Annotated in this window: 50 protein-coding genes and 1 pseudogene (1 of these 51 cut by a window edge); 37 read left to right on the top strand and 14 right to left on the bottom strand. The window is 68.0% G+C overall.

Annotation, left to right across the window (positions count from 1 at the left end):
• From uvrD to TEP_RS00465, 4 genes are all read left to right on the top strand, one after another.
• Window positions 1–2069: the 3' portion of a DNA helicase II gene (gene uvrD / locus TEP_RS00450; protein ID WP_132823632.1), read on the top strand. It extends 124 nt beyond the left edge of the window; the window shows 2069 of its 2193 coding nt (coding positions 125–2193); its start codon lies beyond the left edge, outside the window; it ends in the stop codon at window positions 2067–2069.
• Between the two features lie 97 nt (window positions 2070–2166).
• Window positions 2167–2493, top strand: a complete 327-nt coding sequence (locus tag TEP_RS00455; protein ID WP_132823634.1) for a low molecular weight protein tyrosine phosphatase family protein — start codon at window positions 2167–2169, stop codon at window positions 2491–2493.
• Window positions 2494–2703: 210 nt separating this feature from the next.
• Entirely contained in the window at window positions 2704–3258 is a 555-nt protein-coding gene (locus tag TEP_RS00460; protein ID WP_132823636.1) for a hypothetical protein, read from the top strand.
• 60 nt (window positions 3259–3318) lie between these two features.
• A complete protein-coding gene (locus TEP_RS00465) occupies window positions 3319–3816 on the top strand; it encodes an SUKH-4 family immunity protein (protein ID WP_165933878.1) in 498 nt (165 codons plus the stop codon).
• Window positions 3817–3891: 75 nt separating this feature from the next.
• Here the strand turns inward: TEP_RS00465 and TEP_RS00470 are convergent, their stop codons facing one another.
• On the bottom strand, window positions 3892–4179 hold the full coding sequence (locus TEP_RS00470; protein WP_132823640.1) for a hypothetical protein: 288 nt from the start codon (window positions 4177–4179) through the stop codon (window positions 3892–3894).
• A gap of 68 nt (window positions 4180–4247) precedes the next feature.
• On the opposite strand from TEP_RS00470, the gene TEP_RS00475 reads away from it, so the two are divergent.
• Window positions 4248–4694 carry a universal stress protein gene (locus TEP_RS00475; RefSeq protein ID WP_025878044.1) on the top strand — a complete coding sequence of 149 codons (447 nt, stop codon included), beginning with the start codon at window positions 4248–4250 and terminating at the stop codon, window positions 4692–4694.
• Window positions 4695–4901: 207 nt separating this feature from the next.
• Here TEP_RS00475 and TEP_RS00480 read toward each other — a convergent pair whose 3' ends face one another.
• The gene (locus TEP_RS00480) at window positions 4902–5186 is read right to left on the bottom strand and encodes a DUF2782 domain-containing protein (RefSeq protein ID WP_025878043.1); all 285 of its coding nucleotides are present in this window, start codon (window positions 5184–5186) and stop codon (window positions 4902–4904) included.
• Between the two features lie 97 nt (window positions 5187–5283).
• On the opposite strand from TEP_RS00480, the gene polA reads away from it, so the two are divergent.
• The gene (polA, locus tag TEP_RS00485) at window positions 5284–8058 is read left to right on the top strand and encodes a DNA polymerase I (protein WP_132823642.1); all 2775 of its coding nucleotides are present in this window, start codon (window positions 5284–5286) and stop codon (window positions 8056–8058) included.
• Between the two features lie 314 nt (window positions 8059–8372).
• The gene (locus TEP_RS00490) at window positions 8373–8855 is read left to right on the top strand and encodes a YetF domain-containing protein (protein WP_132823644.1); all 483 of its coding nucleotides are present in this window, start codon (window positions 8373–8375) and stop codon (window positions 8853–8855) included.
• 37 nt (window positions 8856–8892) lie between these two features.
• Here the strand turns inward: TEP_RS00490 and TEP_RS00495 are convergent, their stop codons facing one another.
• The 6 genes and pseudogenes from TEP_RS00495 to TEP_RS00520 all read right to left on the bottom strand — a co-directional run bounded on the left by TEP_RS00495 (window position 8893) and on the right by TEP_RS00520 (window position 16064).
• A complete protein-coding gene (locus tag TEP_RS00495) occupies window positions 8893–10410 on the bottom strand; it encodes a hypothetical protein (protein ID WP_132823646.1) in 1518 nt (505 codons plus the stop codon).
• A gap of 145 nt (window positions 10411–10555) precedes the next feature.
• Window positions 10556–11452, bottom strand: a complete 897-nt coding sequence (gene hemF, locus TEP_RS00500; RefSeq protein WP_132823648.1) for an oxygen-dependent coproporphyrinogen oxidase — start codon at window positions 11450–11452, stop codon at window positions 10556–10558.
• A 10-nt stretch (window positions 11453–11462) separates the two neighbouring features.
• Window positions 11463–12647, bottom strand: a complete 1185-nt coding sequence (locus tag TEP_RS00505; RefSeq protein ID WP_132823650.1) for a hypothetical protein — start codon at window positions 12645–12647, stop codon at window positions 11463–11465.
• Between the two features lie 35 nt (window positions 12648–12682).
• Window positions 12683–13246 carry a hypothetical protein gene (locus TEP_RS00510; RefSeq protein ID WP_132823652.1) on the bottom strand — a complete coding sequence of 188 codons (564 nt, stop codon included), beginning with the start codon at window positions 13244–13246 and terminating at the stop codon, window positions 12683–12685.
• Between the two features lie 30 nt (window positions 13247–13276).
• Window positions 13277–13695: pseudogene (locus TEP_RS00515) on the bottom strand (NUDIX domain-containing protein).
• Window positions 13692–16064, bottom strand: coding sequence for a S9 family peptidase (locus TEP_RS00520; RefSeq protein ID WP_132823654.1), 2373 nt, complete (start codon window positions 16062–16064; stop codon window positions 13692–13694). Before TEP_RS00520 ends, TEP_RS00515 begins: the two are co-directional and overlap by 4 nt.
• A 283-nt stretch (window positions 16065–16347) precedes the next feature.
• Here TEP_RS00520 and TEP_RS00525 point away from each other — a divergent pair, with 283 nt between their 5' ends.
• From TEP_RS00525 to TEP_RS00635, 23 genes are all read left to right on the top strand, one after another.
• A complete protein-coding gene (locus TEP_RS00525) occupies window positions 16348–17745 on the top strand; it encodes a cytochrome ubiquinol oxidase subunit I (protein WP_132823656.1) in 1398 nt (465 codons plus the stop codon).
• Window position 17746: 1 nt separating this feature from the next.
• Window positions 17747–18760 (top strand): cytochrome d ubiquinol oxidase subunit II, encoded by a 1014-nt coding sequence (gene cydB, locus TEP_RS00530; protein ID WP_132823658.1) that lies wholly within the window; start codon window positions 17747–17749, stop codon window positions 18758–18760.
• Window positions 18761–18989: 229 nt separating this feature from the next.
• Window positions 18990–19736: a beta-ketoacyl synthase chain length factor gene (locus TEP_RS00535; protein WP_032976801.1), complete on the top strand. Its 747-nt coding sequence runs from the start codon at window positions 18990–18992 to the stop codon at window positions 19734–19736.
• The gene (locus tag TEP_RS00540) at window positions 19729–20526 is read left to right on the top strand and encodes a lysophospholipid acyltransferase family protein (protein WP_032976802.1); all 798 of its coding nucleotides are present in this window, start codon (window positions 19729–19731) and stop codon (window positions 20524–20526) included. Before TEP_RS00535 ends, TEP_RS00540 begins: the two co-directional genes overlap by 8 nt.
• Window positions 20513–20770 carry a phosphopantetheine-binding protein gene (locus TEP_RS00545; RefSeq protein WP_005411610.1) on the top strand — a complete coding sequence of 86 codons (258 nt, stop codon included), beginning with the start codon at window positions 20513–20515 and terminating at the stop codon, window positions 20768–20770. The genes TEP_RS00540 and TEP_RS00545 overlap by 14 nt, the downstream gene beginning before the upstream one ends.
• 16 nt (window positions 20771–20786) lie before the next feature.
• Complete coding sequence (locus TEP_RS00550) at window positions 20787–21044, top strand: acyl carrier protein (protein WP_025878014.1); 258 nt, start codon at window positions 20787–20789, stop codon at window positions 21042–21044.
• A 22-nt stretch (window positions 21045–21066) separates the two neighbouring features.
• A complete protein-coding gene (locus tag TEP_RS00555) occupies window positions 21067–21618 on the top strand; it encodes a hypothetical protein (protein ID WP_132823660.1) in 552 nt (183 codons plus the stop codon).
• Complete coding sequence (locus tag TEP_RS00560) at window positions 21611–23299, top strand: AMP-binding protein (RefSeq protein ID WP_132823662.1); 1689 nt, start codon at window positions 21611–21613, stop codon at window positions 23297–23299. The genes TEP_RS00555 and TEP_RS00560 overlap by 8 nt, the downstream gene beginning before the upstream one ends.
• Entirely contained in the window at window positions 23289–24059 is a 771-nt protein-coding gene (locus tag TEP_RS00565; protein ID WP_132823664.1) for a glycosyltransferase family 2 protein, read from the top strand. Before TEP_RS00560 ends, TEP_RS00565 begins: the two co-directional genes overlap by 11 nt.
• A 1-nt stretch (window position 24060) precedes the next feature.
• Window positions 24061–25002, top strand: coding sequence for an acyltransferase (locus TEP_RS00570; protein WP_132823665.1), 942 nt, complete (start codon window positions 24061–24063; stop codon window positions 25000–25002).
• Window positions 24992–26542 (top strand): aromatic amino acid ammonia-lyase, encoded by a 1551-nt coding sequence (locus tag TEP_RS00575; RefSeq protein ID WP_132823667.1) that lies wholly within the window; start codon window positions 24992–24994, stop codon window positions 26540–26542. The genes TEP_RS00570 and TEP_RS00575 overlap by 11 nt, the downstream gene beginning before the upstream one ends.
• Entirely contained in the window at window positions 26529–26960 is a 432-nt protein-coding gene (locus TEP_RS00580) for an acyl-CoA thioesterase (protein ID WP_132823668.1), read from the top strand. The genes TEP_RS00575 and TEP_RS00580 overlap by 14 nt, the downstream gene beginning before the upstream one ends.
• Window positions 26957–27586: an outer membrane lipoprotein carrier protein LolA gene (locus TEP_RS00585; protein ID WP_132823669.1), complete on the top strand. Its 630-nt coding sequence runs from the start codon at window positions 26957–26959 to the stop codon at window positions 27584–27586. The genes TEP_RS00580 and TEP_RS00585 overlap by 4 nt, the downstream gene beginning before the upstream one ends.
• The gene (locus TEP_RS00590) at window positions 27579–29924 is read left to right on the top strand and encodes an MMPL family transporter (protein WP_132823671.1); all 2346 of its coding nucleotides are present in this window, start codon (window positions 27579–27581) and stop codon (window positions 29922–29924) included. Before TEP_RS00585 ends, TEP_RS00590 begins: the two co-directional genes overlap by 8 nt.
• Window positions 29925–29986: 62 nt before the next feature.
• Entirely contained in the window at window positions 29987–31261 is a 1275-nt protein-coding gene (locus TEP_RS00595) for an NAD(P)/FAD-dependent oxidoreductase (RefSeq protein ID WP_132823672.1), read from the top strand.
• Complete coding sequence (locus TEP_RS00600) at window positions 31249–31803, top strand: DUF3261 domain-containing protein (RefSeq protein WP_132823674.1); 555 nt, start codon at window positions 31249–31251, stop codon at window positions 31801–31803. Before TEP_RS00595 ends, TEP_RS00600 begins: the two co-directional genes overlap by 13 nt.
• On the top strand, window positions 31800–32987 hold the full coding sequence (locus TEP_RS00605; RefSeq protein WP_132823675.1) for a beta-ketoacyl-[acyl-carrier-protein] synthase family protein: 1188 nt from the start codon (window positions 31800–31802) through the stop codon (window positions 32985–32987). Before TEP_RS00600 ends, TEP_RS00605 begins: the two co-directional genes overlap by 4 nt.
• The gene (locus TEP_RS00610; RefSeq protein WP_025877993.1) at window positions 32984–33442 is read left to right on the top strand and encodes a hotdog family protein; all 459 of its coding nucleotides are present in this window, start codon (window positions 32984–32986) and stop codon (window positions 33440–33442) included. The genes TEP_RS00605 and TEP_RS00610 overlap by 4 nt, the downstream gene beginning before the upstream one ends.
• A complete protein-coding gene (gene fabG, locus TEP_RS00615; RefSeq protein ID WP_132823677.1) occupies window positions 33439–34170 on the top strand; it encodes a 3-oxoacyl-ACP reductase FabG in 732 nt (243 codons plus the stop codon). The genes TEP_RS00610 and fabG overlap by 4 nt, the downstream gene beginning before the upstream one ends.
• The gene (locus TEP_RS00620) at window positions 34170–35408 is read left to right on the top strand and encodes a beta-ketoacyl-ACP synthase (protein ID WP_025877989.1); all 1239 of its coding nucleotides are present in this window, start codon (window positions 34170–34172) and stop codon (window positions 35406–35408) included. The genes fabG and TEP_RS00620 overlap by 1 nt, the downstream gene beginning before the upstream one ends.
• Window positions 35409–35445: 37 nt before the next feature.
• Entirely contained in the window at window positions 35446–35886 is a 441-nt protein-coding gene (locus tag TEP_RS00625; protein ID WP_025877987.1) for a hypothetical protein, read from the top strand.
• Window positions 35887–36045: 159 nt separating this feature from the next.
• On the top strand, window positions 36046–36306 hold the full coding sequence (locus tag TEP_RS00630) for a YcgL domain-containing protein (RefSeq protein WP_032976812.1): 261 nt from the start codon (window positions 36046–36048) through the stop codon (window positions 36304–36306).
• Window positions 36299–39637, top strand: coding sequence for an ankyrin repeat domain-containing protein (locus TEP_RS00635; RefSeq protein WP_132823678.1), 3339 nt, complete (start codon window positions 36299–36301; stop codon window positions 39635–39637). Before TEP_RS00630 ends, TEP_RS00635 begins: the two co-directional genes overlap by 8 nt.
• Before the next feature lie 127 nt (window positions 39638–39764).
• Here TEP_RS00635 and TEP_RS00640 read toward each other — a convergent pair whose 3' ends face one another.
• On the bottom strand, window positions 39765–41543 hold the full coding sequence (locus tag TEP_RS00640) for a monovalent cation:proton antiporter-2 (CPA2) family protein (RefSeq protein ID WP_132823679.1): 1779 nt from the start codon (window positions 41541–41543) through the stop codon (window positions 39765–39767).
• A 344-nt stretch (window positions 41544–41887) separates the two neighbouring features.
• Between TEP_RS00640 and mgtE the strand changes: the two genes are divergently transcribed.
• A complete protein-coding gene (gene mgtE, locus TEP_RS00650) occupies window positions 41888–43243 on the top strand; it encodes a magnesium transporter (protein WP_132823681.1) in 1356 nt (451 codons plus the stop codon).
• Window positions 43244–43417: 174 nt separating this feature from the next.
• Entirely contained in the window at window positions 43418–46144 is a 2727-nt protein-coding gene (locus TEP_RS00655; RefSeq protein ID WP_132823682.1) for a bifunctional acetate--CoA ligase family protein/GNAT family N-acetyltransferase, read from the top strand.
• 42 nt (window positions 46145–46186) lie between these two features.
• On the opposite strand, the gene TEP_RS00660 is transcribed toward TEP_RS00655, so the two are convergent.
• Window positions 46187–46567 (bottom strand): YbjQ family protein, encoded by a 381-nt coding sequence (locus tag TEP_RS00660; RefSeq protein ID WP_025877607.1) that lies wholly within the window; start codon window positions 46565–46567, stop codon window positions 46187–46189.
• A gap of 45 nt (window positions 46568–46612) precedes the next feature.
• Between TEP_RS00660 and TEP_RS00665 the strand changes: the two genes are divergently transcribed.
• Window positions 46613–47314 carry an alpha/beta hydrolase gene (locus tag TEP_RS00665; RefSeq protein WP_132823684.1) on the top strand — a complete coding sequence of 234 codons (702 nt, stop codon included), beginning with the start codon at window positions 46613–46615 and terminating at the stop codon, window positions 47312–47314.
• A 74-nt stretch (window positions 47315–47388) separates the two neighbouring features.
• Here the strand turns inward: TEP_RS00665 and dkgB are convergent, their stop codons facing one another.
• Together dkgB and TEP_RS00675 are read right to left on the bottom strand one after the other, a co-directional pair.
• Window positions 47389–48234: a 2,5-didehydrogluconate reductase DkgB gene (dkgB, locus tag TEP_RS00670; protein WP_132823685.1), complete on the bottom strand. Its 846-nt coding sequence runs from the start codon at window positions 48232–48234 to the stop codon at window positions 47389–47391.
• 85 nt (window positions 48235–48319) lie between these two features.
• Window positions 48320–49534 carry an MFS transporter gene (locus tag TEP_RS00675; protein WP_132823687.1) on the bottom strand — a complete coding sequence of 405 codons (1215 nt, stop codon included), beginning with the start codon at window positions 49532–49534 and terminating at the stop codon, window positions 48320–48322.
• Between the two features lie 105 nt (window positions 49535–49639).
• Here TEP_RS00675 and TEP_RS00680 point away from each other — a divergent pair, with 105 nt between their 5' ends.
• On the top strand, window positions 49640–50542 hold the full coding sequence (locus TEP_RS00680) for a LysR family transcriptional regulator (protein WP_132823688.1): 903 nt from the start codon (window positions 49640–49642) through the stop codon (window positions 50540–50542).
• Window positions 50543–50638: 96 nt separating this feature from the next.
• Here the strand turns inward: TEP_RS00680 and TEP_RS00685 are convergent, their stop codons facing one another.
• Window positions 50639–52759, bottom strand: coding sequence for a methyl-accepting chemotaxis protein (locus TEP_RS00685; RefSeq protein WP_132823690.1), 2121 nt, complete (start codon window positions 52757–52759; stop codon window positions 50639–50641).
• Between the two features lie 183 nt (window positions 52760–52942).
• Here TEP_RS00685 and TEP_RS00690 point away from each other — a divergent pair, with 183 nt between their 5' ends.
• Both TEP_RS00690 and TEP_RS00695 read left to right on the top strand, forming a co-directional pair.
• The gene (locus tag TEP_RS00690; RefSeq protein WP_132823691.1) at window positions 52943–53398 is read left to right on the top strand and encodes an Rrf2 family transcriptional regulator; all 456 of its coding nucleotides are present in this window, start codon (window positions 52943–52945) and stop codon (window positions 53396–53398) included.
• Window positions 53388–54293 carry an NAD(P)/FAD-dependent oxidoreductase gene (locus TEP_RS00695; RefSeq protein WP_132823693.1) on the top strand — a complete coding sequence of 302 codons (906 nt, stop codon included), beginning with the start codon at window positions 53388–53390 and terminating at the stop codon, window positions 54291–54293. The genes TEP_RS00690 and TEP_RS00695 overlap by 11 nt, the downstream gene beginning before the upstream one ends.
• Before the next feature lie 65 nt (window positions 54294–54358).
• On the opposite strand, the gene TEP_RS00700 is transcribed toward TEP_RS00695, so the two are convergent.
• Window positions 54359–55315 (bottom strand): aldo/keto reductase, encoded by a 957-nt coding sequence (locus tag TEP_RS00700; RefSeq protein WP_132823694.1) that lies wholly within the window; start codon window positions 55313–55315, stop codon window positions 54359–54361.
• A 169-nt stretch (window positions 55316–55484) separates the two neighbouring features.
• Between TEP_RS00700 and TEP_RS00705 the strand changes: the two genes are divergently transcribed.
• Window positions 55485–56342, top strand: coding sequence for a class I SAM-dependent methyltransferase (locus tag TEP_RS00705; RefSeq protein WP_025877590.1), 858 nt, complete (start codon window positions 55485–55487; stop codon window positions 56340–56342).
• The last annotated feature ends 5 nt before the right edge of the window (window positions 56343–56347 follow it).

The raw sequence follows: 56347 nt of genomic DNA on the forward strand, positions 1-56347 counted from the left end.
GCATTGCCTGGCTGCATGAAGTCGAAGGCGTGCCGACCCACGGCATTTTCGCGGTGACCTTCACCAACAAGGCCGCCGGCGAGATGCGCCATCGCATCGACGCGCAGCTGCCGCATGGCAGCCGCGGCATGTGGATCGGCACCTTCCACGGCCTGGCCAACCGCCTGCTGCGCCTGCACTGGCAGGATGCGAAGCTGCCTGAAGGCTTCCAGGTGATGGATTCGGACGACCAGCTGCGGCTGGTCAAGCGCGTGGTGCAGGCGCTGGAGCTGGATGACGGCAAGTACCCGCCCAAGCAGATTGCCTGGTGGATCAACGCGCAGAAGGATGAGGGCCGCCGCCCGCAGCACATCCAGCCCGAGCCGAACGATGCGTGGCTGGAAACCATGCGCCAAGCTTACGCCGAGTACCAGGCGCGGTGTGACCGTGCCGGCCTGGTCGATTTCGCCGAGCTGCTGCTGCGCGCGCACGAACTGCTGCGCGACAATCCGCCGTTGCTGTCGCACTACCGCGCGCGGTTCCGCGAGATCCTGGTGGACGAATTCCAGGATACCAACGCCATCCAGTACGCCTTCGTGCGCGTGCTGGCCGGGCACGAGGGCCACGTGTTCGTGGTCGGTGATGATGACCAGGCCATCTACGGCTGGCGCGGTGCCAAGGTCGAGAACGTGCAGGGCTTCCTGCGCGATTTCCCGGGCGCGCAGACCATCCGCCTGGAGCAGAACTACCGTTCCACCGCCAACATCCTCAACGCCGCCAACGCGGTGATCGCGCACAACCCGGACCGCATCGGCAAGCAGCTGTGGACCGACAGTGGTGATGGCGAGCCGATCGACCTGTACGCGGCGTACAACGAGATGGACGAGGCGCGCTACATCGTCGAGCGTGCACGGCAGTGGGTGCGCGATGGTGGCAGCTACACCGAAGTGGCCGTGCTCTACCGCAGCAACGCGCAGTCGCGCGCGCTGGAAGAAGCGCTGCTGAGCGAGCAAGTGCCGTATCGCGTGTATGGCGGCATGCGCTTCTTCGAGCGCGCCGAAGTGAAGGATGCGCTGGCCTACCTGCGCCTGCTGTCCAACCGCAACGACGACGCTGCATTCGAGCGCGCGGTGAATACGCCCACGCGTGGCATCGGTGACCGCACGCTGGACGAAGTGCGCCGCGAAGCGCGCGCCCAGGGCATCTCGCTGTGGGAAGCCACCATGCTGGTGACCCAGGGCAGCGCACTGGCGGCACGAGCCCGCAATGCGCTGGCCGGCTTCCTGGTGCTGGTCAACGAGCTGCAGGCGCAGACTGTGCACATGACCCTGGCCGAGCGCGTGGACCACGTGCTGGCCCGCTCGCAGCTGCGCGAGCACTGGAGCAAGGAAAGCCGCAACGCGCTGGATTCGGAATCGCGCACCGACAACCTCGACGAACTGGTGTCGGTGGCCTCGCGCTTCGTGCGCCGTGCCGACGACATCGAGGAAGTGGGCGAGGACATGGACGAGCTGGTCGCGTTCCTGGCCTACGCGGCGCTGGAGGCCGGTGAAGGCCAGGCGCAGGCCGGCGAGGAAGGCGTGCAGCTGATGACGCTGCACTCGGCCAAGGGCCTGGAATTTCCGCTGGTGTTCCTGGCCGGCGTGGAAGAGGGGCTGTTCCCCAGTGCACGGTCGCTGGAGGAAAGCGGGCGGCTGGAGGAAGAGCGCCGGCTGGCCTACGTCGGCATCACCCGCGCGCGGCAGAAGCTGGTGCTCAGCTACGCCGAATCGCGGCGCATCCACGGCCAGGACAACTACAGCCTGCCTTCGCGTTTCCTGCGCGAGATCCCGCGCGAGCTGCTGCACGAAGTGCGGCCGAAGGTGCAGGTGTCGCGGCCGGCGTCGATGGGCGCAAGCCGGGTGATGGGACACGCCGCCATCGAAACGCCGCCGATCAAGCTGGGTGCGCTGGTCAACCATCCCAAGTTCGGCGAAGGCATGGTGACCGACTACGAAGGCAACGGTGCCCACGCGCGCGTGCAGATCGAGTTCGCCGACGCCGGCAGCAAGTGGCTGGTGATGGCGTATGCCAACCTGACGGTGATCTGATCAACGCCGGGGTCGGATCCCTCCCGTAGGAGGGCTCTGACCCCAACGCGATGGAAAGCAGCCGAGCACGGGCTCGGCTCTACAAAGGCGAGTGCTCATGACCCGCAACGTGCTCTTCCTCTGCAGCCAGAACCGCCTGCGCAGCCCGACGGTCGAGCAGGTGTTCGCCGATTGGCCGGGCGTCGAAACCGCCTCGGCCGGGCTGCTCGCCGACGCCGAGGAAGTGCTCAGCCCCGAGCTGCTGCAATGGGCCGATCTGGTGTTCGTGATGGAGCGGGCGCACCGCAACCGGCTTTCCAGCCGCTACAAGGCATGGTTGAACGGCAAGCGGGTGATCTGCCTGGATATTCCCGATGACTACGAGTACATGGGCCCGGTGCTGGTGGAACTGCTCAAGCGCAAAGTGATCCCGTTCCTGCGCTGATCGCAGTGATTGCAGGGCCGAGCCCACGCTCGGCTGATTCTGCGGGGAAAGGCAGCCGAGCACGGCTCGACTCTACAAAAGGCAGCCGAGCATGGGCTATGCCGCTCGTGCTGACTGTCACCCTTCAGGCCGTCGCAAGCGACGTTGGCAGCGGCTCCTGTCGCTACCTTCGGCTCTACAATGGCGGCCACATCTCCCAAGAACGCCCTCATGACCGAACCCACGCTGCATGTCACCGTGAAGTTGAACGCCAGGCTGCAGCCCGAGCATCGACATGAGCTGTTCGAGGATCCGCTGGATGCGCTGCTGCAGGCGGCCGAGCTGGGCGGGATCACCGGTGGCGGTACCGCGATGTCCGACGAGGGCGAAGTCGAGTACGGCGATATCGAAGTGGCACTGGTCGATGCCGCAGGCGTGCCCAAGCTGGTCGACCTGCTGGAGCAGCTGGGGGCACCGAAGGGTTCGCAGGTTCAGGGTGCAGGCGAGGCCGACCGCAGCTTCGGCGTGACCGAAGGCCTGGGCATCTACCTGGATGGCCTGACCCTGCCGGACGAGGTGTACGAGCAGTGCGATTCGAACCACGTGTTCGAGCAGCTGTCCGAGCGCATCGATGGCCTGGGCGAGATCTGCAGCTGGTGGCAGGGCCCGAGCGAGACCGCGCTGTACATGTACGGCCAGTCGTTCGAGACGATGCGTGATGCGATCGCTGAATTCGTCGGCAGCTACCCGCTGTGCCAGAACGCACGCGTGGTGCAGATCGCCTGAGGGCTGGGCCTCATGACCATGGAGGACGCGGATCCGGCCTGCGGTGGGACACCCGTAGTCGTGACCCATTTCGAGGAGATGCTGACGGCACTGCTGCCGGCGGTGCCGGCCGAGCTGCTGGAGGAGGATCCGGATCTGGCCGATCTCTTCGCCTTCCAACGGCACCCACTGGAGACCCTGCCGGCGTGGCTGGGCCCGGATGCACGGCGGCTGCTCAGCGAGCAGGGTCTGCCGCGCCAGGCGGCACCGTTTCTCTCGTTCTTCGATGCCGAGCGTGCGGTCGAGGTCTCTGCCCTGCTGCCGGAGCCCGGCAGGGCGCTCGGCCATGATGGCGGCGGCAACCTGCTGGCCATCGACGCGGCCAGTGGCGAAGTGGTGCTGTGGGATCACGACAACGGCGACGCGCGCATGTTCGTCAACCGGGATCTGCTTCGCTTTGCCGAATGCCTGTGCGAGTTTGCCTACGGCGTGGAAAGCAAGCAGGCCTTCCTGCAGGCGGTTGCGCAGATCGATCCGGAGGCCGTGGCGGAAGGAGCCTTCTGGTCTTCCGGATATTGAGTCTGCGCAGCGCTCATGACGGATCCGGGTAGCGTCGAGAGCAGCCGAGCGTGGGCTCGCCTCTACAGGCGCGTGTCAGCGGCCCGCTGACTGCCGGGCGTTGTCGCGCAGCGCCATGTCCTTGCCGACGTGATAGGCGCCGAACAGCACCGCCAACGCGATGATCGCGGCGATCAGGATGGACTTCCCGGAGCTCCAGACGGGTGGTCTGTCGTTCTGCATGTCTGTCGTCCCTGAAGGCGGCGCGGTGCCGCCCGCCCAGCATGCGCCGCAGTGGTCAGGATGAGCAAGCTGGTGGCGCCTGCGCCGATCATGCCCGGCCGCGCAGGCATCGCTGCGCGCTGCCGGATTGATCCTGCGCAAGGCACGATCTCCACACAGGCTGTGTAATGGTGTCGTTCCCACTGGCTGGATCACCGCGGAGCCCCACCATGTACAAGCGCATCCTGATCGCCACCGACGGTTCCGAGCTGGCCGACAAGGGCCTGGCCAAGGGCCTGGAGCTGGCCAAGGACCTCAACGCCGAGGTCGACATCGTCACCGTCTCCGAGCCTTGGGCCGTCGGCATGTACGACGCCATGGGCTGGAGCGTGGGCTACATGAACAGTCCGGAGTACAAGGCCGACCGCGAGGAAGGCGCGCAGAAGGTGCTGCAGCCGGCCCTGGCCAAGGCGGCCGAGCAGGGCATCACCGCCAATCCGGTGCATGTGCTGGACCGCTACGCGGCCGACGGCATCATCGAGACGGCGGGGCAGCGCAACAGCGATCTGATCGTAATGACCTCGCACGGCCGCCGCGGCGTCACCCGCGTGCTGCTGGGCAGCCAGACCGCGGAGGTGCTGGCGCGCAGCACGCTGCCGGTGCTGGTCATCCGCTGATACGGAAGCGTTCCCGGGGAGGGGACCCGACGCCGGCCGCAGGATGCGCGCCGGCGTTGTTTTTTCCGGCGGCCCGAAGAGCATCCACGCATGGCGTGGATCTACTCCAGTTCACCGTCAAAGGTCCACGCCATGCGTGGATGGGGCCACCGCAATGCCCGGTAGATCCACGCCATGCGTGGATGGCGCGCACCTACCGCAACCACATCACCAGCTGTACAGCTTCCAGTACACCGGCGACACGCCATCCTTGTCATTGTCGAAGCGGCCATCGCCGTTCTTGTCATACATGTAGAACGGGGCGCCACGTGCCGGCGTCACCTTGACCATGCGCAACTGGCCGGACACCCGGTATTCCTCGATGGTGTCGCCGTTGTCCATCGTGCGCTTGGAAACATCGGCGCCCTTGACGTCCACCGGGGGAGCGCCCGCGCCGCCCATGCTGGCACAGCCAGCAAGCAGGAGCAGGGAAGCCAGCATCAGGGTCTTCATCGGCGGGGCCTTTGCCTGGAAAGAGCCTTGATTATGCCCCAACGCCGCGTCGCTGCCGTGTCGCCGCGATGCAGGAACAGGCGCGTAGAATCGACACATGAGCAGATTAGTCCTGATCGACGGGTCCAGTTACCTGTACCGCGCGTTCCACGCGCTGCCGCCCCTGTCCAATGCACAGGGTGAGCCCACCGGCGCGCTGTTCGGCGTGGTCAACATGCTGCGCTCGACGCTGAAGGAGCGCCCGGCCTACGTCGCCTTCGTCGTCGATGCCCCCGGCAAGACCTTCCGCGATGCCCTGTACGACCAGTACAAGGCCAACCGCCCGCCGATGCCCGATGAACTGCGCAGCCAGGTCGAGCCGATGTGCCGCATCGTCGAAGCGCTGGGCATCAGCATCCTGCGCATCGATGGCGTGGAGGCCGACGATGTGATCGGCACCCTGGCCCTGCAGGGCGTGGCACAGGACCTGAAGGTCACCATTTCCACCGGCGACAAGGATTTCGCCCAGCTGGTCCGCCCGGGCATCGAGCTGGTCAACACCATGACCGGCAGCCGCATGGATTCGGACGCGGCGGTGATGGACAAGTTCGGCGTGCACGCCGACCAGATCGTCGACCTGCTGGCGCTGATGGGCGATGCCGTGGACAACGTGCCCGGCGTGGAGAAGTGCGGACCGAAGACCGCTGCCAAGTGGCTGGCCGAATACCAGCATCTGGACGGGGTGATGGCAGCAGCGCCGACCATGAAGGGCAAGATCGGCGAGAACCTGCGCGCCGCGCTGGAGCGCTTGCCGCTGAACAAGGAGCTGGTGACCATCCGCACCGACGTCGCGCTGGACGCCAGCCCGACCACGCTGGCCCTGCGCGATCCGGATGTGCCCACCCTGGGCGAGCTGTACCTGCGTTACGGCTTCACCCAGGCATTGAAGGAACTGGGCGGGCCGGTACCGGCGCCTGCAGTGGCCAACGACGCGACGCCGAGCCTGCGTGGCACCGCGGCCGGCTTTGCCCGTGGCAGCGCCGAAGCGCCGCCCGCCAGCGAGCTCGATCCGGCGCTGTCGGCGCCCGGCGAGTACGAGACCGTGCTGACCACCGAGCAGCTGCAGGCCTGGGTTGCGCGCGTGCAGCAGGCTGACCTGATCAGCTTCGACACCGAAACCGACGCACTGGATGCGATGCGCGCGCGCCTGGTCGGCATCAGCCTGGCGGTGGAGCCGGGCAGGGCCGCCTACATCCCGGTCGGCCACGACTATCCCGGCGCGCCGGCACAGTTGCCATTGGCGCAGGTGCTCGATGCGCTGCGGCCGGTGCTGCAGGACCCGGCGAAGAAGAAGCTGGGCCAGCATGGCAAGTACGACCTGCACGTGCTGCGCCGCCATGGCGTGGACGTGCAGGGCTACCACGACGACACCATGCTTGAGAGCTTCGTGCTCAATTCCACCGCCACCCGCCACGACATGGATTCGCTGGCCCTGCGTTACCTGGGCTACAGCACCATCAAGTTCGAGGACGTGGCAGGCAAGGGCGCCAAGCAGATTTCGTTCTCGCAGGTGGGCATCGACGAGGCCGGCCGCTACGCCGCCGAAGACGCCGACATCACCCTGCGCCTGCACCACGCGCTGCAGCCGCAGCTGCTGGCCGAACCGACCCTGGACAGCGTGTACCGCAGCATCGAGATGCCGCTGGTGCCGGTGCTGGCCAGCATCGAAGCCAATGGCGTGCGGATCGACACCGACGAACTGCGCCGGCAGAGCCAGGACCTGTCCTCGCGCATGCTGGCCGCGCAGCAGAAGGCCACCGAACTGGCCGGGCGCAGCTTCAACCTGGATTCGCCCAAGCAGTTGCAGGCGGTGCTGTTCGACGAGCTGAAGCTGCCGGCGGTGGTGAAGACCCCCAAGGGCCAGCCCAGCACCAACGAAGAGGCGCTGGAGGCGATTGCCGAACAGCATGAGCTGCCCCGGGTGATCCTCGAGTACCGTGGCCTGGCCAAACTGCGCAGCACCTATACCGACAAGCTGCCGGAGATGGTCAACCCCGAAACCGGCCGGGTGCACACCAGCTACCACCAGTCCGGTGCCGCCACCGGCCGCCTGTCCTCGTCCGATCCGAACCTGCAGAACATCCCGATCCGCACCGAGGATGGCCGCCGCATCCGCCGCGCGTTCATCGCCCCGGAAGGCTTCCAGCTGCTGGCGGCCGACTATTCGCAGATCGAGCTGCGGATCATGGCCCACCTGTCCGGAGATCCGGGCCTGGTGCGTGCCTTCGAGCAGGGCGCCGACGTGCACCGCGCCACCGCCGCCGAGGTGTTCGGCCGCACCCTGGAAGAAGTGACCAGCAACGAGCGTCGCGCGGCCAAAGCGATCAACTTCGGCCTGATGTACGGCATGAGCGCGTTTGGACTGGCCCGCAACCTCGGCATCGACCGTGGCCAGGCGCAGGATTACGTGGCGCTGTACTTCAGCCGCTATCCGGGCGTGCGTGACTTCATGGAGCGCATGCGCGAGCAGGCCCGCGAGCAGGGCTACGTGGAGACCCTGTTCGGTCGTCGCCTGTACCTGAACGACATTCATGCACGTAACCAGGGCCTGCGTGCGGGCGCTGAACGTGCGGCGATCAACGCACCGATGCAGGGCACCGCCGCCGACATCATCAAGCGCGCCATGGTCGATGTAGACCAGTGGCTGCGCGACAGCGGCGCCCCGGCGCGGATGATCCTGCAGGTGCACGATGAACTGGTGTTCGAAGCCGAGGCCGGTTTCATCGAAGAACTGCGTAGCAATGTCGTGCAGCGCATGTCGCAAGCGGCACAGTTGCGAGTGCCGTTGGTGGTTGATACCGGTACCGGCAGCAATTGGGATGAGGCGCACTGAGTCGCGTTCAGGCCGAAAACGCCGTGAATTCGTTCATTTGCATGATATTTCTGACTCGAACATGAATGTTCCCCTGAGGGTCGCTTATTAAATTGGGCCCCTTCACGAACCGTTAGTGTTCGGAGTGCTTCTATAACTCCCGACAGGCGCAATGCCTGTCGTGGATCTCTCCCATCCCCTGGAGCAGATCTCGGAACGGGGGCTCCTCCCCAAGCGCCCGTTCCCCGGCCCCGTTGACCTCCCCCTGGTCAGCGGGGCTTTTTATTTGTGCGCTGCTGCGCCACGCTGGGCCACCGCCAAGCAGGGAACCCGCAATGCCCGATCTGTTCGCCTTGGCGATGCCGTGGTGGGAATTCATCCTGCGCGCCGTGGTGGTCTATGCAGTAGTACTGGGCATGGTGCGGCTCAGCGGCAAGCGCGCGCTGGGGCAGGTCACCCCGTTCGACGTGCTGCTGATCGTGCTGCTGGGCAACGCGGTGCAGAACGCATTGCTGGGCACCGATACCTCGCTGGCCGGCGGCCTGCTGCTGGCCGCCACGCTGATCCTGCTGAACTATGGCGTAGGCTGGATCACCGCCCGCAGCCGCCGCATGGAACGGCTGATCGAGGGCGAACCGGTGGTGATCGCGCGCAACGGCAAGCTGTTCGACAGTGTGCTGCGGCGCGAGCTGGTCAGCCGCGCCGACTTTGAGGTCGCCATGCGCCAGCAGAGCTGCATTGGCGTGGAAGAGGTGGAACTGGCACTGCTGGAAACCAACGGCCACATCACCATCATTCCCAAGCGCAAGGACGAGTGAGCGGGCGCGGTGGGCCTTCGTGGCGCTGCGCTTGCCGCTATTGCTCCGCGGCCTGCGCCTTCATGCCGGCCCAGTCACGTGTGGCGTCCACATCGCAGGCTACATGGGTGCCCTTGCCGTCCTTGGCGCAGATCGCCGCCATCGTCTGCGGTACCTTGGGGTCGGCAGTATGTGCATAGCCTGCGGCGAGCCCCAGGCAGCCATCGCGCACGCCGGCGCTGCACAGCTTGATGAAATAGGGCTGGGCCTGCGCCCACTTCTCCGCGCTGTGCAGTTCCTCACCCGCGACCTTGCAGCCGAGCAGCTTGCCGTCGTTGCAGCATGACGCGGCACCGCCCTTGCGGGCCAGGATCGGGCAGTCCAGCGGCTGCGGAATCTCCACGAATGCCGGCGGCGGCTGGCAGCTCGTCGCGGACTTGTCCATGCGCTGGTAGTAGCCGTAGCGGTTGTCCTTGTCCATCCCGGCCAGGGTTCCGTTGCTCAGTGGCTGCAGTACGAAATCGCTGCCGACGTCACGACTGATCAGGATCCTGCCGTCCTGCACGCGTGCGCGCAGGCGGGTGCCGACACCCTCCACTTCGACCAGGCCGGCATCCAGGAACCGCAGCGGCGACAGCAGGCCAAGCTCGGCCTCGAAGCGGCCGCAGGGAAGCGCGGTAGCCGCGACCGGGGTCAGCGCCGCCGGCGCCAGCGGGGTCAGCATCGCCAGGCCCTTGGCCGGGCCGCAGGCGTAACTGCCCTCGCGCTGCGTGCAGGAGCGCTGCAGGGCCTGCTGCGCCTGCTGCAGGCGTCCGCCGTTCCACAGCGCCTCGGCCACGTTGCTGCAGAACGACTCGCCCTGCTGCTGCGCGCACAGCGCCGCCAGTTCGTCCAGCTGCGCTGCGGGCAGCGGTGCGTCCAGCGTCCGCTCCAGGCCCATCACCGCCCTGCCCATCAGTTCGCCGGCCATGGCCTTCATGACGGCCATGCAGGCTTCTCCCTCCTCGGGCGATGCGTCTTCGCGGCAGTAGGGCGGCATCTGCGGTTCGGCCTGGGCACGCTGCGGCTGCGCCTCCTCGGCCTGGCGCTGGTAGGTCTCCTGGAGCTGGGTGCAGGCCGCCTCCACGCCCTCGCTGCACCAAGCGTGCAGCTGCGTGGGCGCGGCCTCGGGCAGTGCCTCCAGGCAGTCGCTGGTGTCGGCCATGCAGCTGCCTTCGACCATCTCCGGTACCGGCTTGCAGGCGGCCGCTGCTTTCAGGTGGAACGTGTGGTATCCGCCGGTGACCGTGCGGTCGTTGTCGCTGAACTCCCAGTTCTCCAGGCGGCCGGTGGACAGGTTGCCGGTGCCCAGCAGGTTGTCCTGGCGTACCAGCCGCAGCCGTTCCGTGGCCTGGTAGGGGCCCGAAAGGAAGCCGTGGGCCTCGCTTTCGATGGTCAGGCTGGCGTTGCCATCGTCCTGCAGGTAAGTGCCGCAGGCCATCGACTGCGCAGCCACCGGCAGGCTGGGCACGGCCAGCGCGAGCAGCAGCATGGCGCGCCAGGTGGTCATCCGGCGTGGGGAAACAACAACGGGCATCACGGTCTTCCTTGATTCAAAACAAGAGGGGGAATGAAGCGGCGCACGCCGCAGTCGAGCACGCCGCAGCGGGGCCACCGCCACGCGGGCGGCGGTGCCGGGATTGCGCAGCGGCAACGCGTGCAGCGTCCTGTGCCCGAAGCGCCTACAGCCAGTCGCGGGGCACCAGGTAATCGGCCAGGCGCGCTTCGGCGCTGCCGTCTTCCGGGCTGAAGCCGTACTCCCAGCGCACGCGCGGGGGCAGGCTCATCAGGATGCTCTCGCTGCGGCCGCCGCTCTGCAGGCCGAACAGCGTGCCGCGGTCGTAGACCAGGTTGAACTCCACGTAGCGGCCACGGCGGTACAGCTGGAACTCGCGCTCGCGTTCGCCGTAGGGCGTGTCCTTGCGCTGCTGCACGATCGGCAGGTAGGCATCGAGGAAGCCATCGCCGACCGCGCGCAGGTAGGCGAAATCGTGTTCGAAATCGCCGTGCAGATCATCGAAGAACAGACCGCCCACGCCGCGCGTCTCATTGCGGTGGCGCAGGAAGAAATACTCGTCGCACCAGCGCTTGTGCGACGCGTAGCGCTCTTCACCGAACGGTGCACACAGATCGCGTGCCACCCGATGCCAGTGCTGCACGTCCTCGTCGAACGGGTAGAACGGGGTCAGGTCGAAGCCACCGCCGAACCAGCTGGCCACCACTTCGCCATCGCGCTGGGCCTGGAAGAAGCGCACGTTGGCGTGGGTGGTCGGCACGTAGGGGTTGAGTGGGTGGAACACCAGCGACACACCGGTGGCGCGCCACGAGGCGCCGGCCAGTTCCGGCCGGTTGGCCGAGGCCGACGGCGGCAGGCGGCTGCCCGCCACATCGGAAAAGCCGATACCGGCCTGCTCGAACACCGCGCCATCGCGCAGTACGCGGGTGCGACCGCCGCCGCCCTCGGCACGCTGCCACAGGTCTTCCTGGAAGCGTGCCCGGCCATCGGCGGACTCGATCGCCGCACAGATGCGGTCCTGCAGGTCGGTGAGGTAGGCGCGAACGCGCTCGAATTCGTTCATGGCGCGTACTTTACCGCAGGGACGTGCGCGGGCCCTCGCTGGCTGCGCATTGCGTCGTGCCCGGCTGCCGCTGGTAACGCTGGTAGCCGGTCCAGGCATCCATGCCCAGCAGGTCGCCATTGGCCAGCAGGCGCAGCACATGATCGCTGCCGTGGTCATTGCGCAGGTGGATGGCACCGTCCAGCAGTCGCACCTGCGAGCGCTGGCTACCGATCGTCGCGTGGCCATCGTCGCCGAACACAACCGCATCGATCGTGCCGCCGTCGGCCCGGTACAGGCCACAGGGCGGCTCGGTCGCATCGACCAGGCGCAGCGCGGCACCGAGTGCCTGCAGGGGCTCGACCCGTTCGCATGCGCTGTAGCGACCGCTGTCGCAGACCACCTGCAACGCCTGCACGGCCGCCCGTGGATCGCGCGCGTTCAACTGCTGCTCGGCCACTTCGGTGCAGAAGCGGCCAGCGCGCTGCTGCAGGCACAGCTGCTGCAACTGGTCGCGCTGCGCCGCCGGCAGTTCCACCCACGCTGGATCGATGCCACGGGCGAACGCCTGGCCGCTGGCCTGTGCCACGGCGGCGGCCAACGCGTCACGACGGGCATCACGGCAGGTCAGTACCTCCTCGCGCTCCGCATCGGTGGTGCAGGGCGCCGGTGCGGCGGTAGCCAGCGCTACGCCCTTGGCAGACGCGGCAGCGAGGAGCGCATCGTCCACGTAGCTCAACAACAGGCCGCTGCAGGCCGCGCCCACGCCCTGTTGGCAGGCGGTCAGCAGCTGCGGCGGCGTCGCCGCGTGCAGGCGAGCCATGCAGCGGTTCGCATCGGCCAGGCAGCTGCCGGCGGCGTTCACGGCTACCGGCTGGCAGTCCGCCGGTGCACGCAGCTGGTAGTCCTGCAGCGTGTCGTTGATGCGTCTGCCATCAGCACTGGCAGTGAGCGCTGTTGCCACGCCGTCATCCAGGTTGACCAGCACCAGGCCGTTGCCATCGCGTTGGATCTGCAGCGATTCGGGATCAAAGCCCGTCGCCAGGCGGCGGCCCCGGCTCTGTGAGTCGATCACCAGTGCGGTGTCATTCTGCGCATTGACGTACCGGCCACATCGCAGCGGCGCGGGCGTGGCAGCGGAGGTTGCGGCCGGCGCCGGCGGGGTGGCCAGCAGCAGCGCAGTGACGGTCAGCAACATCCGGAGCAGGGCGGGCATGCGGCATCCTTGTCGTGCGGAAGGCGGGGAGAGGTTCAGCGGAAGCGCGCGCGGATGTCCGGTCGCAGCAGGCGCCAGCCGAGCCAGCCCTGCAGCCCTGCGAACAGCACCGAGGTACCGACCAGGGTCAGCGTGAACAGCACACGCTGCACCTGCAGCTCATGCTGTGCCGTGGGGTCGCTGGCGAGCAGCGCGATCAACACCAGCAGCAGGCGGTCCATCCACCAGGCGATCACGAAGTTGGTCAGCGCGCTCAGGCCCAGCATCCACACATAGGCCCACAGGCCCCAGCGTCGCTCGCGCCACAGGCCCCAGCTGGCCAGGGTCGAGAACAGGCAGAGCAGGGCAACCAGCAGCGAGGTGGCCGCCGGGTGCTTCAGCATCCACCACAGGCTGCCGTCGAGCTGCTGTTCCCATGCCAGTGTCACCAGCGTGGTCCAGAACCCGGTGCGGGCCAGTGCCGCGGCCATCAGCGCCTGCGCGAGGAAATAGAGGGTGACCAGCAGGCTCAGCCAGAACGAGCCCTGCGCCACCGCGCCGACCCAGTTGCTGGGTGGTGGTGGGGCGGGTGCTGGAATCGAGGGAATCGAGGATGACATCCGTTGTCCGGGTGAGCGATGCCCGCCGGGTCAGCGGGCGGTCGCCAAGGCAGCGGCCGCCGGCAGGATATGGTGTTCACTCAAGGGTGCCAAGGGCTGGCCGTGCGGCGGCTGCAGCGGCACCCAGGCCAGTTCGGCGATCTCCGCACGCGCGCACGGCTCACCTTCGATCCACACCCGCCAGGCCTGCGCCTGCACGCGATGGCCGGGCTCGTTCACCGCCCAGTCCTCGAAACTCCCCAGCGCGATGGCCGAAGCGGTGTGCAGCCGTACGCCCAGTTCCTCGTCCAGTTCGCGTGCCAGTGCCTGCAGGGGGCCTCGCCCGGGTCGGGCTTGCCGCCTGGCTGGATGAAGCGGCTGGCACCGTGCTTGCGCACCACCAGTGCCCGGCCACGGTCATCGAGGATGACCGCGGCCACGATGTGGATCGTGGCCGCGGCAGCACTCACTTCAGGTTCTGCTCGAACAGCTTGAGGATGCGCTTGTACTGGTCCAGCCAGGAATCGGCACGCACGTAGCCATGGCGCTCCAGCGGGTACGGCGCGATCGACCAGTTGTCCTTGTGCAGCTCGATCAGGCGCTGGGTCAGGTTCACCGAATCCTGGAAGAACACGTTGTCGTCCATCATGCCGTGGGCGATCAGCAGGTTGTCCTGCAGGTTCTGTGCGTACTCGATCGGCGAGGACACGCGGTAGGCCTCCGGATCGATGTCCGGGGTGTTGAGGATGTTGCTGGTGTAGCCGTGGTTGTACTGGTGCCAGTCGACCACCGGGCGCAGTGCGGCGCCGGCCTTGAACGTGCCCGGCGAGCGGAACAGGGCCATGAAGGTCATGAAGCCGCCGTAGGAGCCGCCGTAGATGCCGGCGTGGTCACGGTCACCCTGCTGGGTGTCGACCAGCCAGTCCAGGCCGTCCTTGTAGTCTTCCAGCTCCGGGTGGCCCATGTTGCGGTAGATCGCCGTGCGCCAGTCGCGGCCATAGCCTTCGCTGCCGCGGTAGTCCATGTCCAGCACGATGTAGCCCTTCTGCACCAGCAGGTTGTGGAACATCTGCTCGCGGAAGTAGGCCGGGTAGCGCTGGTGCACGTTCTGCAGGTAGCCGGCACCATGCACGAACATCACGACCGGGTACTTCTTGCCGGGTTCCTTGTTTTCCGGCGCGTAGTACTTGGCCCAGACCACGCCGGCGCCATGCTTGGACGGCACCGCCACCAGCTTCGGCTGGATCCACTGGCGCGCCTTGTACTCGGCGGTACGGGTATCGGTCAGCACGCGCGCCTGGCCGGCGCCGGTACTCGGCACCACCGCCAGCTGCGCCGGCAGGTAGGCGCTGGAATAGCGCACCAGCAGCTGCTGGCCGTCCGGCGACAGCGAGAAATCTTCCACGCCATTGAGGTTGGTCAGCTCGCGCACCTGGCGGGCAGCGGTATCGACCGCGCAGACTTCGTAGTCATGCGGGGCCTGCTGGTTGCACAGGAAGTAGAAGCGCTTGCCGTCGGCCGACAGCACCGGCGCCGAGGTTTCCCACTTGCCGCTGGTCAACGCCTGCGGCTTGCCGCCACCCGCCTGGGTGTACAGGTGCGAGAAGCCGGATTCCTCGGACAGCAGCCACAGCGTGCGGCCATCGGCCATCCAGCCGAAATCGTTGAAGCCCCAGTTGATCCAGGCGTTGTCGGTCAGCCGGTGGCGGTTCTGCACGCGGCCGTCGGCGGCAGCAACGCTGACGATCCAGCGGTCCTTGTTGTCGTTGGCGCGCAGCATCACCGCGGCCTGCTGGCCGTCGGCGCTCCAGCGGATGCCACCGCCCATGAAGTCGCTCATCACCTGCACGCTGCGGTCGCCCTTCAGTGCGTCCTTGCCGGCCTTGCGGCGCAGCTCGGCCAGCGGATCGGTGCCGATGCCGGGCAGGCTGGACAGCGACAGCTTATCGGCCTTGCCGCTGCGTACATCCACGAACCACAGGGTGTGCGGCTCGAAGCCGTTGCGGCCGACGCGCTGACGGGTGTCCTCGGTTTCCTCATAGCCCGACTCGGTCACGTACAGCGGCATCTTGCCGCCGCGGCCGTCATCGAAGTCCTTCGGCTTGGTGGTCACGATCAGGTGGCCCAGGTCCGGCGACAGCACGCTGTCGACGATCTCCACGTCGGCACCCAGGAACACCGGACCCGGTGCGCGGGTCGGGTCGGCCTGGCGCCAGCGCTGGTCCTGGTCCTTCAGCGCCTCGCGCTGTTCGCGGTCGCGGCGCAGGGTTTCCAGCGTGCGCAGCTGCTGGTCGCGCAGCACGTCGGCCTTCGGCGGCGTACTGGGATCCTTGTCGGCCTTCAGGCTGGCCACCTGCTGCACGCCGCTGGCGGCGGTCCAGTGGAACCAGTTCTGGCCCACGCGCCAGATCACGCCGTTGTCGGCGGCGAAGTTCACGCCGCTGGCGCGCTCGTTGCTGCGGGTCAGCTGGGTCAGTACGCCGCTGCGCAGGTCGCGCACGAACACGTCGCCATTGCGCACGAACGCGCTGCGCGTGCGGCTGCGGTCGTACACCGGATCGGCCACGTCCAGGCTGCCACGCTGGTCATCGGCCACCTGCGCGGCCACGCCGCCGGCGATCGGCTGGCGGAAGGTGTCGCGCACCAGGCTGCCGTTGCGCTTGAGCTGGTACTCCACCTGCTGGCTGTTCCACGACCACCAGGCCTTCTCCACCGGGGGACCGATCCAGTCCGGGTCGGCCATGGCCTGTTCGATGGTGATCGGTGTCGGCGCAGCCTGCGCGGCCGGAGCGGCCAGCACGGCAGACAGCAGGAGGGACAGGGGCAGCACTCGGGACATGGGCGGACGGCACCAGAAGAGGAAACCGGGCAAGCGTAGCAGCCGTCCCGGCCCCGGGCAGGGGCCACAGGTCATGGCAGCGGAATCGGCAAAAGGCCCGCGCACGCCGCAATCAGGATCGGCCGGCTGGAGCGGTTCGCCTCACGGACAGCCATGCAGGCCATCCGGCACCGCCGCAGGCCTGCGACAAAGTGAAGCAGCGCGTCACCCGGTCGCATCCCGGCTTAACGATATCCCCCTAAAGTGGTCTGGTATCCCACCGGCACCTGGCAGGAGGCGTCCCTTGGACGCGTTGTTGTTGTCGCGGATCCAGTTCGGATTCGTCATCAGTTTCCACGTACTGTTCCCGGCCTTCACCATCGGTACGGCCAGCTGGCTGGCCTTCATCGAGTGGCGGTGGCTGCGCACGAAATTGCCCGTATGGCGCGAGCTGTATTTCTTCTGGCAGAAGATCTTCGCGGTGTCCTTCGGCATGGGCGTGGTCAGCGGCATCGTCATGGCCTTCCAGTTCGGCACCAACTGGCCGCGGCTGAGCGAAGTGGCCGGTACGGTCATCGGACCGCTGCTGACCTACGAAGTGCTGACCGCGTTCTTCCTGGAAGCCAGCTTCCTCGGCGTGATGATGTTCGGCTGGGGCCGGGTGTCGCCGCGCCTGCATTTCCTGTCCACCTGCATGGTCGCGCTGGGCACGCTGTTCTCTACCTTCTGGATCCTCTCGTCCAACAGCTGGCTGCATACGCCGGCCGGCTACGAGATGGTCAACGGCATCGTGCACCCCGTTGACTGGTGGCAGGTGGTGTTCAACCCGTCCTTCCCGTACCGGCTGGCGCACATGGCGCTGGGTTCGTTCATCACCACCTGTTTCGTGATCGGTGGTGTGGGCGCGTGGTATCTGCGCAGGGGAACGCACGTGGAAGCGGGGCGGCGGATGCTGATCGCGGCGGTGGCGTTCGCGGCGCTGACCGTGCCGGTGCAGATCTTCGTCGGCGACATGCATGGCCTGAACACGCTCAAGCACCAGCCGATGAAGATCGCGGCGATGGAAGCGCACTGGCATGAGACCAAGAAAGGCGAGGGCGTGCCGCTGGTGGTGTTCGCGCTGCCCAACGAGAAGGAGGAGCGCAACGATTTCGAGGTGGCCATTCCCAAGCTCGGCAGCGTGATCCTCACCCACACCCTGGACGGTACGTTCGATCCGCTGACGTCGGTGCCGGCCAGCGAGCGGCCGCCGGTGACGCCGGTGTTCTTCGCCTTCCGCATCATGGTCGGGCTGGGCACGCTGATGCTGGTGCTGGCCTGGGTCTCGGCCTTCCAGCTGTGGCGGAAGAAGCTGCTGGCCTCGCCGTGGCTGCTGCGTGGCTGGAACTGGATGCTGCCCAGCGGCTTCATCGCGCTGCTGTCGGGCTGGTTCGTCACCGAGATGGGGCGGCAGCCGTGGGTGGTCTATGGCGTGCTGCGCACCGCCGATGCCGTTGGCCCGCAGAGTGCATGGATGACCGCGCTGTCGTTGGGTGTCTATGTGATCGGCTATGCCTTCGTGTTCGGCTGGGGCATCTGGTACCTGGTGAAGATCCTGCGCCACGGCCCGCAGCCGTACGACGAAGGCCCGTCGCTGGACCATGGCAGCCACACCCCGGCGCGGCCGCTGTCGGCCGCCGACGAACCGCTGGAGGAGCGCTGACATGGACCTGGTGACCTGGCTGCCGGTGGCATGGTTCGCGGTGATCGGCTTCGGCGTGCTGATGTACGTGGTGCTGGACGGTTTCGTGCTCGGCATCGGCATCCTCGCCCCGTTCGCCGAGGACGAGGAACAGCTGGACCTGATGATGAATACCGCCGCGCCGATCTGGGACGGCAACGAGACCTGGCTGGTGCTCGGCGGTGCTGGCCTGATGGCCGCCTTTCCGAAGGCGTATGCCGTACTGCTGTCGGCGCTGTACCTGCCGGTGCTGCTGCTGGTGGTGGCGCTGGTGTTCCGTGGCGTGGCCTTCGAGTTCCGCTTCAAGGCGCACCGTTCACGGCGGCTGTGGAGCGTGGCGTTCGGCCTCGGTTCGCTGCTGGCCACGTTCGCCCAGGGCGTTATCCTCGGCACGCTGGTACAGGGCCTGCCGCTGGTCGATGGCGTGTACCAGGGCGGCGCGTTCGGCTGGTTCAGCCCGTTCGCGATGCTGACCGGCGCCGCGCTGGTGGCCGGCTATGCACTGCTGGGCAGTACCTGGTTGATCCTGAAGACCGAAGGCCGCGTGCAGGCGCTGGCCCGGCAGATGACCCGCCCGCTGGTGGTAACGGTGATCGCGGCAATGGGCCTGGTCAGCAGCTGGTTGCCGTTCCTGCAGTCGCGGCTGATGGACCGCTGGTTCAGCGACGGCAACTTCTGGTGGCTGTCACCGGTGCCGCTGCTGACCTTGGCGGTGGCCATCGCGCTGTGGCGCAGCGCCACCCATCCGCGTCGCGACCTGCCGCCGTTCCTGCTTAGCCTGGCCTTGTTCGTGCTTGGCTTCGCTGGCTTGGTGCTGGGCATGTGGCCGTACCTGCTGCCGCCGTCGATGACGCTGTGGCAGGCTGCCGCGCCGGCCTCGTCGCTGGGCTTCACCCTGGTGGGGCTGGTGGTGCTGCTGCCGGTGATCCTGGGCTACACGGCATGGTCCTACCGGGTGTTCCGCGGCAAGGTACGCGCCGACGCCGGCTACCACTGAACCGGCTCGCTGGATCGGTCCATGCGGGGGGCGGTCGCTGACCGCTCCCCGTTGTGCTTTGTGAAACATGTCATCCCTGTGTCGGACGTGCTAGCGTGCGCTCCTTTCCGGCAGCCAGGGGGGCAGCCGGCGACGTCCTGGACGGATGCATGGCTGCAGGAATGGGGGGCAGCCGCGTGTCGCCGTAATGGCTCGAGACTCTCGTTCGCCCATCGAAACATCACCGGTAATGATCGAATTTTCCGTTGTCGACTGGGCCGCCTGGGCGCCTGGCCTGACCGAGCGTAGCCAATGGATGGGCTGGGCCGGAGCACCGTTCCTGCCGCAGGGCGAGGACACGCCGGCGCTGGCCGAGATTCCGGCCATGCAGCGCCGCCGTATCGAGCGCCTGGGCCGCATGGCGATCCAGGCCGCGTGCTGGTGCGAGGACGGGCAGGGCGCTGACAGCCAGGTGCCGCTGGTGTTCGCCAGCCGCCATGGCGATGTCGCCCGTTCGATGGACCTGCTGGGCTCGCTGGTGGCCGATCAGCCGCTGTCGCCCACCGGCTTCGGCCTGTCGGTGCACAACGCGATCGCCGCGCTGTATTCGATCGCCCGCGGCCACCGGGGCAACTACCTGGCGTTGTCCGCCGGCCAGTCGACGGTGGAAGCGGCGTGCCTGGAGGCCGTCGGCCTGCTTGGTGATGGTGCCAGTGAAGTGCGGATCGTGGTCTATGAGTCGCCGTTGCCCGACGTTTACGCTGAATTCGCCGACGAACCCGACCCGTTCTTCGCCTGGTGCTGGCGCCTGGCACCCGCCGGTACTGCCGGCGGCACCGATCTTTCGCTGTCTTGGCAGGTCGCCGGCGACGCCGGGCCGACCGCGCCGGGCGTGCTGCCGCATGCGCTGGACCTGCACCGCTTCCTGCTGGCCGGGGATCTGCAGCTGCAGCACGTGACCCAAGGCCAACGCTGGTCCTGGCGCCGCCGTGGCTGAGGCGCTGCGCCGCCTTGATCATGCCTGGCGGGTGCTCGGCACCGGCCTCAGCTTCGCCGCGTTTGGCGTCGGCGGTCTGTTGCTGGGCGTGCTGGTGATGCCGGTGCTGCTGCTGATGCGCGACCCGGTGGCCCGCCGCCGCCGGGCCCGCCGGCTGGTCCAGCGCGCCTTCGCCAGCCATGTGTGGCTGATGTGCCGGCTGGGCGTGATGACCCTGCAGGTCGACGGGCGCGAACGCCTGCAGCGCGACGGCCTGCTGGTGCTGGCCAACCACCCGACCCTGATCGACGTGGTCTGCCTGATCGCCCTGCTGCCCAATGCCGACTGCGTGGTCAAGCGGGCGGTGGCCTGCAACCCGTTCATGCGCGGCCCGGTGCGTGCCGCCGGCTACATCTCCAATGACGACGGCGCTGGGCTGGTCGATGACTGCGCGGCGGCGGTGCACGCCGGCGGCACCCTGGTGATCTTCCCGGAAGGCACCCGCAGCGTGCCGGGGCAGCCGCTGCGGCTGCAGCGCGGCGCGGCCAACATCGCAGTGCGCGGGCGCCTGGACATCACCCCGGTGCGCATCACCTGCACCCCGCCGACGTTGACCAAGGGCCAGAAGTGGTATCGTGTACCCTCACGTCGTTTTCACGTTCAGCTGCAGATCGGCGAAGATATCCCGATCGCGCCGTTCCTGGCCGAAGATGACTCGCCAAGGGGGGATGCCCTGGCGGCCCGTCGCGTCACCGACCACCTCACTCGTTATTTCGACCTGTCTGGAGATCCGACCCGTGCAAGCACTTGAGCACGAGATCAAGGAATTGATCATTTCCTCGCTTTCACTGGAGGACATCACCCCGGAGGACATCGATCCGACCGCGCCTCTGTTCGTGGAAGGCCTCGGCCTGGACTCGATCGATGCACTGGAACTGGGCCTGGCGCTGCAGAAGAAGTACGGTGTCAGCCTCTCGGCCGACTCGGAAGAAACCCGTCGCCATTTCTCCAGCGTGCGTGCGCTCGGCGAGTTCGTCGCCGCCCGCCAGTCGTAAGGCGCCAGGAACTGCCATGACCAAGAATGAACTGTTCGAGCGCATCGTCCGCATCCTGACCGACAGCTTCGAGATCGAGCCGGCGCGGATCAGCCCGGAATCGCGCCTGTACGACGACCTGGACATCGACAGCATCGATGCCGTGGACCTGATCGTGCAGCTCAAGCCGCTGCTCGGCCGCAATCTGCAGCCTGAAGCGTTCAAGGCCGTGCGCACCGTGCAGGACATCGTTGATGTCGTGCATGGCCTGCTGCCCGGTCAGGCCGCTGCCTGACAGCAGCACGGACGCCGCGACCATGGCACGGGCACGCATGGTCGTGGTGGCAGCGATTTCGCTTGCCTATCCGGTGCTGGTCTACTTGGCGATGGGCCGCTTCGAGCCACGCTGGCTGTCGCTGCTGCTGTTCGCGCTGGCCCTGCTGCGCGCGCTGAGCACGCGCCAGCCCTTGTGGTGGGCTGCCGCCGCCGGCGCGGGCCTGCTGGCCGGGCTGGCCACCGTGCTCAACCAGGCCCTGCCGCTGAAGCTGTACCCGGCGCTGGTGAACGTGGTGATGCTGACGGTGTTCGCCACCAGCCTGCGCTTCGGTCCGCCGCTGGTGGAACGCCTGGCGCGCCTGCAGGAGCCGGACCTCCCACCGTTCGCGGTGGTCTATACCCGCCGCGTCACCCAGGTGTGGTGTGGCTTTTTCGTTCTCAATGGTGGTCTCGCCCTGTTCACCGCGCTGTATGCGTCGGACCGGGTCTGGATGCTCTACAACGGAATGTTGGCGTACGTGATGATGGGATTGTTGTTCGGGGGCGAATGGCTGGTACGGCGTCGGGTCAAGGCAGCGCACGCGCATGGCTGACTGGATTGCCCTGGACCGGCTGCTGATCGCGGCGCAGCCCGGTCGTGACATCGGTATCTGCGATGGCACTGCCCTCGACCACGTCGCCTTCCGCCTGCGCGTACTTGCCTGGAATGACGCTTTCAGTGCTGCCGAGGGTCGTGACTGGGCGCTCTACTTCGATGACACCGTGGCCTTCGCTGCGGCGTTGTTCGGTGCCTGGCATGCCGGCAAGCGGGTGTTCCTGGCCGCCGACAACCTGCCCGCGACCTTGCAGGCGCTGCAGCCGCAGGTGAGTGGCTTCGCAGGTGACCTGTCGGCGGATTACCAGCCGTTGCAGGCCACCGACAGCGTCGCAGAAGGCGTGGCGCTGCTGCCGTTGGACGAGCGCGCCTGCGAACTGTGCGTGTTCACCTCCGGCAGCACCGGCCAACCCAGCGCGATCAGCAAGCGGTTGGACCAGCTGGCGAGCGAAGTCGATGCGCTGCAGGCTGCCTTCGGCGCCCAGCTCGACGGGGCCCAGGTGCACGGCACCGTGTCCCACCAGCATATCTACGGCCTGCTGTTCCGCGTGCTGTGGCCGCTGGCTGCCGGCCGTGCGATCCAGCCGCGGCGCTTCTTCCACGAAGACCTGGTGGGCGCGCTGGCCGGTACCGACACGGTGCTGGTGGCGACCCCGGCCCATCTCAAGCGCCTGCCCGAGCAGCTCGACTGGGCCAGCCTGCACGGCCGCCTGCGTGCGGTGTTCTCCTCCGGCGGCCCGCTGCCCGAGGACGCTGCGCGCCAGGTCCGCCAGTGGTTGGGCGTGGCGCCCACCGAGGTTTACGGCAGCAGTGAAACCGGTGGCATCGCCTGGCGCCGCTGGGACACCGATGCACCGCCGTGGCAGCCGTTGCCGGGCGTGCAGTGGCGGATCGAGGAGGACTGCCTGGCGGTGGCCTCGCCGCACCTGGAGACGTTGGACTGGTGGCGCACCCAGGATCGCGTGGAAGCACTGGCCGATGGCCGCTTCCGCCTGCTGGGCCGTGCCGACCGCATCGTCAAGATCGAAGAACGCCGCGTTTCGCTGGATGCACTGGAGCGCGCGCTGCGCGAGGATCCGGAAGTCGAGGACGTGCGCGTGCTGGTGCTGCAGGGCCAGCGCGAGCAGCTGGCGGCCGTGGTGGTGCCGGCCGATCCGGCGTTGGCACGTGCCGGTGACGGCGCACGGCGTGCGCTGGGACAGCGGCTGGGTGCGCGGTTGGCGCAGGGCCACGATGCGGTCACCCGGCCGCGGCGCTGGCGCCTGGTCGAATCGCTGCCGATCAATGCCCAGGGCAAGGTCACCCAGGCCGCGCTGGTGGCGCTGTTCCAGCCGATGATGCCGGTGCCGGTCTGGGACTGTCGCGACGAGGCGACGGCCACCCTGCGGATGACGCTGGACCCCGCGCTGCGCGCGTTCCAGGGCCACTTCCCGCAGGCGGCGATCCTGCCCGGCGTGGCCCAGCTGGACTGGGCGGTGCGCTTCGGCCGCCAGGCCTTCGTGTTGCCGGTTGGTTTCCAGCGCATGGATGCAGTGAAGTTCCAGCGCGTGGCCCGCCCCGGCGACGAGCTGACCCTGCACCTGGAGTGGGACACCGGGCGCGGCGTGCTGACGTTCCGCTACACCTCGGTGCATGGCGTGCACGCCAGCGGCAGGGTGGTGTTCGCCGATGCGCATTGAGCCGGCCACTGCTGGCGGCGCGTTCGCGCCGCTGGTGGTCATTCCCGTGTACGACCACGAACACGCCATCGGCGCGGTCGTCGATGGCGTGCAGGCTGCGGGCCTGCCCTGCCTGCTGGTCGACGATGGCTCGCAGCCGTCCTGCGCGCTGGTGCTGCGGGAACTGGCACAGCGAGCGGGGGTCGACCTGCTGCGGCTGGACGCGAACCAGGGCAAGGGCGGTGCGATGCTGGCCGGTTTCGCCGAAGCGCAGCGTGGTGGGTATACCCATGTGCTGCAGATCGATGCCGACGGCCAGCACGACACCGGCGACCTGCCGCGCTTCATCGACGCCGCCCGCGCGCGGCCGGACGCTGTGATCTGCGGCATTCCCGCCTACGATGCCAGTGTGCCGAAGGCGCGCCTGTATGGTCGCTACGCCACCCACATCTGGGTGTGGATCAACACGCTGTCACTGCACCTGCGCGACACCATGTGTGGATTCCGCGTGTATCCGCTGCCGCCGGTGCTGCGCCTGGTCGGCGAGGAAACCATCGGCCGGCGCATGGATTTCGACACCGAAGTGATGGTGCGCCTGTACTGGCGGCAGGTACCGGTCGACCACCTGGCTACGCGGGTGACCTATCCCGCCGACGGTGTATCGCATTTCGATGTGTGGCGCGACAACGTGCGCATCAGCCGCATGCATACCCGGCTGTTCTTCGGCATGCTCTGGCGCGCGCCGCGCCTGCTGTGGCGCCGCCTGCAGGGGCAGGGCTGAGATGAGCCACGCGCACGACGCCCCGCATTGGGCCGACATCGGCGAGTCCACGTCGGTGGCCGGCGTGCTGTTGCTGTGCTGGGTGCACCGCTGGTTCGGGCGCTGGCCGTTCCACCTCTGCGTGTGGCCGGTGGTGGCCTGCCACTGGCTGGGCAACCGCGTCGGGCGCCAGGCCTCGATGCAGTACCTGCAGCGGCTGCAGGCCCATGCCGGTGCGCTGGGCCATGCGCCCACCCGGCGCGACAGCCTGCGCCACTTCTTCAGCTTCGCCGACACGATGCTGGACAAGATTCTCGGCCTCGGCGGCCGCTATCCGCCCGAGCGCATCCGCCTGCAACGCGACCTGGTACTGGGCCGGATCGCGCGCCGCGAAGGCGGCCTCATCCTGACCGCGCACATCGGCTGCCTGGAACTGTGCCAGGTGCTGGCCGAGCAGGTGCCGGGCTTCCGCATCACCGTGCTGGTGCATACCGCGCACGCGCAGCGCTTCAACCGGCTGTTGCAGCGGCTGGACCCGCTGGCCGCAGTGGAGCTGGTGCAGGTTACCGAGATGGGCCCGGCCACGGCGATGATGCTGGCCGACAAGGTCGCCTCGGGTGGCTTCGTCGCCATCGTTGGCGACCGCGTGCCGGTGCAGGGCGGGCGCAGCGTGATGGCTGATTTCCTCGGCCACCGCGCGCCGTTCCCGATCGGCGCCTACGTGCTGGCGGCCGCGCTCGGCTGCCCGGTCTACACGATGTCGTGCCTGCACCAGGGCGACGGCTATCGGGTGGCATTCGAACAGTTCGCCGACCGCGTGGTGCTGCCGCGCGGTTCACGCGATGCCGCACTGGCCGAACAGGCGCAGCGCTTCGCGCGCTGGCTGGAACTCCAGGTCATCCAGTCCCCGCTGGACTGGTTCAATTTCTTCCCCTTCTGGGATCAGGCTCCTCATGACGATTGACGCCGTACCCGTGTGCCGTTTCGGCGATGCACCGCTGACCATCGAAGACGTGGTCGCCCTGGCCCAGCGCAAGTGCGAGGCCGCGCTGAGCGATGTGCCGGCGTTCCGCGCACATATCCAGCGGGGTGCCGACTTCCTCGACCGGCTGTTGCGCGAGGATGGCGTCATCTATGGCGTGACCACCGGCTACGGCGATTCGTGCACGGTGAACATTCCGCCGGCACTGGTCGCCGAGCTGCCGCACCACCTGTACACCTACCATGGCTGCGGCCTGGGCCGTTACCTGGACCCGGCCGAGACCCGCGCCGTGCTGGCCGCGCGTCTGGCCTCGCTGGTGCGTGGCATGTCCGGCGTCAGCGTGCCGTTGCTGGAAGGCCTGGCCACGCTGCTGCAGCACGATGTGCTGCCGTTGATTCCGGCCGAAGGCTCGGTGGGCGCCAGTGGCGACCTGACCCCGCTGTCGTACGTGGCGGCCGTGCTGTGCGGCGAACGCGAGGTGCTGCACGACGGCCGCGTGCAGCCGGCTGCCGACGTGCTGGCGAAGATTGGCATGACGCCGCTGAAGCTGCGGCCGAAGGAAGGCCTGGCGATCATGAACGGCACGGCGGTGATGACCGGCCTGGCCTGCCTGGCCTGGCAGCGCGCCGATTACCTGGCGCGTATGGCCACGCGCCTGACCGCGTTCAACGTGCTGTCCAGCGATGGCAACGCGCACCATTTCGATGAAACCCTGTTCGCCGCCAAGCCGCACCCGGGGCAGTCTCGCATTGCCGCACGCCTGCGCAGCGACCTGCACAGCGAGCGTCCGCCGCGCAACGAGCAGCGCCTGCAGGACCGCTACTCGCTGCGCTGCGCGCCGCACGTGATCGGCGTGCTGGAAGACACCCTGCCGTTCCTGCGCCAGTTGATCGAAACCGAACTGAACAGCGCCAACGACAACCCGCTGATCGATGCCGACGGCGAGCGCATCCTGCACGGTGGCCACTTCTACGGCGGCCATATCGCACTGGCGATGGACACGCTGAAGAATACGGTTGCCAACATCGCCGACCTGCTCGACCGGCAGCTGGCGCTGGTGGTTGACGCCCGCTACAACCACGGCCTGCCGGCCAACCTGTCGGCGGCCAGCGGCCCGCGCGCGGCGATCAACCATGGCCTGAAGGCGCTGCAGATCAGCGTTTCGGCGTGGACGGCCGAGGCCCTGAAGCAGACCATGCCGGCCTCGGTGTTCTCACGGTCCACCGAATGCCACAACCAGGACAAGGTCAGCATGGGTACCATCGCCGCGCGCGACTGCCTGCGCGTGATCGAACTGACTGAACAGGTGGTGGCGGCCATGCTGATTGCCGCCCGCCAGGGCCTGGCGCTGCGCGAACGGGTTGGCATGAACGCGCAGCTGCATGGCAGTCTGGCCGACATGTACGCCGACCTGGGGCAGCGCATCGCCCTGGTCGAAGAAGACCGCGCGCTGGATCGCGAACTGCGGGAACTGCTGGTGGAGATCCGCGCGCAACGCTGGGAGCTGTATGTCGGTGAATGAAGGTAACGAGCTGGTCGGTGAGGTCGAGCTGGCCCCCGCTTTCCATGACTGCGATCCGATGAACGTGGTCTGGCATGGCAACTACTTCAAGTACTTCGAGATCGCGCGCTGCGCGTTGCTGAAGCGCTATGACTACGACTATCCGCAGATGCTCGAATCGGGCTACCTGTGGCCGGTGGTCGATGCGCGGGTGAAGTACGTGCGGCCGCTGCTGTTCGGCCAGGCGCTGCGGGTGCGCTCGCGCATCGTCGAGTGGGAGAACCGGCTGAAGATCGAATACGAGATCCTCGATGCGCAAAGCGGCCAGGTGCTGACCCGCGCAATGACCATCCAGGTCGCGGTCGACGCGGCCAGCAAGGAAATGCTGTACCAGTGCCCGCCGGTGCTGTGGCAGCGTCTTGGAGTGCCTGCCCCGTGAACCGATCCCTTCGTCTTCCGCGCATGCTGCTGTGCGCGCTGCTGCTGGTGGCCGCACCGCTGGCGCAGGCGGCTGATGCCGCCGTCGATGCCATCACCCAGGCCGTCGCCCGACCGGACGTGCTGCGCGGGCAGTTCACCCAGGAAAAGCAGGTCAGCGGTTTCAAGAACCCGCTGCGTTCGCAGGGCCAGTTCGTGGTCGCGCGCAAGCACGGCGTGATCTGGTCCACGCTCAAGCCGTTCCCGTCGGAGGTGGTGGTCACTGCCGACCGCATCCTCAGCCGCCAGCGCGATGGCAGCACCCGCGTCGAACTGGACGCGCGCCAGCAGCCGGCGATGCGCTCGGTCAACGCGATCATGTTCGCGTTGATGAGCGGTGACGTGCAGGCACTGTCCAGCCAGTTCAACGTCGAGGCCAGCCGTGAAGGGCAGGGCTGGCGCCTGAAGCTGACGCCGAAGTCGGCGATGCTGGCCAAGGCCTTCCAGTCGCTGACGCTGCAGGGCGACCGTTACGTGCGCCAGGTCGAGATCATCGAAGCCAACCAGGATCGCACCCGCATCCAGTTCACTGCGCTGAGCGAAGCGCCGGCCACGCTGAACGCCGACGAGGCGCGCCGCTTTGAGTGACAGCACCGCACCGGATCGCCTGCGCCGCTGGTGGCACTGGCTGGGCATCGCCTGGCTGCTGCTGTTGCTGGTGCTGGGTGTGCAGCAGTGGCGCTTGTGGAGCCAGGAGTCGCGGATCGACACCGACATCCTCGCCCTGCTGCCGCAGGACGCGCACGACCGCCTGCTCAGCGACGTCACCCGGCGCATCGCCGATGGCAGCTCGCGGCAGGTGGTGGTGCTGCTCGGCAGTACCGACGGTGCCGCTGCCAAGCGCGCGCAGGCCGCGTTCGCCGCGGCGATGGCCCGTGATGCCGACAGCGCGCTGCTGGTGCCCAGTGGTTCGATCGAAGGCTGGTTCGATGAGGCGCGTGCGTTCTACGCACCGTACCGCGATCGCCTGCTGACCCCGGCCCAGCGCGAACAACTGCAACAGGCCGAACCGGGCGCGCTGGCCGAACAGGCGTTGGGCGCGCTGTATGGCCCGATGGGTGCGCCGCGGTTGACCGAGTGGCGGCAGGATCCGTTGTCGCTGTGGCCGCAGTGGTGGCAGCAGCAGGCCCAGGGCTCCGGCCTGCGCCTGGGCGATGACGGCCTGCTCGAGGCCGAAGGCAAGCACTGGGCGGCACTGCAGTTCGATACGCCGGGCTCGGCCTTCAGGCTCGATGGCGAGCGTCATCTCGATGGCCTGCTCGAACGCGCCGGACAGGCGGCCAAGGCCGCTGCGCCGGATCTGGAGATCCTGCATGCCGGCGTGCCGTTGCATGCCGAAGCGGCTGCCGTGCAGGCCAACCAGGAGATCAACACCATCGGCTGGGGTTCGCTGGCGGCGGTGCTGCTGCTGGTGTGGCTGGCGTTCCGCTCGCTGCGGCCGATCCTGCTGGTTGCCGCCTCGCTGCTGATCGGTTGTGGCGTAGCGCTGGCGGTGACCGTGCTGGTGTTCGACAAGGTGCATGTGCTGACCCTGGTGTTCGGTGCCTCGCTGGTCGGCGTAGCCGAGGACTACGGCATCCACTGGTTCGCGTCGCGCCAAGCCGAGCCGGCCGACCGCCGCTGGAAGCTGCTGCGGCATCTGCTGCCGGGCCTGTGGCTGGCGCTGCTGACCAGTGCGCTGGCGTACCTGGCGTTGGGCCTGGCGCCGTTCCCCGGCCTGCGGCAGATGGCGCTGTTCTCGGTGGTGGGGCTGGCTGCTGCCTTCCTCACGGTGATCTTCTGGTTCCCGTGGCTGGACGGCGGCGAGATCCGTACCACCCGCTTCGCGCAGTGGCTGGGCAATACGCTGGAGCGTTTCCCGCGCCTGCACGGGCGTCGCCCGGTGGCGATCTTCCTCGGCGTGGCCGCACTGGTGTCGGCCATCGGCATCGCCCGCCTGCAGAGCAACGACGACCTGCGCAGCCTGCAGTCCTCGCCGCCGGCGCTGATGGCCCAGCAGATCCGTCTCAGCCAGTTGCTGGGCATGCCCAGCCCGGCGCAGTTCTACCTGGTGCAGGGCAGCGATGCCGCACAACTGCTGCAGCGCGAAGAAGCGCTGACCACGCGCCTGCGTGAACTGACCCACGACAAGCGCATCGGCGGTTACCGCGCAATCAGTGACTGGTTGCCATCGCCCGCGCGGCAGCAGGCCGATGCGGCGTTGACCGCCAGGGTGGAACCCGGCGTGCTGGCCGCCGTGGGCGAAGCGGTGGGCGAGCCCCTGCAGCGCCCCGCATTCGCAGCGGCGCCGCTGAGCGCCGAGGCCTTCCTCGCCTCGCCGGCGTCGCAGCCGTTCCGCCACCTGTGGGTCGGCGACGTGGGCGGACAGATGATCAGCGTGGTGATGGTCGATGACCTGTCGCGTGCCGATGCACTGGCCACCCTGCGCGGTGCTGCCGAAGGCCTGGACGGCGTGCGCTGGGTCGACCGTACGGCCGATTTCTCGCAGCTGCTGGGCCACTACCGCAAGCTGATGGGCGGCCTGCTGCTGGTCGGCATCGTGCTGGTGTTCGGCGCCCTGTGGCTGCGCTACCGGCGCCAGGCCTGGCGCGTATTCGCGCCGACCCTGGTGGCCGGGGCGCTTACCCTTGGCTTGCTCGGCCTGTTCGGCCAGCCGCTGCAGCTGTTCAACGTGCTGGCACTGATGCTGCTGCTGGGCATGGGCATCGACTACGGCATCTTCCTGATCGAGCACCGCGGCGATGCCAGCGCCTGGCTGGCGGTATGCGTGGGTGCGGCCAGCACCTGGCTGTCGTTCGGCCTGCTGGGTCTTTCGCAGACGCCGGCGCTGCGTGCGTTCGGGCTCACCCTGCTGTTCGGCATCGGCCTGGTCTGGCTGATCTCGCCGCTGTTCCGGCCGCCACCGCATGACGTTGCGCCGGCCTGACCGGGCACGCTTCATTCCCATTCCTCCGCTTTTCCACCTGATCGAGCAACAAGGACGCACCGATGACTACTGTTGTGGATGCCGCTGATTCTTCCCGCCACGAAGACGTGGAACGTACCGAGATCCTGATCATCGGCGCCGGCCCGGCCGGTTCGGTGGCCGCGGCGATGCTGCGCCAGCAGGGCCGCAAGGTGCTGATGCTGGAGCGCCAGCAGTTCCCGCGCTTCTCCATCGGCGAGAGCCTGCTGCCGCAGAGCATGGAATACATCGAAGCGGCGGGCCTGCTGCAGGACGTGGTCGAGGCGGGCTTCCAGTACAAGAACGGCGCGGCCTTCGTGCACGTGGAAGCGCGCACCGCGTTCGACTTCAGGAAGAAGTTCTCGCCGGGCTGGGGCACTACCTACCAGGTGCAGCGCGCCGACTTCGACAACGTGCTGGCGCGTGGCGCCGAGCGCATGGGCGCGACCCTGCGCTTCGGTGACGAAGTGCTGTCCGTCGAGCCGGGCGAGCAGCCGCTGGTGAGCGTGCGCCGCCCCGACGGCAGCGAGTACCGCATCGAAGCCGATTTCATCCTTGACGCCTCCGGCTTCGCGCGCCTGCTGCCACGCCTGCTGGACCTGGAAACACCGTCCAACTTCCCGGTGCGCGGTGCGATCTTCTGCCACGTGCGCGACAACATCCCGGCCGAAGCGGATTTCGACCGCAACAAGATCCTGATCACCACCCATCCCGAGCACATCGACGTCTGGTACTGGACGATCCCGTTCTCCAACGGCTGCTGCTCGCTGGGCGTGGTCGCCGAGCCATCGTTCTTCGAGCGCTACGAAGGCGACGACCTGCAGAAGCTGCAGGCCATCGTCGGCGAGGATCCGAACCTGACCTCGCTGCTGGCCAATGCCGAATGGGCGGTGCTGCCGGTGCGCCGCATCACCGGCTATTCGGCCAATGTCAGCTCGCTGTGGGGCCCGGGCTATGCGCTGCTGGGCAACGCCGGTGAGTTCCTCGACCCGGTGTTCTCCTCCGGCGTCACCATCGCGTTCAAGTCGGCGCAGCTGGCCAGCGAATGCCTCAAGCGCCGTTACGCGGGCGAGACCGTGGACTGGGAAAGCGAATTCTCGATTCCGCTGCGCGCCGGCGTGAAGACCTTCCGCCGCTTCGTCGAAAGCTGGTACCAGGGCGGCTTCCAGAAGATCATCTACCACCCCGACCAGCAGCCGCAGGTACGCGACATGATCAGCTCCATCCTGGCCGGCTACGCCTGGGACACCAACAATCCGTATGTGGCCGACGACACTGGCCGTCGCATGCGCGTGCTGGAGGAACTGTGCAGCGCCTGATCGTCCGCCTCTCCGCGGTCCTGCTGTGCCTGCTGCTGGCCGCCTGTGCCAGCCGCATGCCGCGGCCGCTGGCCGACCTGCCGCCGTTGCGGCTGGCCCCGTCCAGCCTGCCGGCGCCGTTGGCCCTGCAGCAGCAGCTGCACTTCCGCTTCGGCAGCCACGAGCGTGATCTGGATGCGCTGCTGGAGGCCGACGCTCAGCAGGTGCGGCTGGCCGTGCAGGCGATGGGCCAGACCGGCGTTCGCCTGCAGTGGGACGGCCAGCAGCTGACCCAGCAGCGTGCACTGTGGCTGCCGCCACAGGTGCGTGCCGAACGTGTACTGGATGACCTGCAGTTCGCGCTGTGGCCGACGGACGCCATTGCCGCCGCGCTGCCTGCCGGCTGGCAGGTGAGCGACGACGGCCGCCAACGCAGCCTGTCCCGCGACGGCACCGTGTGGCTGCAGCTGCAGCGCCTGGGCGATGGCAGCGTGCAGCTGGACAACCGCGCCGAGGGCTACACCCTGCGCATCGAATCGATCGACATGGCCGGCCAGGAATGAAGAGCGCGCCCATTTTCCTGAACGACCTCGGCGTGGTCTGCGCGTTGGGCGAGGGCCGCGCCGCGGTGGCCGCTGCGCTGTTTGCCGATGCGCCCGGCGGCCTGAGCGACAACGCCAGCCTGCTGCCGGGTCGCACGCTCGCGCTGGGCGAAGTGCACAGCCCACTGCCGACGCTGGAAGAACTGCCGGTGTCCCTGCGTGGCCGCAACAATGCTCTGCTGGACGTGGCAATGGCGCAGATCGCGCCGGCCGTTGCCGATGCCATCAACCGTTACGGCGCCGAGCGTGTGGCGGTGGTGCTGGGCACCAGCACCTCGGGCATCGGCGAATCCGAGCAGGCGCTGCGTACCCGCGCCGAGCACGGCCATTGGCCCGAAGGCTTCGACTACGCACAGCAGGAAATGGGCACCGCCGCGCAGTTCGTGCGTGAGCGCAGCGGTGCGCTGGGCCCGGCCTGGACGCTGTCCACGGCCTGTTCGTCCAGCGCCAAGGCGTTGATGTCGGCCGCGCGCATGCTGCGTTCCGGCATCGTCGATGCGGTCATCGCCGGTGGTGCCGATTCCCTGTGCCGGTTCACCGTCGCCGGGTTCAGCGCGCTGGAATCGGTCTCCGCAGTGCGCTGCAATCCGTTCTCGCAGCATCGCTGCGGGATCAACATCGGCGAGGGCGCCGCGCTGTTCCTGCTGACCCGCGATGCAGGCCCGGTCAGCTTGGCGGGGTGGGGTGAGTCGGCCGACGCGCACCATATGTCGGCACCGGACCCTCAGGGGCTGGGTGCCATCGATGCCCTGCAGCAGGCGTTGCAGCGTGCGGGCTGGGCACCTTCGGAAGTGGATTACGTGAATCTGCACGGCACTGCCACCGGCCACAACGACGCCATGGAAAGCCACGCCGTGGCGCAGGTGCTGGGCACCGCCGTGCCGGCCAGTTCGACCAAGCCACTGACCGGCCACACGCTGGGTGCGTCCGGTGCGATCGAAGCGGCGCTGTGCTGGATCCTGCTGGCCGAGAATCCGCAGCAGCAGCTGCCGCCGCACTGGTGGGACGGCGTGGCCGATCCGGCGCTGCCGGCGTTGCCGCTGGTAGCCCCGGCGACCTTCCTGCAGCAGCTGCCGCGGCGGGTGCTGAGCAGTTCGTTCGCCTTCGGCGGCAGCAATGCCGTGCTGGCACTGGAGCGCCGATGAACATGCCGCTGTATGCCATCGAAGAGGTGGTGCCGCACCGCCAGGACATGTGCCTGCTGGACCGCATCCTGCGCTGGGACCAGGACGGCATCGAGGCGGAACTGGTGGTGCCCGAGGCCGGCCTGTTCATCGAAGACGGTGCGGTCCCGGCATGGGTCGGCATCGAATACATGGCCCAGGCCATCGCTGCCTGGGCCGGCTGCCGCGCACGCACGGCCGGCAACCCGCCGCAGCTGGGCTTCCTGCTTGGCAGCCGGCGCTATACCAGCACGCGCAGCAGTTTCCCCAGTGGCACCCGCCTGCAGGTACAGGCGCGTTGCGAGCTGTTGGGCGACAATGGATTAGGGATGTTCGCCTGCCGCATCCTGGCAGGCGAAGAAGAATGGGCGGTTGCCAACGTGTCGGTGTTCGAACCGGCCGACTCGATGGCCTATCTGGAGAGTGGACAGGCATGACAGGGAATCCAAGCGTGCTGGTGACCGGCGCGAGCCGGGGCATCGGCCGGGCCATTGCGCTGCGTATCGCGCGCGATGGCTTCGACGTGGTGGTGCATTGCCGCAGCCGTGTGGAAGAAGCACAGGCGGTGGCCGACGAGATCCAGGCGCTGGGCCGGCAGGCGCGCGTGCTGGCCTTCGACGTGGCCGACCGTGCTGCCGCGCGTGCTGCGCTGGAGGCCGACGTGGACGCACATGGCGCCTATTACGGCGTGGTATGCAATGCCGGCATCGCCCGTGATGGCGTGTTCCCGGCATTGTCCGAGGACGACTGGGACCAGGTGATCCACACCAACCTGGACGGTTTCTACAACGTGCTGCATCCGCTGATCATGCCGATGGTGCGGCGGCGCAAGCCGGGCCGCATCGTCACCCTGTCCTCGGTGTCGGGCGTGGCCGGCAACCGTGGCCAGGTCAATTACAGTGCGGCCAAGGCCGGCATCATCGGTGCCAGCAAGGCATTGGCGCTGGAACTGGCCAGCCGCCAGATCACCGTCAACTGCGTGGCCCCGGGCCTGATCGAGACCGACATGCTCAACGAAGAAGTGGTCGAACACGCATTGAAGCTGATCCCGGCCGGCCGCGTCGGCCGTCCCGAGGAAGTGGCGGCGACGGTCGCGTTCCTGCTGTCCGAGCCGGCCGGCTACATCACCCGCCAGGTGATCTCGGTCAACGGAGGGATGATCTGATGGCCGCCGATCGTCGCGTGGTGGTCACCGGTGCTGCCGCCATCAGTCCGCTCGGCCACGACTGGCCGACCATCCAGGCCCATCTGCGCAGCTGCCGCAATGCGGTGCGTTCGATGCCGGAATGGGATGTGTATGCGGGCCTGAACACCAAGCTTGCCGCGCCGGCGCAGGACTACGAGCTGCCGCCGAACTACAACCGCAAGACCACCCGCTCGATGGGCAAGGTCGCGATCATGTCGGTGCGCGCCACCGAGGTCGCCCTGCGTGAGGCGGGCCTGTTCGAGCACCCGGTGCTGCGCAGTGGCCGTACCGGCGTGGCCTATGGCTCGTCGTCGGGCAGCCACGAAGCCACCGGCGAATTCGGCCGCATGCTGCATGAGTTCACCACCGACGGCATCAGCGCCACTACCTACCTGAAGATGATGAGCCACACCGCGCCGGTCAACATCGGTGTGTTCTTCGGCTTGTCCGGGCGTGTCTACACCACTTCCAGCGCCTGTACGTCGGGCAGCCAGGGCGTGGGCGCCGGCTATGAAGCGATCCGCAGCGGCAAGCAGACGGTGATGGTGGCCGGTGGTGCCGAACAGCTCGACGCCACCGCTGCGGCGGTGTTCGACACCCTGTTTGCCACCAGCACGCGCAACGACGCACCGCACACCACTCCGCGTCCGTTCGATGCCGGCCGCGATGGCCTGGTGCTGGGCGAGGGCGCCTGCACGCTGATCCTGGAGGATCTGGAACACGCGCAGGCACGCGGCGCGACCATCCTCGCCGAGATCGTCGGTTACGGCACCAACAGCGACGGCCAGCACGTCACCCAGCCCAGCGCCGATACCATGGCCCAGGCCATGCGCCTGGCGCTGGAAGACGCCGGTCTGCAGCCGGCGCAGATCGACTACGTGAACGCCCATGGCACCGCCACCGACCACGGCGACATCGCCGAAACCCAGGCCACCGCCCAGGTGTTCGGCAGCCGCGTGCCGATCAGCTCGTTGAAGAGCTATGTCGGCCACATGCTGGGCGGTTGCGGCGCGTTCGAAGCCTGGATGAGCATCGAAATGATGCGCGCCGGCTGGTTCGCGCCCACCCTGAACCTGGTCGAGGTGGACCCGCGTTGCGGCCAGCTCGACTTCATCACCGGGCAAGGCCGCGAGCTGCAGGCCGAGTACGTGATGAGCAACAACTTCGCCTTCGGCGGCATCAACACCTCGCTGGTGTTCCGCCGCTGGAGCGCGTGATCCCGCCGTACCCGCACCCCAACAAGGAGACGTTCCGATGCGCCGCACCCTGCTGATCGCCACTGCCACCGCGCTGCTGGCCCTGACTTCCACCGCTTCGGCGCGCGATACCCGCGTCGAACAGTCCCTGCGCGAGCTGATCAGTTCGCAGGCCGCCAAAGATGCCGGTATCGACGGCAGCGTGCGCTTCTACCTGGCCGGCCAGCCGGTCAGCGTGCAGCAGCGCCTGGGCGAAGACGTGACCAACAAGAAGACCAACGCCGCCAACAAGAGCGACGTCGAGGCCTGCAACTGGGTCGCGCTGTCGGCACTGCTGGCCCTGCAGGACGGTGCCAAGTCGCGCGGCGCCAACGCCGTGGTCGACATCGTCAGCTACTACAAGAAGAACGAGTTCAAGAGCGCGACCAACTACGAGTGCTGGGCCGGCACCTTCGTCGCCGGCGTGGCCCTGAAGGGCACCTACGCCAAGGTCAAGTAAGCGCTGCCGACCGGTGGCGCTGCCTGAACGGCGCCGCCACATTGCTGAACCTCAACGGGGAAACGCCGTCGATCGCGCCGCCATCGTCGCGTGACGGCTTTCCCCGGTGTCGGCTTTCCGACACAATCACGGCTCTTCCCGGGTTATCGTCCCGTGGACATGCACGCCTACGTCTATAAAAGCCAACTCAAGCCGGACACCTACGTCTATCTCGCCCGACGCGATGACTTCAGCGCTTTGCCTGCGCCGCTGTCGGCGTCGTTGGGTTCGCTCGTCTTCGTGCTGGACGTGACCCTGGACGCGGAGCGCCGGCTTGCCCAGGCCGACCCGGCCAAGGTGCGCAGCGAACTGACCGAGCGCGGGTTCTACCTGCAGGTGCCGCCGTCGGTGAGCAGCATGATGCTGCGCCACTATGACTGAGCTTTCCCGATCCCGCGCCCTGTCGCTGGCCTTCACCCTGGGTGCCTTGCTGGCACTGGGTTCGGCGCTGGGCGGCCTGCCCGGTGCGGTGCTGGCGGCACTGGCACAGCCGGTGTTCGCACTGGGAATCTCGTGGTGGCGGCGCAGCCGTGCGCTGCTGCCGCCCAAGGTGATGGCCCGCCAGGACCTGCCGGCGCTGCTGGCACTGTGGACCGCCGCGCCGTTGCTGCTGGCCCTGTTGCTGGCTTGGCCCTTGGCCGCGCTGCGCGACAGCGGCAGCCTGGCTGCGGTGCTCGGCCTGAGCGTGCTGGTCAGCGCGGGCCTGCTGGCGGCTTGGCGCACCTGGCCGCTGTGGAACGATGTCGAGCGTCTCGATGGTGGCCTGGCCCAGCATTGGCAGGCGCTGGCCGGCCGCGACCTCAGCGCCTGGCGTGGCCTGGGCGTGGCCGCACTGGTGATGGCCCTGGCCGCACTGGTGGTACTGCCGACCTGGCCGGGCCTGCTGCCGGAAAGCGCGCGTTGGCCGTCGGCACTGGCGGTGCTGCTGCTGTCGCCGCTGCTGCACCTGCTGCTGCAGCGCATCGCACCGGCGCCGCTGGTCTCGCTGCGCGGCCCGGTTGGCGCTGAACTGCCGGTCGATCGCGAAACGCTGTTCAGCGCTGCGGTGGACACCACGCCGCTGGAAGCCTTGGCGCCGCAGGAGCTGACCCCGGCCCTGTACGAAGCCGCACGCCACGGCCGCGTCGACCGCGCGCTGCAGTTGCTGCAGGCCGGCGCCGATCCGCATTCATTGCCTGACCCGAACTGGCGCGACCAGCGCAGCCTGGCGGTACTGGCCGCGGTGTTGCCGGACCTGCGCCTGCTGCGCGAGCTGATCGGCCGCGGTGTCGATGTGAACGCGCCGCACCGCGGCATGACCCCGCTGCTGGCCGCGACCCGCGACAGCTGGCATGGGCGTCCGGAAGCGGTGATGACCCTGCTGGCCAACGGTGCCGATTCGCGCGCCACCGACAGCGAGGGCAACACCCCCCTGCACCACGCAGCGCGCAGTTCCGACCCGGGCGTGGCCGCGCTGCTGCGCGATGCGGCGGCTGAAGTGGACGCACTGAACCGTGATGGCTGGTCACCGCTGGCGGTGGCCTGCCAGGTCGGCAACTGGCGCCTGGCGCGCTTCCTGCTGGAGCGCGGCGCGCGCAGCGAACCGGCTGACGGCACCCCGGTGCTGCTGGCCGCGGCCGCCACCGAGGACGACGATCCGGCCGGCGTGCAACTGCTGCTCAAGCACAAGGCACGTGCCGACGCGCGTGACCGCCAGCGCCGCAGCGCGCTGCATGAAGCCGCACTGGCCGGCCATGTGGACATCATCGGCGTGCTGTTGGCCGCCGGTGCCAACCTGGAAGCGCGCGATGCGCTGGGCCGCACCCCGTGGCTGGAAGCCGCACGCGCCGGCCGCGCCGCCGTGGTCGAGCACCTGCTGCCGCACAAACCCGACCTGGTTGCGGTCGATGCCGATGGCCGCAACGCGGTGCTGCTGGCCACGATGGCCGAGGACGTTTCGCCGCTGTTGATCAAGCGCCTGCTGGAACTGGGCATCGCCGCCGACGGCAGCGATCCGGCCGGCCGGCGCGCGGTGGACTATGCCGCCGAAGCCGGTCGCTGGGCGATCGTGGCCCTGCTGGACCCGTCCTACCCGCTGCCTGCCGCCGTCAGCGATGGCCTGGCCGAACGCGGTGAGACGGCCAGCGCCAGCGGCCTGTTGCCCGACCGCCCGCCGTTGACCCTGCTGCGCGAAGCACTGGGGTTCGGCAATACCGATGGCATGGCCGCACTGGCCAGGCTGTGCCAGCCCGAAGAACTGGGTGGCCTGCTGCTCGATCCGGAGCTGGCGCTGGAACCGCGCGCGGTTGACTGGCTGCTCGCCCATGGTGCCGATCCGTACGTGCGCGACGCCTGCGCGGATACGCCGATGTTCGCGCTGCTTTCGCGTGGCATCGATGCCGTGCCAGCCCTGCAGGTGATGCTGCAGCACGGCCTGTCGCCGGCCGGGCGTGGTGGCCTGGCGCGTTTCCTGGCCGCCTGTGCGCAGCACGATCAGGCGGCGCGTGGCCTTGAGCAGCTGGCGCTGGAACTGCTGGAGCGCGGCGCCGATCCGTTTGCCGCCTCGCCAGCCGGTGATCCGCCGTTGTCGCTGGCGGTGCGCCTGGGCTGGCTGCGCCTGCAGCAGGCCCTGCTCACCACCGGCGTGGACCGCGAAGCACGCGACAGCCACGGCATGACCGCGCTGCATCTGGCCACCGCACTGGCCCGCGAAAGCGCCTTGAAGCTGCTGGTGCAGCACGGCGCCTCGCCGGAAGCGCGTGCTGCCGATGGGCAGACACCGCTGGGCGTGGCGCTGTCGATCGGTCGTCGTGATCTGGCTGATTGGCTGGACTGGCGCGTCTGGCCGCTGCCGCGCCGGACCCTGCGCGAAGGCGATCTGCCGGCCGCCGCGATGGCCGGTGATGTCGACGCCGTGCGTCGTCTGAATGATCTGGGCTTTGCCATCGACGCCGTCGATGCGCAGGGCTGCACCGCGCTGCTGCGTGCTGCCGGCGGTGGCCACCTGGCCGTGGTCGACCTGCTGCTGGCGCGCGGCGCTGATCCGCAGCATGCCGCTGCCAGTGGCGCCACGCCGTTGTCGGCGGCGGTCAGCATGCGCCAGGTCGAGATCGTCTCGGCCCTGCTCGACGCTGGTGCGCAGCTCGAACACCGCCTGCCGGGCGGGGTCACCGTGCTGATGCTGGCCTCGGCGCTGGGGCTGCCGGACATCGTGGCGCGCCTGCTCACCGCCGGTGCCGACGTGCATGCCGGCGATGCCCAGCAGCTGGCGCCGCTGCACTGCGCAGCCCTGTATGGCTTCAGTGCGCGCGACCGTTCGCGCCTGCTGGCGCTGCTCGATACCCTGCTGCTGGCTGGTGCAGAGCCGGATCAGGCCGCCGCCGGTGCGGTCACGCCGTTGCTGCTGCTGCTGGGCGCGCGCGCCGAACCGGGCACTGCCTGCGACGAGCAGGTGGTGATGGCCGCCGTCGAGCGCCTGCTGGATGAAGACGTCAGCCTGGACGTGCGCGATCCGCGCGGCTTCGGCCCGCTGCACCTGGCCGCCCTGCACGGATTGCCGCTGCTGGTGCAGCGCCTGCTGCGCGCCGGTGCCGACCCGGAAGCGCGCGATGGCTTGAACCGCAGCCCGCGCGAGATCGCGGTGATGCGCGGCTTCATCGACGTCGCCGCCGAGTTCGAGCCGCGCGTGCCGGGCGTATCGTCGATGGCCAGGTTCCTGCGCGACAACGGCTGATCAGCCGCGGGGTCGGATCCCTTTCCGACGGAAAGGGCTCTGACCCCTGACACTGCACCATCCACGCATGGCGTGGATCTACTGTGGAACACTGCTCTGGGTGGGTGCCGACCGTTGGTCGGCACGCCTATTTGCCGTCGCTTTCCGCGTCCGCTTCGAACAGGTGCATCAGGTCGTTGCGGGCATCGCGCGAGGTCTGGATCACGGCGGCCTCGTCGTCGTAGACCAGGTACTGGTCGCGCAGCAGCTTCTCGTCGTGCTCGCGGAACTGCTGCACGTGGCGCTCGGCCACGTTTGGTGCCACGCCCAGCGCGGTCAGCACGCGCCCGCTCATTTCCAGGCTGGTACCGAATACTTCGCGGAACGGTTCGGCCGACATGTCCATCAACCGCCAGGCATGCTGGCGGTTGCGCGCACGCGCCAGCACCGTCGCGTCCGGGTACAGGCGGCGCACCATGCGCACCGCCCGCAGGTTGGTTTCCGGGTCGTCCACGGTGATCACGAACACGTCGATGTGCTCGCCACCGGCGGCGCGCAGCATCTCCGGCCGGGTAGGGTCGCCGTAGTACAGCTGGTTGCCGAAGCGGCGCAGGTCGGCCACCGTGTCCGGGTTCGCCTCCAGTGCCACGAACGGCACCTTCTGCGCGGTGAGCAGGCGCGCGATCACCTGGCCGAAGCGGCCCATGCCGGCAATCAGCACCTTCGGGCGATTGTCCGGCGCCACCTTGTCGGCCTCCGCCGCCTGGCGGGGCGCGACCTTCTCCTCGCCGAGCAGGCGCATCAGGGCGATCATCAGCAACGGGGTGATCGCCATCGACAGGCCGACGATCGCCACCAGCCGGTCATGGTTGGCATTGCCCAGCAGATGCGCACGCTGGGCTTCGTTGAACACCACGAAGGCGAATTCGCCGCCCAGCCACAACACGCTGCCCAGCAGCAACGACTGCCGCGAGCTGAGTCTGGCGATGCGGCCGATGGCGTACAGCAGGCTGAACTTCACCACCAGCAGGATCGCTACGCCTGCAGCGATCATCCACGGTTCGGCGGCGATGCGGTCCAGGTCGATGCCCATGCCCACGGCAATGAAGAACAGGCCCAGCAGCAGGCCCTTGAACGGCTCGATCTGTGATTCCAGCTCATGCCGGAATTCCGAATCGGACAGCAGCACGCCGGCCAGGAATGCCCCCAGGCTGGGGCTCAGGCCGGCTTCCTGCATGAACCAGGCGGTGCCCAGCACCACCAGCAGTGCGGTGGCGGTGAACACCTCCGGGCTGCGGGTGCGGGCGATGATGCCGAATACCCGGCGCAGCACCGGTCGTCCGCACAGGATCACCACGGCCAGCGCGCCCAGCGCGACGGCCGCATCTTCCCAGCGCAGTGTCTCGTTCTTGACCCCGCCCAGCAGCGGAATCGCGGCCAGCAGCGGAATGGCGATCAGGTCCTGGAACAGCAGGATGGCAAACCCCAGCCGGCCATGGTCGCTGTTGATCGCCTTGTGTTCGGACAGCAGCTGCAGGCCGACCGCAGTCGACGACAGCGCCAGCGCCACGCCCACCACCAGCGCGCTCTTCCACTGGAAGTGATCGAGCAGCAGCAGGCCGCCCAGCACCAGCCCGGACAGCGCCACCTGCGCCGCGCCCGCACCGAACACCGATCGCCGCATCACCTTCAGCCGGGCCGGGGACAGCTCCAGCCCGATCACGAACAGCAGCATGACCACGCCGATCTCGGCCGCGCCGAGGATGCGGTCGGCGTCCTGTACGAAGCCCAGACCGTCCGGCCCCAGCACCACGCCGGCCGCCAGGTAGCCCAGCACCGCGCCGAAGCCGAACTTCTTGAACACCGGCACCGCGATCACCGCGGCCAGCAGCAGCACCAGTGCCAGTTCCAGACCACCGCTATGCATGGGAATACCTGGTCATCGGGAGGCCGGCTGTGCGTCGGTTCGGCGGGGAAGGGAAGCGCGGCGGATGCCACCTGGGCATTATGCGCGCGCCGCTGTGTACGCACGAGAACGGCAGCGGGCCCATTGTCCGGTCAGCGCGGCGGGTTGACCTGCACCGACCGCAGGTCCAGACTGCCCGCCGCTGCCGGCGTGTCCGGCAGTACACCCCTCCGGAGTCCCCAACCCATGTCCAGCGACAGTAGAAGTCGACCTCGATCGACGCCAGCGATGGCCACCGCCTGACACCGGGACGGTTTGCCTGCGTTGGCGTTGCGCGAAGTCGCACCCCATGAAGGCGAATCACCATGAACCAGAAGCAATTGCTGCGTCCGGTGGCCGATGCCGCAGCATTGTCGGCACCGCTGGCGAACTACAACACCGCCGACGCGGTGGAATTCCTCAACACGCTCGAACTGCAGCGCGCCGCCGAGACGCTGGCCTCGCTGTCGCTGCCGCGTGCAGTGAAGATGCTCGAGGCGCCGGAGCTGCACCGCAGTGGCGAGCTGGTTGCCGCACTGCCGCCGGCACGCGCCGCCGCGCTGCTGGGGTTGATGGCCGACGACCGTGCCACCGATATCGTCCACGAGCTGGATGAAGAAGAACGCGCGCGGCTGATTCCGCTGCTGGGCAACGAAGCCCGGCAGACCATCCAGAAGCTGCTGAGCTACCCGCCGAACACCGCCGGTGCGCTGATGACCACCGAGTTCGTCGCCGTGCCCGCCACCTGGACCGTGGCCCAGACCCTGCAGCACATCCGCCAGGTCGAACGCACGCGCGAGACCGTGTATGCGATCTACGTGCTCGACCCGGCCAACCAGCAGCTGCAGCAGGTGGTGACCATGCGCCGGCTGATCACCGGGCTGCCGGAGGAATCGATCCTGGAGGTGGCCCAGGTCAATCCGCCGGTGATGGTGGATGCGCAGATGGACCAGGAAGACGTGGCGCGGCTGATCCGCCGCCACGATCTGCTGGCCATTCCGGTGGTGGACGCGCAGCAGCACATGCTCGGCATCGTCACCGTCGATGACATCCTCGATGCGCTGATCGAAGAATCCACCGAGGACGCGCACAAGTTCGGCGGCATGGAAGCGCTGGACAAGCCGTACATGCAGATCGGCTTCTTCGAGATGCTGCGCAAGCGCGCCGGCTGGCTGAGCGTTCTGTTCGTTGGCGAGATGCTGACCGCCAGCGCGATGCAGCACTACGAGGACGAACTGGCGCGCGCGGTGGTGCTGACCCTGTTCATTCCGTTGATCATGAGCTCGGGTGGCAACTCCGGTTCGCAGGCGACCTCGCTGTTGATCCGCAGCCTGGCGCTGCGCGACTGGTGGAAGGTGGCCCTGCGCGAAGTGCCCACCGGCATGGTGCTCGGCGCCATCCTCGGTTGCCTGGCCATCGTACGCATCGTGATCTGGCAGCTCGGTGGCTTCCATGACTACGGCGAGCACTGGATCCTGCTGGCGATCACCATCGGTGCCGCACTGGTGGGCATCGTCACGTTCGGCTCGCTGTCCGGGTCGATGCTGCCCTTCATCCTCAAGCGGCTGGGCTTCGACCCGGCCAGCGCCTCGGCCCCGTTCGTGGCCACCCTGGTGGATGTGACCGGCCTGGTCATCTACTTCAGCATCGCCGCGATGATCCTGCACGGGACGCTGCTGTAACGGGGGGCGTCATCCACGCATGGCGTGGATCTACTGTAAGGGGTGCTTCATCCACGCATGGCGTGGATCCACTGGTCCTGGCCTGCGTAGTAGATCCACGCCCTGCGTGGATGCGATGCCAGGTTCCTGCGCACGATCATGCCGCCGCAGCGCCGGTCCGTGTAACGTAGGCACATGAGTACCTACCACCTGCAGTCCGTGTTCCGTCCGCAGTCGGTCGCGGTGATCGGCGGCAGCCCGCGTGAGCGCTCGGCGGGCCGCGCAGTGATGCGCAACCTGCGCGGCACCGGCTTCCCCGGCAAAGTGGCATGGATCAACCCGCGCCATGCCGAGATCGATGGCATCCGCACGGTGAAGCGGCTGAAGGACCTGGACTGGGTGCCGGAACTGGTGGTGATCACCGCACCGGCCGCCATCGTGCCGCAGGTGGTACGCACCGCTGCCGAACGTGGCGTGCAGGCCGCGATCATCCTCACCGCGCACCTGGGAGAAGGCCCGGGCTCGCCATGGGCACAGGTGGAGGCCGCCGCGCGCGCGCATGGCCTGCGCATCCTTGGCCCGCACTGCCTGGGCGTGATCGCGCCACATGCACGGCTCAATGCCAGCATCGCCGCGCATTTCCCACAGGCCGGCGACCTCGCGCTGATCTCCGAATCCTCGGCGATTGCCGCCGCCCTGGTGGAATGGGGCGTGGCGCGCTCGGTAGGGTTCTCCGCCGTGGTTTCGCTGGGCGACACCATGGACGTGGACTTCGGCGATCTGCTGGATTATTTCGCCACCGACTACCGTACCCGCGCCATCCTGCTCTATGTCGAGCAGATCAAGGACGCGCGCAAGTTCATGTCGGCCGCGCGCGCCGCTGCGCGTGCCAAACCCGTGGTGGTGGTGAAGTCCGGGCGCGCCGAACGGGTACAGCCGGGCAGCGCCGATACCCACGTGCAGGCACTGGCGCGCGCCGATGATGTGTACGGCGCGGCATTCAACCGTGCCGGCCTGCTGCGGGTGAGCGCGCTGGACGAACTGTTCACCGCGGCCGAGTCGCTGGGCCGGCTTGGCACCTTCCCCGGTCGTCGCCTGGCCATCCTCAGCAACGGCGGTGGCGTCGGCCACCTGGCGGTGGACCAGCTGATCGCCCTGCAGGGCACGCTGGCGCAACTGTCCGACAGCACCGTGCAGAAGCTGGATGCGGTACTGCCGCAGGGCTGGACGCGCAGCAACCCGGTCGACATCGTGGTCGACGCCGATGGTGATCGCTATGCCACTGCCATCGAAGCGTTGCTGGCCGACAGCGAGAACGATGCGGTGCTGGTGGTCAACGTGCCTACCGCGTTCACCTCGTCGGCCGATGCGGCGCAGGCGCTGACCCGCACGCTCGGCCTGCGCCCGCGCCATCACCGCGACAAGCCGGTATTCGCGGTGTGGCTGGGCAACGACGACCAGGCCACCGCCACCCTCAATGCCGCACGCGTGCCGACCTATCCCACCGAAGCGGAGGCCGTGCGCGGCTTCCAGCATCTGGTGCGTTACCGGGAGGCACAGAGTGCGTTGATGGAAACGCCGCCGAGCCTGCCGCAGGATTTCAGCGTGGATACCGCGCGTGCGCGCGCGCTGGTCGAAGCCGCGCTGGCCAACGGCCAGGGCTGGCTGGACCCATTGGCCACCCATGAACTGCTGAAGGCCTACGGCATCCCCTCTGCACCGGTGATGCATGCGCGCGATGCGCACGAGGCGATGGACCTGGCGCAACCCTTGCTGGAGCGTGGCGCGACCGTCGCGCTGAAGATCCTGTCGCCGGATATTCCGCACAAATCCGAAGTGGATGGCGTGCGCCTGAATCTGGCGACCCTGCCGGCGGTGCAGAGCGCGGCGAAGGCGATCCTTGCCCGTGCACGCCAGCTACGGCCGGACGCGCGCATCGACGGCCTGCTGGTGCAGCCGACCATCGTCCGCCCGAAGGCGCGCGAGCTCATCGTCGGCATCGCCGACGACGCCACGTTCGGCCCGGTGATCGTGGTCGGGCGCGGTGGCACGGCGGTGGAAGTGATCAACGACAAGGCGCTGGCGCTGCCGCCGCTTGACCTGCGCCTGGCCCACGAGCTGATCGGCCAGACCCGGGCCTCGCGCATCCTCAAGGCCTATGGCGATGTGCCCGCCGCCGATGAGCGCGCACTGGCACTGGCGCTGGTAAAACTGGCGCAGCTGGCGGCGGACATTCCCGAAGTGCGCACGCTGGACATCAATCCCCTGCTGGTGGACAGCAAGGGCATCCTCGCGCTGGACGCGCGCGTTGCGGTTGCGCCGTCGCGCATCCTGCACAAGGGCCGTGGCCATCCACGCTTCGCCGTGTTCCCGTATCCGAAGGAGTGGGAGCGCACCATCGAGCTGTCCGACGGCGGTCGCGCGTTCGTGCGCCCGGTGCGGCCGGAAGATGACGCGCTGTTCCGTGCGTTCTTCGCGCGTGTCAGCGACGAGGATCTGCGTCTGCGTTTCTTCCAGTCGGTGAAGCATTTCAGCCACGAGTTCATCGCCCGCCTGACCCAGCTGGACTACGCCCGCTCGATCGCATTGGTGGCGCTCGAACCGCGCAGCGGCGAGATGCTCGGCGCGGTGCGGCTGCATGCCGATGCGGATTACCACCGTGGCGAGTACGGCATCCTGATCCGTTCGGATCTGAAGGGCCACGGCATTGGCTGGCGCCTGATGGCGATCATGATCGAGTACGCCAAGTGGTTGGGCCTGGATGTGGTGGAAGGCCAGGTGCTGCGCGAGAACAGCACCATGCTGGCGATGTGCCAGAGCCTGGGCTTCAAGACCCGGCTGGACCCGGACGACCCGACGGTGATGATGGTGACGTTGCCGGTGCAGCAGGTGGAAGTCCCCGACGTCCCGCCAGCGGCGTGACCGTGACCGTAGCGCCGGGCCATGCCCGGCGGACCGTCGGATTCAACGCAGCGGCTCGACCACCACCGCCGTGCCATAGCACAGTACTTCGGTCAGCCCGGTCATCACATCGGTGGCGTCGTAGCGCATGCCGATGACCGCGTTGGCCCCCAGCTGCCGCGCATGCTTGACCATGTCGCGATAGGTTTCCTCGCGCGCCTGCTCGCACAGCTCGGTGTAGATGGTGATGTTGCCGCCGAAGATCGTCTGGATGCCGCCCAGGAAATTGCCGACGATCGAGCGCGAGCGCACGGTGATGCCGCGTACCACGCCCAGGTTGCGCGCGATGCGGTAGCCGGGCAGCTCGAAGGCGGTGGTCACCATCGAATCCTCGAAGCGCGCTGCGGACGTGGTCGGGGTACCGCTGTTGTAGGGGTCGGCCATGGGTGTCTGGTCGTGTTGTGGGTTTGAAGACGCCACAATACCCGCATGACCGACCGCGTTCCCCTGCTGCTGCTCCCCGGCCTGCTCAACGATGCCGAACTCTGGCGCGCGCAGCTGGCCGACCTGGCCGATATCGCCGACTGCACCGTGGGCGACCAGACCCGCGGCGAGACCCTGCAGGCCGTTGCCGAGGAGGTACTGGCGCAGGCGCCGGAACGGTTTGCGCTGGCCGGTTTCTCACTGGGCGGCTTCGTCGCCCAGCAGATCCTGCGCACCGCGCCGGAGCGTGTGCTGCAGCTGGCCCTGATCGACACCTCGATCCATGCCGACTCCCCGGAACGTGCCGAACAGCGCCGCAGCCAGCGCGCCAGCGTGCGCCTGCCCGGTAAATTCCACGGCTTTGGTGACGCGCTGATGCGCAGCTATATCGACGCCTCGCGGCTGGACGACTACGTGCTGGTGCAGCGCGTGCGTGACATGACCGCACGGCTGGGTGCGGAGGTGTTCCTGCGCCAGAGCGCGCTGGAGCGCAGTGATGGCCACGATGTGCTGGCCGGCTACCGCGATCCGCTGCTGATCGTCTGTGGTGCGAACGACCGCATCACGCCGTTGGCGGTGAGCGAGGAGATGCACGTGCTGGTGCCGCATTCGCAGCTGGTGGTGGTGCCCGATTGCGGGCACCTGGCGCCGATGGAGAAGCCGGACGAGGTGAGTGCGGCAATGCGCGGATGGTTGTTGCAGTACTGATGGATCCGCCGGGCATGGCCCGGCGCTACCGGATGACGGTGGGTAGCGCCGGGCTATGCGGTGATCTACACCGTCTACCTGAAACGTGCGACCTCGCAGAACATCGTCATCGGTGGTCTGGCCGGTGCGATGCCTTCCGGATTGGCCAGGCGGTGGCCACGGTCCAGCTTGGCGATCTGCGCCATGTCGTCTTCGGTCAGGCGGATCGCGGCGGCTTCCAGGTTGCTGGCCAGGTTCTCGCGCTTGGTCGATGACGGAATGACCGCGTAATCCTGCTGCAGCGCCCATGCCAGCGCGATCTGCGCCGGGCTGGCCTGATGACGGCCGGCGATGGCCTGGATCACTGGGTCCTTGATCACCTCGCCGTAGGCCAGGCTCATGTAGGCAGTGACGCGGATCCCGTTGTCCTGCAGGAACTTCACCAGCAGGCGGTTCTGCAGGTAGGGGTGGATCTCGATCTGGTTGGTGGCGATGGCATCGGCGCCGAGTATCTCGATCGCCTTGCGGGTCTGGGCGATGGTGAAGTTGGAGATACCGATCCCCCGAGCCAGCCCCTGTGCCTTGGCCTCAGCCAGGGCAGGCAGATACTCCTCCATCGGCGTGTCGACCTTGTCGTTCGGTGACGGCCAGTGGATCAATGCCAGGTCGACGTGGTCGGTGCGCAGCTTTTCCAGGCTGGTGCGCAGGCTGGCCAGCAGCGCATCGTGCTTGAACTCGGTGATCCACACCTTGGTGGTCAGGTAGATCTCGTCACGCGGTACGCCGGACTCGGCGATGGCCTGGCCGACCTCGGCTTCGTTGCCGTAGATCTGCGCGGTGTCGATGGCGCGGTAGCCGACGTCCAGCGCGTTGCGCACCGAGTCGATCACGGTCTGGTCTTTCAGGCGGAAGGTGCCGAGGCCGAAAGCGGGGACAGTCATGGAGAACTCCAAAGCGGGGGAAGGAGGTGATCGCAAAGGGTAGGGCAGGGGCCGTGTGCATGCCGGCAACGGTGCATTGCATGCATCAGTGCGCGCTCACCGCGATGCCTTCGGCGCGATCGTCGATGCCGTCGCGACGGTCCAGGCGGCCGCTGAGTGCCGTCAGGGCGAACGCACCGACCACCACCAGCGCACCCAGCCACGGCGTATGCATCAGGCCGATGTGCTCGACCACCAGGCCGCCCAGCGACGCACCCAGCGCGATGCCGATGTTGAAGGCGGCGATGTTCAGGCCCGAGGCCACATCGGTCGCCTGCGGTGCGTAGCGCTGGGCCTGCTTGACCACATACACCTGCAGGCCGGGCACGTTGCCGAATGCCACCGCGCCCAGTGCCAGCACGGTCAGCAGCATCAGCCAGGTGTTGTGGGCGGTGAAGGTCATGACCAGCAGCACCATGGCCAGCAGCGCGAAGATGCGCTTCAGCGCGGGAATCGGGCCCATGCGGTCGGCCATGCGGCCGCCCCACAGGTTGCCGATCGCCACCGACACGCCATACACCAGCAGCACCAGGCTGACGGCGTTGGCCGAGAAGCCGGTGACGTCCTGCAGGATCGGAGCCAGGTAGGTGAAGGACAGGAAGGTGCCGCCGTAGCCAAGCGCGGTGATGGCATACACCATCAGCAGACGCGGCTGCGCAAGCACGCCCAGCTGCTGGCGGAAGGTGGCCGGCGCGCTCTGTGCCAGCCCGCGCGGCACGAACAGCAGGCTGCCCAGCAGCGCGATCACGCCCAGGCCGGCCACGGCCAGGAAGGTCGCGCGCCAGCCCAGGTGCTGGCCGATGAAGGTGCCCAGCGGCACGCCGGTCACCAGCGCCACGGTCAGGCCGGTGAACATGATGGCGATCGCGCTGGCGGCCTTCTCCTTCGGCACCACGGCGGTGGCGATGATCGAGCCGATGGAGAAGAACACGCCGTGGGCCAGGCCGGTGAGGATGCGGGCGACGATCAGCGACGTGTAGCCCGGTGCCATCCATGCGATGACGTTGCCGAGGGTGAACAGCACCATCAGCGCCACCAGCAGGGTCTTGCGCGGCACGCGGCCGGTGAGCGCGGTCAGCACCGGCGCGCCGATGGCCACGCCCAGGGCATACAGGGAGACCAGCAGGCCGGCCGAGGGCAGGCTGACCTGCAGGTCGGCAGCGATGGTCGGGATCAGGCCGACGATGACGAATTCGGTGGTGCCGATGGCAAAGGCACCGAGGGTCAGCGCCAGCAGGGCGAGCGGAATGCCACGGATCATGACAGTGTCCAGAGGGAAGGAAGGCGCGCAGTGTGCGCGGCCGACCTTTGCCGAAAAACCGGTCTTCACGCCAATCACTCTTGCCGTGTGGTCAATAATGGCGCCATGAAAACCACCCTCGACGAAATGCATGCCTTCCTGGCGGTGATCGACAGCGGTTCGATCAGCGCGGCTGCCGAGCAGCTGGGGCAGACACCCTCGGGCGTGAGCCGCGCGCTGGGCCGGCTGGAGGACAAGCTGGGCACCACCCTGCTGACCCGCACCACCCGCCGCCTGCACCTGACCGCCGAAGGCGAGGCCTACCTGCGCCATGCGCGGGCGATCATCGATGCGGTGGAATCGGCCGAGGAACAGATGGCGGCGCGGCGCGAGCGTCCGGCCGGCCGGCTGCGGGTGGATGCAGCGATGCCGTTCGTGCTGCACGTGATCGCGCCGCTGGTCGCTGGTTACCGCGCGCGCTATCCGGACGTGCAGTTGGAGTTGAACAGTTCCGAGCGCTACATCGACCTGCTGGAACGGCGCACCGATCTGGCGATCCGGATCGGCCCGCTGGCCGATTCCACCCTGCATGCGCGGCCGCTGGGGCGCTGCCGGCTGCAGGTGCTGGCCAGCCCGGCCTATCTGGCCACGCACGGCCAGCCGGCCAGCGTGGTGGCATTGGGTCAGCACACGCTGCTGGGGTTCAACGAGCCGGAGTCATTGAACCGATGGCCGCTGCCGGGCGATGCCGAGGGGCAGCTGCTGGTGCGCCCGGACATCGCGGTGTCCAGCGGCGAGACCCTGCGCACGCTGGCGGTGGAGGGCGTGGGCATCACCTGCCTGTCCGACTTCGTGACCGAACGCGACCGCGCGGCCGGCACCCTGGTGCCGGTGCTGGCCGCGCAGACGCTGGATGTGTACCAGCCGATCCATGCGGTGTACTACCGCAACACGGCCGTATCGGCACGGATCAGCTCGTTCCTGGATTACCTGGGCGAGGCGATGGTGCAGGCCGACTACCTGCGCTGAAGATTGCCGTTGGTAGGTGCGGACCGTTGGTCCGCACGGATCCGCGCCGCGTCGTTGCCTGACCAACGGTCGGGCGCTACCGGTGCGACGATACCGTCACGCCGCGCGCGCCAAGGCACCCGTTGCTGTCGCCGTGGTGGACAGATCAAACACATCCACCGCTTCGATCAGGCGATCCGCCTGCTGTTCCAGGCTGCGTGCCGCGGCGCTGGCTTCTTCCACCAGCGCGGCATTCTGCTGGGTGGTGCCATCCATCTGGATGATGGTCTGGCTGACCTGCTCGATGCCGGCCGACTGCTCCTGCGACGCAGCGGAGATCTCGGCCATGATGTCGGTCACGCGCTGCACCGACGCGACGATCTCGGCCATGGTGTCGCCGGCCTGGCGCACACGCTGCGCACCGTGGCCAACCTGTTCCACCGACGCCTCGATCAGCGATTTGATTTCCTTGGCCGCCGCCGCCGACCGCTGTGCCAGCGTACGCACTTCACTGGCGACCACCGCGAATCCACGGCCCTGCTCGCCGGCACGCGCCGCTTCCACCGCGGCATTCAGCGCCAGGATGTTGGTCTGGAACGCGATGCCGTCGATGACGCTGATGATGTCGGCGATCTGCCGCGACGAGCCCTCGATCGCATCCATGGTCGCCACGACCTGGCCGACCACTTCACCGCCGTGCGAGGCCACGCTGTGCGCACCGATCGCCAGCTGGTTGGCCTGCCGCGCATGCTCGGCGTTCTGGCGCACGGTGGAGGTCAGTTCCTCCATCGACGCGGCGGTTTCTTCCAGGTTCGCCGCCTGCTGTTCGGTGCGGCGCGACAGGTCGTTGTTGCCGGCGGAAATTTCCGCAGCGGCGGTGTGGATGCTGCCGGAGGCGTGCTTGATGTCGCTGACGATGGTCGCCAGCTGTGCGGCGGTGGCGTTGGCATCCCCCGCAATGCGGGCGAACACGCCCTGGAAGTTGCCGTCCATGCGCGCACCCAGACGGCCATCGGCAATGGCACGCAGCATGGCCGAGACCTCGCCCAGGTTCTGTTCGGTGGTCTGCATCAACCGGTTCAGGCCATCGACCATCGCGCGGAAATCATGCTCGAAGCGCGCACTGTCGCCACGCTGGCTGAAGTCGCCCGCCGCCGCAGCTTCGGCCAGGTGGCGGATTTCGCCGTTGATCGCGCCCAGGTTGGATTTCACCGCATCCAGCGCCTGGGTGATCACGGCCTTCTCGCCGGGCAGGCGCTCCATGTCCAGGCTGAGATCGCCCACTGCATAGCGGCCCATGATCGTGATCGCGCGCATCTTCACCTGGATGTGCGCATCGACCAGGGTGTTGGTGTCGGCCACCATCGTGCCGTAGGCGCCGGGGAAGGCGCTGCTGTCCATGCGGTGGCTGATCGTGCCGGCGTCGTGTGCCCTGGCCATCGCGGTCTGCGCATCAAGCACGCCACGCAGGGTGCTCTGCACGGCCTGCATCGCTTGTGCCAGGCGACCGATCTCGTCGCGGCTGCGCACCTGCACCACGTGGTCGAGGTCACCGGCGGCAACCGCACGCGCGGCCGCTTCCACCGCCAGCACCGGCTGCACCACGGCGCGCCGCAGCCACCAGCCAAGGGCGATCAGCAGCAGCACGGCGGCGCCGATGGTCAGCGCGGCGCACAGCAGCAGCGTCTGCCGTGCCTGGTGCGAACGCGCGGTCACCGCGGCTTCGGCCACCTCGGTGGCCTGCGTACCCAGCGCATCCAGCGCGGCCGCCACCGGACGGTCCTTGCCACGCACCAGGGAATCGCCAACCGCCGGGTCGTAGCTGGCGTCAGCGAAGGCCTGCAGTGCGGCGTGGTAGTCCTGCTGCAACTGTGCGTGCAGGCCGGAAAACGCCTGCGCCAGTTCGCGCGTGCGCGCATCGGGGCTGGCGGCCAGGCCCGTGGCCAGTTCGGCAACGACGCGGCCTTCGTTGTCGAAGGCCTGCAGGTGGTGCTGGCGCAGCGCGTCATCGTGGCCGCGCAGCAGCAGGTTCTTCCATTCCTGCACCTGCCCGCGGAATTCGCGTTGCAGGCGCTCGGCATCGCGGCTGTGGGCAACCTCCGGCGGTACGTCGGTGGACAGCTTCAACCAAGCCGACGCCAGGCCCGCCAGGGCGCATACCAGGACAACAGCCAGACCAACAGAAACGGCACCGAGCAGCTTCGACTGCAGCCGCGGCGCATGGGAAGAGGCTTTCATGGGACGAGATCTCGGAAGGGGTGCGATGCGGTATCGACCGTCCTTTAGCGCTCTGAAGTGCGATGCCTGTCACATTACCGTTCTGTTTAGCGATGTGAAGGTTATGTTTACTTGGACAAATGTGTCCATTTGGAACAAAAGCAGACCCTCGACAGGCGAATTAAATGTAACTATTGTAGTTACATGAAATCCGCGAATCCGCTTTCCGACGCCCTGCACGTGATGGCCCACCTGGTTGGCCAGCACGGGCCGCGAACCTCCGAACAGCTGGCGACCTGCCTGCCGACTCATCCAGTGGTGATCCGCCGCCTGCTGGCGCAGATGCACAAGGCCGGCCTGGTACGCAGCACGCGCGGCCACGGTGGCGGCAGCCAGCTCGCCCGCGACGCAGCGACGATCACCCTGCACGACATCTACCAGGCCATCGGCGCGCCGCCGATGGTCCAGGTCGGTACCCGCGAAGGCAGGGGCGGCTGCCCGATCCAGCAGCTGGTCAACCAGGCCCTGCTGGACAGTGCCCGCCAAGCGCAGCGCCTGCTCGAGCAGCGGCTGCAGGCAACCACCCTCGACCAGCTTGGCGCCGACTTCGCCCGCCATCTCGCCCATCACCGTTCCCTGGAAGGTCACCATGAATCCTGATGTCCTCATCGTCGGCGGCAGCTACGCCGGCATCGCCGCCGCACTGATCCTGGCGCGTGCGCGCCGGCCGGTCACGGTCATCGATGCGGGTTCGCCGCGAAACCGTTTTGCCAGCCATTCGCATGGCGTGCTGGGCCTGGACGGCATCAGTGGCGCCGAGTTGTTGAAGAACGCGCGCCAGCAACTGCTGGACTACCCGACCGTGCGTTGGCTGAATGCCGAAGCGGTGCAGGCCACGCTCCGCACCGAAGGCGTGGAGGTGCGTACCGCCGACGGCCAGGTACTGACCGCGCGCAAGCTGCTGCTGGCCACCGGCATCGCCGACCAGCTGCCCGATCTGCCCGGCCTGGCCGAGCGCTGGGGCAGCACCGTGCTGCACTGCCCGTACTGCCATGGTTATGAAGTGGGTGGCGGTTCGATCGGCCTGCTCGGCGGCCATCCGATGTCGGCCGGCAAGGCGCCGCTGTTCGCCGACTGGGGCAACGTCACCTTCTTCAGCCAGGGCCTGCCGATCAGCGACGAGGAGCTGGCCGCCATGCAGCAGCGCGGTGTGCAGGTGGAAACCACGCCGGTGGCAGGTGTGCACGGCGAGCAGCCGACGTGGCTGGAAGTGGAACTTGCCGACGGTCGCCGGGTTGCCCAGCGTGCGCTGTTCGTGCCGGCCACGCAGCAGATGGCCACGCCGCTGCTGCAGCAGCTGGGTTGCGCGCTGGTGGAGAGTCCGCTGGGCGTGCTGGCCGAGGTGGACATGATGAAACAGACCTCGGTGCCGAACGTGTACGCCGCCGGTGATGCGACCACGGTCGGCAACATCACCCTGGCCATGGCCGAAGGCGTGCGCGCGGGCATCGGCATGCACCATGCGCTGGTGGCCGAAGACAGCCTGCCGCGCTGAGGCAATGCAACCACGCAGGGCGCGGATCCATTGAAGGGTGCCGACGTTGCCGGCACCCTCCGCCTTCAACCTTCCACGCTGGCCGCGTCCAGCTGTGCCACGTCATGCACGCTCAACGCCACGTTCGCCGCCGCCAGCAGGTCGTGCAGCTGCTCCACGCTGGTGGCACTGACGATCGGTGCGGTGATCGACGGCCGTGCGATCTGCCAGGCCAGCGCGATCTGCGCGGCAGTGGCGTTGTGCTTGCTTGCCACGTCATCCAGTGCCTGCAGAATGCGCAGGCCGCGCGGGTTCAGGTAACGCTTGACCACGGTGGCGCCGCGCGCGGAACTCTTGCCGGCGTCGTCCGGCGTGCGGTACTTGCCGCTGAGGAAGCCGCTGGCCAGTGCGTAGTAGTTGATCACGCCGATCTGCTCGCGCTGCACCAGCGGTTCCAGTTCCTTCTCGTAGCCGGCGCGGTCGTACAGGTTGTACTCCGGCTGCAGGGTTTCATAGCGCGGCAGCCCGTAGTCGGTAGAGACCTTCAAGGCATCGGCAAGACGCGTGGCGCTGTAGTTGGACGCGCCGATCGCGCGCACCTTGCCCGCCTCGATCAGGCGACCGAACGCGGCCAGGGTCGCTTCCAGCGGCGTGGATTCATCGTCCTCGTGAGCCTGGTACAGATCGATCACCTCGGTCTGCAGGCGACGCAGCGAATCCTCCACCGCCGCATTGATGTTGTCCGGGGTGAGGCCGGGGCGCTCGGCCCATTTGCCTACCTTGGTCGCCAGCACGACCTTGTCGCGCTTGCCGCTGCGCGCGAACCACCTGCCCAGCAGCGTTTCCGACTCGCCACCCTGGTTGCCCGGCACCCACGCCGAGTACACGTCGGCGGTGTCGATCAGGTTGAAGCCGGCATCGACGAAGGCATCCAGCAGGGCGAAGCTGGCCTTCTCATCGGCGCTCCAGCCGAACACGTTGCCACCGAGGGCGAGCGGAGCTACATGCAGGCCTGAACGGCCCAGTTCGCGGTTTGCCGTCATGGGCACGGACTCCTTGGGGGAAGTTCTTCAGGATAGAACGCGAGGTGTGACCGCGCTGCGGCGCTGACCACAAAACTGTGTTCCGCACCGCGCACGCGGCTAACGTTTTGTGAACACCTGCGGCGCGGCGGCTGCTAGTCTCGCCGCATCTTCCGCTGGAGTCGCCCCGATGATTGCTGCCTCATCCCTGCGTGGTTGCCGCCTGCTGCTTGCTTCGGCCCTGCTGGTTGCCGTTCCCGCATTCGCCGCGCCGGCCACGGTCGCACCGGCAAAGATCCAGGTGTCGCCCGCGATCGATGCCGCGGTGAAGGCCTCGACCCGCGACCCGGCCAACGTCAAGCGCGACGGTTTCCGTCATCCTGCGCAGACCTTGGGCTTCTTCGGCGTCGCGCCGGAAAAGACCGTCATCGAGATCACCCCGGGCAATGGCTGGTACTCGGAGATCCTGGCGCCGCTGCTGCGCGACAAGGGCCACTACATTGCCGCGGTGGTCGATCCGCAGGCCGTGGCTGAAGGTCGCGGCCGCGACTACCAGCAGCGCAGCCGCGACAGCCTGGAAAAGAAGTACGCCGCCGCACCGGCACAGTTCGACAAAACCACCGTGGTCGCCTACGACCCGGCCAAGCCGGTGTTCGGTGCAGCCAACTCGGCCGATGTGGTGCTGACCTTCCGCAACGTGCACAACTGGCGCAAGGCCGGCCAGGCGCAGGGCATGTTCCAGGGCTTCTTCAACGTGCTCAAGCCGGGCGGCGTGCTCGGCGTGGTCGAGCACCGCGCCAAGGCCGACGTGGCCGACGCTGACGACACCGGTTATGTGGGCCAGCAGCAGGTGATCGCGATGGCCGAGGCCGCCGGTTTCAAGCTCGACGCGCGCACCGAGGTCAATGCCAACCCGCGCGATACCAAGGACCATCCGAATGGCGTGTGGACCCTGCCGCCGACCAACCAGCATGACAAGGCGGATGACGCCAAGTACCAGGCCATCGGTGAAAGCGACCGCATGACCCTGCGTTTCGTGAAGCCGTGACCCGG

The organism is Stenotrophomonas sp. TEPEL, assembly GCF_004348785.1.
In the GTDB taxonomy this organism is placed as follows: domain Bacteria; phylum Pseudomonadota; class Gammaproteobacteria; order Xanthomonadales; family Xanthomonadaceae; genus Stenotrophomonas; species Stenotrophomonas indicatrix.

What these genes read in the sequence shown, in the direction of transcription:
- TEP_RS00455 (WP_132823634.1), top strand. Translation starts at nt 2,167, where the DNA reads ATGACCCGCAACGTGCTCTTCCTCTGCAGCCAGAACCGCCTGCGCAGC.
- TEP_RS00460 (WP_132823636.1), top strand. Translation starts at nt 2,704, where the DNA reads ATGACCGAACCCACGCTGCATGTCACCGTGAAGTTGAACGCCAGGCTG.
- TEP_RS00475 (WP_025878044.1), top strand. Translation starts at nt 4,248, where the DNA reads ATGTACAAGCGCATCCTGATCGCCACCGACGGTTCCGAGCTGGCCGAC.
- TEP_RS00480 (WP_025878043.1), bottom strand. Translation starts at nt 5,186, where the DNA reads ATGAAGACCCTGATGCTGGCTTCCCTGCTCCTGCTTGCTGGCTGTGCC.
- polA (WP_132823642.1), top strand. Translation starts at nt 5,284, where the DNA reads ATGAGCAGATTAGTCCTGATCGACGGGTCCAGTTACCTGTACCGCGCG.
- TEP_RS00490 (WP_132823644.1), top strand. Translation starts at nt 8,373, where the DNA reads ATGCCCGATCTGTTCGCCTTGGCGATGCCGTGGTGGGAATTCATCCTG.
- TEP_RS00495 (WP_132823646.1), bottom strand. Translation starts at nt 10,410, where the DNA reads ATGCCCGTTGTTGTTTCCCCACGCCGGATGACCACCTGGCGCGCCATG.
- hemF (WP_132823648.1), bottom strand. Translation starts at nt 11,452, where the DNA reads ATGAACGAATTCGAGCGCGTTCGCGCCTACCTCACCGACCTGCAGGAC.
- TEP_RS00505 (WP_132823650.1), bottom strand. Translation starts at nt 12,647, where the DNA reads ATGCCCGCCCTGCTCCGGATGTTGCTGACCGTCACTGCGCTGCTGCTG.
- TEP_RS00510 (WP_132823652.1), bottom strand. Translation starts at nt 13,246, where the DNA reads ATGTCATCCTCGATTCCCTCGATTCCAGCACCCGCCCCACCACCACCC.
- TEP_RS00520 (WP_132823654.1), bottom strand. Translation starts at nt 16,064, where the DNA reads ATGTCCCGAGTGCTGCCCCTGTCCCTCCTGCTGTCTGCCGTGCTGGCC.
- cydB (WP_132823658.1), top strand. Translation starts at nt 17,747, where the DNA reads ATGGACCTGGTGACCTGGCTGCCGGTGGCATGGTTCGCGGTGATCGGC.
- TEP_RS00535 (WP_032976801.1), top strand. Translation starts at nt 18,990, where the DNA reads ATGATCGAATTTTCCGTTGTCGACTGGGCCGCCTGGGCGCCTGGCCTG.
- TEP_RS00550 (WP_025878014.1), top strand. Translation starts at nt 20,787, where the DNA reads ATGACCAAGAATGAACTGTTCGAGCGCATCGTCCGCATCCTGACCGAC.
- TEP_RS00555 (WP_132823660.1), top strand. Translation starts at nt 21,067, where the DNA reads ATGGCACGGGCACGCATGGTCGTGGTGGCAGCGATTTCGCTTGCCTAT.
- TEP_RS00560 (WP_132823662.1), top strand. Translation starts at nt 21,611, where the DNA reads ATGGCTGACTGGATTGCCCTGGACCGGCTGCTGATCGCGGCGCAGCCC.
- TEP_RS00565 (WP_132823664.1), top strand. Translation starts at nt 23,289, where the DNA reads ATGCGCATTGAGCCGGCCACTGCTGGCGGCGCGTTCGCGCCGCTGGTG.
- TEP_RS00570 (WP_132823665.1), top strand. Translation starts at nt 24,061, where the DNA reads ATGAGCCACGCGCACGACGCCCCGCATTGGGCCGACATCGGCGAGTCC.
- TEP_RS00575 (WP_132823667.1), top strand. Translation starts at nt 24,992, where the DNA reads ATGACGATTGACGCCGTACCCGTGTGCCGTTTCGGCGATGCACCGCTG.
- TEP_RS00580 (WP_132823668.1), top strand. Translation starts at nt 26,529, where the DNA reads ATGTCGGTGAATGAAGGTAACGAGCTGGTCGGTGAGGTCGAGCTGGCC.
- TEP_RS00595 (WP_132823672.1), top strand. Translation starts at nt 29,987, where the DNA reads ATGACTACTGTTGTGGATGCCGCTGATTCTTCCCGCCACGAAGACGTG.
- TEP_RS00605 (WP_132823675.1), top strand. Translation starts at nt 31,800, where the DNA reads ATGAAGAGCGCGCCCATTTTCCTGAACGACCTCGGCGTGGTCTGCGCG.
- TEP_RS00610 (WP_025877993.1), top strand. Translation starts at nt 32,984, where the DNA reads ATGAACATGCCGCTGTATGCCATCGAAGAGGTGGTGCCGCACCGCCAG.
- fabG (WP_132823677.1), top strand. Translation starts at nt 33,439, where the DNA reads ATGACAGGGAATCCAAGCGTGCTGGTGACCGGCGCGAGCCGGGGCATC.
- TEP_RS00620 (WP_025877989.1), top strand. Translation starts at nt 34,170, where the DNA reads ATGGCCGCCGATCGTCGCGTGGTGGTCACCGGTGCTGCCGCCATCAGT.
- TEP_RS00625 (WP_025877987.1), top strand. Translation starts at nt 35,446, where the DNA reads ATGCGCCGCACCCTGCTGATCGCCACTGCCACCGCGCTGCTGGCCCTG.
- TEP_RS00630 (WP_032976812.1), top strand. Translation starts at nt 36,046, where the DNA reads ATGCACGCCTACGTCTATAAAAGCCAACTCAAGCCGGACACCTACGTC.
- TEP_RS00635 (WP_132823678.1), top strand. Translation starts at nt 36,299, where the DNA reads ATGACTGAGCTTTCCCGATCCCGCGCCCTGTCGCTGGCCTTCACCCTG.
- TEP_RS00640 (WP_132823679.1), bottom strand. Translation starts at nt 41,543, where the DNA reads ATGCATAGCGGTGGTCTGGAACTGGCACTGGTGCTGCTGCTGGCCGCG.
- mgtE (WP_132823681.1), top strand. Translation starts at nt 41,888, where the DNA reads ATGAACCAGAAGCAATTGCTGCGTCCGGTGGCCGATGCCGCAGCATTG.
- TEP_RS00655 (WP_132823682.1), top strand. Translation starts at nt 43,418, where the DNA reads ATGAGTACCTACCACCTGCAGTCCGTGTTCCGTCCGCAGTCGGTCGCG.
- TEP_RS00660 (WP_025877607.1), bottom strand. Translation starts at nt 46,567, where the DNA reads ATGGCCGACCCCTACAACAGCGGTACCCCGACCACGTCCGCAGCGCGC.
- TEP_RS00665 (WP_132823684.1), top strand. Translation starts at nt 46,613, where the DNA reads ATGACCGACCGCGTTCCCCTGCTGCTGCTCCCCGGCCTGCTCAACGAT.
- dkgB (WP_132823685.1), bottom strand. Translation starts at nt 48,234, where the DNA reads ATGACTGTCCCCGCTTTCGGCCTCGGCACCTTCCGCCTGAAAGACCAG.
- TEP_RS00675 (WP_132823687.1), bottom strand. Translation starts at nt 49,534, where the DNA reads ATGATCCGTGGCATTCCGCTCGCCCTGCTGGCGCTGACCCTCGGTGCC.
- TEP_RS00680 (WP_132823688.1), top strand. Translation starts at nt 49,640, where the DNA reads ATGAAAACCACCCTCGACGAAATGCATGCCTTCCTGGCGGTGATCGAC.
- TEP_RS00685 (WP_132823690.1), bottom strand. Translation starts at nt 52,759, where the DNA reads ATGAAAGCCTCTTCCCATGCGCCGCGGCTGCAGTCGAAGCTGCTCGGT.
- TEP_RS00690 (WP_132823691.1), top strand. Translation starts at nt 52,943, where the DNA reads ATGAAATCCGCGAATCCGCTTTCCGACGCCCTGCACGTGATGGCCCAC.
- TEP_RS00695 (WP_132823693.1), top strand. Translation starts at nt 53,388, where the DNA reads ATGAATCCTGATGTCCTCATCGTCGGCGGCAGCTACGCCGGCATCGCC.
- TEP_RS00700 (WP_132823694.1), bottom strand. Translation starts at nt 55,315, where the DNA reads ATGACGGCAAACCGCGAACTGGGCCGTTCAGGCCTGCATGTAGCTCCG.
- TEP_RS00705 (WP_025877590.1), top strand. Translation starts at nt 55,485, where the DNA reads ATGATTGCTGCCTCATCCCTGCGTGGTTGCCGCCTGCTGCTTGCTTCG.